At 62.4% G+C, this 57,145-nt stretch carries 50 protein-coding genes and 1 pseudogene (1 of these 51 cut by a window edge); 21 read left to right on the forward strand and 30 right to left on the reverse strand.

What is annotated here, in order from left to right:
- The first annotated feature begins 276 nt into the window (after positions 1-276).
- Positions 277-633, forward strand: a complete 357-nt coding sequence (locus tag LMTR13_RS41985; protein WP_065730564.1) for a ClpXP protease specificity-enhancing factor SspB — start codon at positions 277-279, stop codon at positions 631-633.
- Positions 634-637: 4 nt separating this feature from the next.
- Here LMTR13_RS41985 and LMTR13_RS27860 read toward each other — a convergent pair whose 3' ends face one another.
- From LMTR13_RS27860 to LMTR13_RS27875, 4 genes are all read right to left on the reverse strand, one after another.
- Positions 638-1,450, reverse strand: a complete 813-nt coding sequence (locus tag LMTR13_RS27860; protein WP_065730565.1) for a hypothetical protein — start codon at positions 1,448-1,450, stop codon at positions 638-640.
- Positions 1,451-1,460: 10 nt separating this feature from the next.
- Positions 1,461-2,246, reverse strand: coding sequence for a 2-keto-4-pentenoate hydratase (locus tag LMTR13_RS27865; protein ID WP_065730566.1), 786 nt, complete (start codon positions 2,244-2,246; stop codon positions 1,461-1,463).
- A 68-nt stretch (positions 2,247-2,314) separates the two neighbouring features.
- Positions 2,315-2,680, reverse strand: a complete 366-nt coding sequence (gene dksA, locus LMTR13_RS27870) for an RNA polymerase-binding protein DksA (RefSeq protein ID WP_141686941.1) — start codon at positions 2,678-2,680, stop codon at positions 2,315-2,317.
- Positions 2,681-2,879: 199 nt separating this feature from the next.
- Entirely contained in the window at positions 2,880-3,491 is a 612-nt protein-coding gene (locus LMTR13_RS27875; RefSeq protein WP_065730567.1) for an NAD(P)-dependent oxidoreductase, read from the reverse strand.
- A gap of 135 nt (positions 3,492-3,626) precedes the next feature.
- Between LMTR13_RS27875 and LMTR13_RS27880 the strand changes: the two genes are divergently transcribed.
- Positions 3,627-3,995, forward strand: a complete 369-nt coding sequence (locus LMTR13_RS27880; protein ID WP_065733023.1) for a winged helix-turn-helix transcriptional regulator — start codon at positions 3,627-3,629, stop codon at positions 3,993-3,995.
- Between the two features lie 185 nt (positions 3,996-4,180).
- On the opposite strand, the gene LMTR13_RS27885 is transcribed toward LMTR13_RS27880, so the two are convergent.
- Complete coding sequence (locus tag LMTR13_RS27885; protein WP_065730568.1) at positions 4,181-4,594, reverse strand: flagellar assembly protein FliX; 414 nt, start codon at positions 4,592-4,594, stop codon at positions 4,181-4,183.
- Between the two features lie 266 nt (positions 4,595-4,860).
- Here LMTR13_RS27885 and LMTR13_RS27890 point away from each other — a divergent pair, with 266 nt between their 5' ends.
- The 4 genes from LMTR13_RS27890 to LMTR13_RS27905 all read left to right on the forward strand — a co-directional run bounded on the left by LMTR13_RS27890 (position 4,861) and on the right by LMTR13_RS27905 (position 7,380).
- A complete protein-coding gene (locus LMTR13_RS27890) occupies positions 4,861-5,985 on the forward strand; it encodes a flagellar basal body P-ring protein FlgI (RefSeq protein WP_065730569.1) in 1,125 nt (374 codons plus the stop codon).
- The gene (gene flgJ, locus LMTR13_RS27895; protein WP_065730570.1) at positions 5,985-6,323 is read left to right on the forward strand and encodes a flagellar assembly peptidoglycan hydrolase FlgJ; all 339 of its coding nucleotides are present in this window, start codon (positions 5,985-5,987) and stop codon (positions 6,321-6,323) included. The genes LMTR13_RS27890 and flgJ overlap by 1 nt, the downstream gene beginning before the upstream one ends.
- 19 nt (positions 6,324-6,342) lie before the next feature.
- Positions 6,343-6,840, forward strand: coding sequence for a hypothetical protein (locus LMTR13_RS27900; RefSeq protein ID WP_065730571.1), 498 nt, complete (start codon positions 6,343-6,345; stop codon positions 6,838-6,840).
- 159 nt (positions 6,841-6,999) lie between these two features.
- Positions 7,000-7,380: a hypothetical protein gene (locus tag LMTR13_RS27905; protein WP_065730572.1), complete on the forward strand. Its 381-nt coding sequence runs from the start codon at positions 7,000-7,002 to the stop codon at positions 7,378-7,380.
- 7 nt (positions 7,381-7,387) lie between these two features.
- Here the strand turns inward: LMTR13_RS27905 and LMTR13_RS27910 are convergent, their stop codons facing one another.
- Positions 7,388-7,753, reverse strand: a complete 366-nt coding sequence (locus tag LMTR13_RS27910) for a hypothetical protein (protein ID WP_065730573.1) — start codon at positions 7,751-7,753, stop codon at positions 7,388-7,390.
- Between the two features lie 17 nt (positions 7,754-7,770).
- A complete protein-coding gene (gene flaF, locus LMTR13_RS27915) occupies positions 7,771-8,136 on the reverse strand; it encodes a flagellar biosynthesis regulator FlaF (RefSeq protein ID WP_065730574.1) in 366 nt (121 codons plus the stop codon).
- A 575-nt stretch (positions 8,137-8,711) separates the two neighbouring features.
- Between flaF and flbT the strand changes: the two genes are divergently transcribed.
- Entirely contained in the window at positions 8,712-9,140 is a 429-nt protein-coding gene (gene flbT, locus LMTR13_RS27920) for a flagellar biosynthesis repressor FlbT (protein WP_065730575.1), read from the forward strand.
- Positions 9,141-9,205: 65 nt separating this feature from the next.
- On the opposite strand, the gene LMTR13_RS27925 is transcribed toward flbT, so the two are convergent.
- The 5 genes from LMTR13_RS27925 to LMTR13_RS27945 all read right to left on the reverse strand — a co-directional run bounded on the left by LMTR13_RS27925 (position 9,206) and on the right by LMTR13_RS27945 (position 17,059).
- Complete coding sequence (locus tag LMTR13_RS27925; RefSeq protein WP_065730576.1) at positions 9,206-11,083, reverse strand: flagellar protein; 1,878 nt, start codon at positions 11,081-11,083, stop codon at positions 9,206-9,208.
- Positions 11,084-11,090: 7 nt separating this feature from the next.
- A complete protein-coding gene (gene flgK, locus LMTR13_RS27930) occupies positions 11,091-12,974 on the reverse strand; it encodes a flagellar hook-associated protein FlgK (RefSeq protein ID WP_065730577.1) in 1,884 nt (627 codons plus the stop codon).
- A 45-nt stretch (positions 12,975-13,019) separates the two neighbouring features.
- Entirely contained in the window at positions 13,020-14,825 is a 1,806-nt protein-coding gene (locus LMTR13_RS27935) for a flagellar hook protein FlgE (protein WP_065730578.1), read from the reverse strand.
- Between the two features lie 188 nt (positions 14,826-15,013).
- Positions 15,014-15,514, reverse strand: a complete 501-nt coding sequence (msrB, locus tag LMTR13_RS27940) for a peptide-methionine (R)-S-oxide reductase MsrB (RefSeq protein ID WP_065730579.1) — start codon at positions 15,512-15,514, stop codon at positions 15,014-15,016.
- A gap of 60 nt (positions 15,515-15,574) precedes the next feature.
- Complete coding sequence (locus LMTR13_RS27945) at positions 15,575-17,059, reverse strand: NAD(P)/FAD-dependent oxidoreductase (RefSeq protein WP_065730580.1); 1,485 nt, start codon at positions 17,057-17,059, stop codon at positions 15,575-15,577.
- A 93-nt stretch (positions 17,060-17,152) separates the two neighbouring features.
- On the opposite strand from LMTR13_RS27945, the gene LMTR13_RS27950 reads away from it, so the two are divergent.
- Positions 17,153-17,707, forward strand: a complete 555-nt coding sequence (locus LMTR13_RS27950) for a SixA phosphatase family protein (protein WP_065730581.1) — start codon at positions 17,153-17,155, stop codon at positions 17,705-17,707.
- 158 nt (positions 17,708-17,865) lie between these two features.
- Positions 17,866-18,291, forward strand: coding sequence for a universal stress protein (locus tag LMTR13_RS27955; protein ID WP_065730582.1), 426 nt, complete (start codon positions 17,866-17,868; stop codon positions 18,289-18,291).
- Between the two features lie 135 nt (positions 18,292-18,426).
- Here the strand turns inward: LMTR13_RS27955 and LMTR13_RS27960 are convergent, their stop codons facing one another.
- Entirely contained in the window at positions 18,427-18,663 is a 237-nt protein-coding gene (locus LMTR13_RS27960) for a DUF1127 domain-containing protein (protein ID WP_065730583.1), read from the reverse strand.
- A 178-nt stretch (positions 18,664-18,841) separates the two neighbouring features.
- Here LMTR13_RS27960 and LMTR13_RS27965 point away from each other — a divergent pair, with 178 nt between their 5' ends.
- Entirely contained in the window at positions 18,842-20,182 is a 1,341-nt protein-coding gene (locus LMTR13_RS27965; protein WP_065730584.1) for an aminotransferase-like domain-containing protein, read from the forward strand.
- A gap of 303 nt (positions 20,183-20,485) precedes the next feature.
- Here the strand turns inward: LMTR13_RS27965 and LMTR13_RS27970 are convergent, their stop codons facing one another.
- Together LMTR13_RS27970 and LMTR13_RS27975 are read right to left on the reverse strand one after the other, a co-directional pair.
- On the reverse strand, positions 20,486-20,893 hold the full coding sequence (locus LMTR13_RS27970; RefSeq protein WP_065730585.1) for a hypothetical protein: 408 nt from the start codon (positions 20,891-20,893) through the stop codon (positions 20,486-20,488).
- 255 nt (positions 20,894-21,148) lie between these two features.
- The gene (locus LMTR13_RS27975) at positions 21,149-22,594 is read right to left on the reverse strand and encodes an IS1182 family transposase (RefSeq protein ID WP_083218930.1); all 1,446 of its coding nucleotides are present in this window, start codon (positions 22,592-22,594) and stop codon (positions 21,149-21,151) included.
- A gap of 337 nt (positions 22,595-22,931) precedes the next feature.
- Between LMTR13_RS27975 and LMTR13_RS27980 the strand changes: the two genes are divergently transcribed.
- Both LMTR13_RS27980 and LMTR13_RS27985 read left to right on the forward strand, forming a co-directional pair.
- Positions 22,932-24,137, forward strand: coding sequence for a serine hydrolase domain-containing protein (locus tag LMTR13_RS27980; protein ID WP_236843178.1), 1,206 nt, complete (start codon positions 22,932-22,934; stop codon positions 24,135-24,137).
- 681 nt (positions 24,138-24,818) lie between these two features.
- Positions 24,819-25,454: a tyrosine-type recombinase/integrase gene (locus tag LMTR13_RS27985; protein ID WP_065730587.1), complete on the forward strand. Its 636-nt coding sequence runs from the start codon at positions 24,819-24,821 to the stop codon at positions 25,452-25,454.
- Between the two features lie 786 nt (positions 25,455-26,240).
- Here LMTR13_RS27985 and LMTR13_RS27995 read toward each other — a convergent pair.
- Both LMTR13_RS27995 and LMTR13_RS28000 read right to left on the reverse strand, forming a co-directional pair.
- Positions 26,241-26,848, reverse strand: a pseudogene (locus tag LMTR13_RS27995) (YdcF family protein).
- A gap of 70 nt (positions 26,849-26,918) precedes the next feature.
- On the reverse strand, positions 26,919-27,551 hold the full coding sequence (locus LMTR13_RS28000; RefSeq protein ID WP_065730589.1) for a hypothetical protein: 633 nt from the start codon (positions 27,549-27,551) through the stop codon (positions 26,919-26,921).
- 71 nt (positions 27,552-27,622) lie between these two features.
- Here LMTR13_RS28000 and LMTR13_RS28005 point away from each other — a divergent pair, with 71 nt between their 5' ends.
- On the forward strand, positions 27,623-28,057 hold the full coding sequence (locus LMTR13_RS28005) for a hypothetical protein (protein ID WP_065730590.1): 435 nt from the start codon (positions 27,623-27,625) through the stop codon (positions 28,055-28,057).
- A gap of 20 nt (positions 28,058-28,077) precedes the next feature.
- Here LMTR13_RS28005 and LMTR13_RS28010 read toward each other — a convergent pair whose 3' ends face one another.
- Both LMTR13_RS28010 and LMTR13_RS28015 read right to left on the reverse strand, forming a co-directional pair.
- On the reverse strand, positions 28,078-30,480 hold the full coding sequence (locus LMTR13_RS28010; RefSeq protein WP_065730591.1) for an EAL domain-containing protein: 2,403 nt from the start codon (positions 30,478-30,480) through the stop codon (positions 28,078-28,080).
- Positions 30,481-30,652: 172 nt separating this feature from the next.
- Positions 30,653-31,159 carry a YciE/YciF ferroxidase family protein gene (locus LMTR13_RS28015; protein WP_065730592.1) on the reverse strand — a complete coding sequence of 169 codons (507 nt, stop codon included), beginning with the start codon at positions 31,157-31,159 and terminating at the stop codon, positions 30,653-30,655.
- A gap of 396 nt (positions 31,160-31,555) precedes the next feature.
- Here LMTR13_RS28015 and LMTR13_RS28020 point away from each other — a divergent pair, with 396 nt between their 5' ends.
- Together LMTR13_RS28020 and LMTR13_RS28025 are read left to right on the forward strand one after the other, a co-directional pair.
- Complete coding sequence (locus LMTR13_RS28020) at positions 31,556-32,611, forward strand: lysylphosphatidylglycerol synthase transmembrane domain-containing protein (RefSeq protein ID WP_065730593.1); 1,056 nt, start codon at positions 31,556-31,558, stop codon at positions 32,609-32,611.
- Positions 32,612-32,708: 97 nt separating this feature from the next.
- Positions 32,709-34,697, forward strand: a complete 1,989-nt coding sequence (locus tag LMTR13_RS28025; protein ID WP_065730594.1) for an SGNH/GDSL hydrolase family protein — start codon at positions 32,709-32,711, stop codon at positions 34,695-34,697.
- Here LMTR13_RS28025 and LMTR13_RS28030 read toward each other — a convergent pair.
- Together LMTR13_RS28030 and LMTR13_RS28035 are read right to left on the reverse strand one after the other, a co-directional pair.
- A complete protein-coding gene (locus LMTR13_RS28030) occupies positions 34,694-35,290 on the reverse strand; it encodes a DUF2147 domain-containing protein (protein ID WP_065733024.1) in 597 nt (198 codons plus the stop codon). The genes LMTR13_RS28025 and LMTR13_RS28030 overlap by 4 nt on opposite strands.
- A gap of 125 nt (positions 35,291-35,415) precedes the next feature.
- Positions 35,416-36,444: an NAD(P)/FAD-dependent oxidoreductase gene (locus tag LMTR13_RS28035; protein ID WP_065730595.1), complete on the reverse strand. Its 1,029-nt coding sequence runs from the start codon at positions 36,442-36,444 to the stop codon at positions 35,416-35,418.
- Between the two features lie 157 nt (positions 36,445-36,601).
- Here LMTR13_RS28035 and LMTR13_RS28040 point away from each other — a divergent pair, with 157 nt between their 5' ends.
- On the forward strand, positions 36,602-37,063 hold the full coding sequence (locus LMTR13_RS28040) for an acyl-CoA thioesterase (protein ID WP_065730596.1): 462 nt from the start codon (positions 36,602-36,604) through the stop codon (positions 37,061-37,063).
- Positions 37,064-37,066: 3 nt separating this feature from the next.
- Here the strand turns inward: LMTR13_RS28040 and LMTR13_RS28045 are convergent, their stop codons facing one another.
- Together LMTR13_RS28045 and LMTR13_RS28050 are read right to left on the reverse strand one after the other, a co-directional pair.
- Complete coding sequence (locus tag LMTR13_RS28045) at positions 37,067-37,387, reverse strand: 2Fe-2S iron-sulfur cluster-binding protein (RefSeq protein ID WP_065730597.1); 321 nt, start codon at positions 37,385-37,387, stop codon at positions 37,067-37,069.
- A gap of 132 nt (positions 37,388-37,519) precedes the next feature.
- Complete coding sequence (locus tag LMTR13_RS28050; RefSeq protein WP_065730598.1) at positions 37,520-37,897, reverse strand: Hpt domain-containing protein; 378 nt, start codon at positions 37,895-37,897, stop codon at positions 37,520-37,522.
- A gap of 388 nt (positions 37,898-38,285) precedes the next feature.
- On the opposite strand from LMTR13_RS28050, the gene LMTR13_RS28055 reads away from it, so the two are divergent.
- Positions 38,286-43,583 carry an apolipoprotein A-IV repeat region-like domain-containing protein gene (locus LMTR13_RS28055; RefSeq protein ID WP_065730599.1) on the forward strand — a complete coding sequence of 1,766 codons (5,298 nt, stop codon included), beginning with the start codon at positions 38,286-38,288 and terminating at the stop codon, positions 43,581-43,583.
- Positions 43,584-43,912: 329 nt separating this feature from the next.
- Positions 43,913-46,576, forward strand: coding sequence for a putative bifunctional diguanylate cyclase/phosphodiesterase (locus LMTR13_RS28060; RefSeq protein ID WP_065730600.1), 2,664 nt, complete (start codon positions 43,913-43,915; stop codon positions 46,574-46,576).
- Between the two features lie 26 nt (positions 46,577-46,602).
- Here LMTR13_RS28060 and LMTR13_RS28065 read toward each other — a convergent pair whose 3' ends face one another.
- The 3 genes from LMTR13_RS28065 to LMTR13_RS28075 form a co-directional block, all read right to left on the reverse strand.
- Positions 46,603-47,487, reverse strand: coding sequence for an MlaD family protein (locus LMTR13_RS28065; RefSeq protein ID WP_065730601.1), 885 nt, complete (start codon positions 47,485-47,487; stop codon positions 46,603-46,605).
- A 110-nt stretch (positions 47,488-47,597) separates the two neighbouring features.
- Positions 47,598-48,368 (reverse strand): ABC transporter ATP-binding protein, encoded by a 771-nt coding sequence (locus LMTR13_RS28070; RefSeq protein ID WP_065730602.1) that lies wholly within the window; start codon positions 48,366-48,368, stop codon positions 47,598-47,600.
- 2 nt (positions 48,369-48,370) lie between these two features.
- Positions 48,371-49,504 (reverse strand): MlaE family ABC transporter permease, encoded by a 1,134-nt coding sequence (locus LMTR13_RS28075; protein WP_065733025.1) that lies wholly within the window; start codon positions 49,502-49,504, stop codon positions 48,371-48,373.
- Between the two features lie 138 nt (positions 49,505-49,642).
- On the opposite strand from LMTR13_RS28075, the gene dgcA reads away from it, so the two are divergent.
- Positions 49,643-50,638, forward strand: a complete 996-nt coding sequence (gene dgcA / locus LMTR13_RS28080) for an N-acetyl-D-Glu racemase DgcA (protein WP_065730603.1) — start codon at positions 49,643-49,645, stop codon at positions 50,636-50,638.
- Here dgcA and LMTR13_RS28085 read toward each other — a convergent pair.
- Positions 50,608-51,807 (reverse strand): MFS transporter, encoded by a 1,200-nt coding sequence (locus tag LMTR13_RS28085; RefSeq protein WP_065730604.1) that lies wholly within the window; start codon positions 51,805-51,807, stop codon positions 50,608-50,610. The genes dgcA and LMTR13_RS28085 overlap by 31 nt on opposite strands.
- 76 nt (positions 51,808-51,883) lie before the next feature.
- Here LMTR13_RS28085 and LMTR13_RS28090 point away from each other — a divergent pair, with 76 nt between their 5' ends.
- Positions 51,884-53,176 carry a hypothetical protein gene (locus tag LMTR13_RS28090; RefSeq protein ID WP_065733026.1) on the forward strand — a complete coding sequence of 431 codons (1,293 nt, stop codon included), beginning with the start codon at positions 51,884-51,886 and terminating at the stop codon, positions 53,174-53,176.
- Positions 53,177-53,315: 139 nt separating this feature from the next.
- Positions 53,316-54,257, forward strand: coding sequence for a diacylglycerol/lipid kinase family protein (locus tag LMTR13_RS28095; RefSeq protein WP_197520930.1), 942 nt, complete (start codon positions 53,316-53,318; stop codon positions 54,255-54,257).
- A gap of 18 nt (positions 54,258-54,275) precedes the next feature.
- On the opposite strand, the gene LMTR13_RS28100 is transcribed toward LMTR13_RS28095, so the two are convergent.
- From LMTR13_RS28100 to LMTR13_RS28110, 3 genes are all read right to left on the reverse strand, one after another.
- On the reverse strand, positions 54,276-55,346 hold the full coding sequence (locus LMTR13_RS28100) for a linear amide C-N hydrolase (protein WP_065730606.1): 1,071 nt from the start codon (positions 55,344-55,346) through the stop codon (positions 54,276-54,278).
- 75 nt (positions 55,347-55,421) lie between these two features.
- A complete protein-coding gene (locus LMTR13_RS28105) occupies positions 55,422-56,795 on the reverse strand; it encodes a metal-dependent hydrolase family protein (protein WP_065730607.1) in 1,374 nt (457 codons plus the stop codon).
- Positions 56,796-56,950: 155 nt separating this feature from the next.
- Positions 56,951-57,145, reverse strand: partial view of an HdeD family acid-resistance protein gene (locus tag LMTR13_RS28110; RefSeq protein WP_065730608.1) — the 3' end only. Its footprint extends 369 nt past the window's final position; the window shows 195 of its 564 coding nt (coding positions 370-564); the start codon falls outside the window, past its right edge — the gene reads right to left on this strand; the stop codon is at positions 56,951-56,953.

The raw sequence follows: 57,145 nt of genomic DNA on the forward strand, positions 1-57,145 counted from the left end.
GATCGGCACACCCGCGATGATTACCGTGTGGTTACGACCAATACACACGGACTGCAAGGCTGCGGCATCCGGCGCTCTCAGCGCCCTCTTTCTTTTTTGAGGGAACCCGTTAGCATGACCCGGGCAAAGCGAGCCGCGGGAACGCGAATACACCCAGTTGTCATTCGCCCGAGAAGCAGGCGATCGAAAATTCCAGAGACCGCAGTGATGGAAACGACAGGGCGCGGCGTACTGGCTACCCCGCAATTGCGAGGTATGACCATCTCTTGTGGAGCAATGCTGCTTCTCCTCACGATCCTCATCGCGGCCTCGCCTGCGTTCGCCGAGCCTTGCAGCAAGCCGACATCGCGCTCCAAGATTGCCGAGACGCTCCGCCTCGCCTCCGAGCAGCGGCCGGTCAATCTCACGTTTCGCACCGGCGCCGATGGCGTGAAACTGTCGCTTGGCCTCAAGTCGAAATATCCTGACGATATGACCATCATCCTGCAGAATGACTTCGAGCAGTTGAACGTAAAGGACGACCGCTTTGATGTCCTGCTGCGATTAAGGGGGGCTCGGGAGCGCGTCACCGTCCCCTTCCATGCAATCAAGTCATTCTGGGACAAGTCCGAGCTGAAGTGCTCCGACGGCTGATGCCTCACTTCGGCGTCGCGCGCCGGATCAGGGCGCAGAGCCCTGTCATGCGTGCGATCGGATGTTCGACGAACAGGCGGCAGGAGACGAGCGCAGGTTTGAGCGTATACGGCGGTGGCGCCGGCTTCAGTTGCTTTGCGAGAATTGCACCATGCGCGTGCCCGAGCGCGCGAGTCGAAAGCGTCAGCGCGCTCAGCCGCCCTTGCCGCTGCAGTGGCGCCAGCATTGTTCGCACCAGCGCCAGATAGGACGGCCAGTAAGCGAGATGCCGGTACATGCTCGCAATCAGTTGCGGCTCGGTGTCCTCGCCGAAGGAATTCAATTCGGCGACCAGCGCCGCCACCTCGGGGTCCAGCGCCTCCATCGGCGGCAGCTCCGGGATTTTGGTGCCGGGCGCCGTTGGTGCCGTATCGACGGGGCTCACGGCATCGGCCGGGCGCGGCTCGTAATGCGCCAGTAGCGCCGAGAGCACGACGAGCGCGAGCGCATTGGTATATTGATAGCTGTCGAGCACGTCACGAATCCGCGCGCGTTCGGTCTCGTCCACGCCGCCGGCAAGCAACGTGTCGATGGAGAAGCCGGGCCAATCCGGCAAAGCGATCGTTCGCCTGACGGCTTCGGCGTGCAACGGCGCGTCGCCGAGATAAAGCGGTCGCACCGTCGCCCACGTCCACTCTAGCGCACCCGGCATAGTCGCAAGGTTGCGCCAGATCAGGTTGACCACGCTGGTACCGAGCACCTTGCGGATGTCGGCATAGATGTCTGCGATTTCGCCTCTCGCTTCGGATTCGAGAACCGACGGAACGCTCTCGGCCATTACTGTCATTTCATGTGAATTTGGCTTCCACTATGCCCAACCCGTCGAGCTCCATTCTGACGGCATCGCCCTGGTCTAGCCACACAGTTTTCACGAGGCTGCCGGTGAGAACGATCTGCCCGGCATGCAACCCCGTGCCCTCTTCGGCGAGATGATTGGCAAGCCAGGCCAGCGCGTTGTGGGGATCGCCGAGTACGTCGGCGCCGGTGCCGCGGCCGACTTCCTTGCCGTTGACAACGGCACGGCCCTTGGCCGTGAGCAGGTCCGGCGCCGTGGTGCGCGCCACCGCCTTGCCGAGCACGCAGCCGGCGGCGAAGAAATCGTCCGCGACCAGCGTCGGCGCGCCCATCGTCTCCCATTTGACGTAGCGGTCGTCGACGATCTCGATTGCAGGGTGATAAGCCTCGATTGCCTCCATCACCCACTCCGCGGTGAAGGGGGCTTCTGACGGCGCAAGATTACGCGCCAGCCGCACCGCGATCTCGCATTCGACGCCGACACGGACGTAGTCGCCGAACCGCAGCTTGGCGCCGGAGTCATGCACGCCCTTGGCGAACACGCCACCGCCGCAAGGATGGGGGATGTCGAGATATTCCTGCATCACCGGGCTCGTGCAGCCGATCTTGTAGCCGACCAGGGCGCCGGTCTGCGGCAGCATCAGATCGTGGACGGCGCGTTGTAACCGATAGCCTTCGGCTTCATCGGCAGGCGCGAGCTCAGCCGGCAGCGCGGCCAGCGGCGCGCGATTGCGGCGGGCGGTAGCGATGGTCTGGGCGGCCGCGAGAATCTTGTCCATCAGCGGCGGCTTTCAAGTTTGCAACGGCGCTGACCGCACGCTGCGGTCAGTCGCCCAACATTACCCTACTATTCGTCGCGATAAACCTTCTCGCGCTTCTCGTGACGTTCCTGCGCTTCCACTGACAGCGTGGCGATCGGACGCGCCTCCAGCCGTTTGAGCGAGATCGGCTCGCCGGTCTCCTCGCAATAGCCGTAGGTGTTGTCTTCGATGCGTTGCAGCGCCGCGTCGATCTTGGAGATCAGCTTGCGCTGGCGGTCACGGGCGCGCAGTTCGATGGCGCGATCGGTTTCGGAAGAGGCGCGATCAGCAAGATCGGGATGATTGACGTTCTCTTCCTGGAGGGTCTGCAGGGTGATCTTCGATTCCCTGAGGATCTCGTCCTTCCACGCCAGCAACTTGGCGCGAAAATACTCGCGCTGGCGGTCGTTCATGAAAGGCTCTTTTTCGGAGGGTCGATAATTCTTCAACTTTTCCAAGGCCAGCCCATCTTCACGTGCAAGGCGGGGCGGAAAATTGTCCGTCCGCGCGGGCCTTATATAGCGGCGGGTTGTGACAGACAATATCGTCCGTCCCCGTGGGAGTACCGCCCCAAGGCCTTGCACAGGCAAAACTATCGGGGCGGCCTGTCTGTTAGTAGCCGACCGTGAAGCGCTGGCGGATATGGGCCGGGCGCTCGATTTCGTCGGCGAGTGCAACTGCGAAATCGTCGAAGGAAATCGAACTTTTGCCGTCGGAAGCAGTCAAAAGCTGGTCGGTCCCTAGACGGAACTTGCCGGTTCGCTCGCCGGCAGTGAACAGGGCCGAGGGCGACAGGAAGGTCCAGTTGAGTTCCTTCTCGGCCCGGAGCAAGTCGAGGAAGGCGGCGCCCTTCTCGGCTTCCGCCTTGTATGCCACGGGAAAGCCCGGGGTGGTGACCAGCCGGACGCCCGGAGCCACTTCAAGACTGCCCGCGCCCCCGACCACGAGATAGCGGCCGACCTTCGAATCCTTTGCGGCACCGATCAGCTTGGCCGGGTCGCTGGCGAGAAAGTGGATCGAACTGATCGCGGCATCATGACCGGTGAGCTGCCGGGCCAGTCCCGCCTGGTCCATGGCATCGCCCGCGGCGGGCGTGACGTTGGCCTGGGTGGCGATCTTTTCGGGATGGCGGGCGATGGCGGTCACGCTGTGGCCGCGGCGGGCCAGTTCGGCGGTGATGCGCGAGCCGGCATTGCCGGACGCGCCGATGACGGCGATTTTCATGGAAGTCTCCCTTGCGATACGCGAATGTGGTATCCAGTGGTGACTAGATAGCGAAAAGAATGTAGGTGTTAAGAGAGCACTTTTTGGTCACCTGATTACGCCGGAGTAACCGCCGTGAAAGCCGCCAATTCGACAATCCCGAACGCCTATTCGGCCGATTGCCCGACGCGCCAGATTCTTGATCGCGTGGGCGACAAATGGGCGGTATTAATTCTGCTTCTCGTCCGCGACGAGCCGATGCGTTTCAATGCGTTACGCCGGACCATTGAAGGCATCTCGCAGAAGATGCTCAGCCAAGTTCTCAAGTCGCTCGAACGCGACGGATTGATCAAACGCCGCGCGATCGCGACTGTGCCGGTCACGGTGGAATATTCGATCACACCGCTCGGCGCGACACTCGCCGATGCGGTCGATCCGCTGCGGGAATGGGCGGAGAAAAATCTAAAGGAGGTGCTGAACGCGCAGCGCCGTTACGACGCGGCCCGCAAGGATATGGCGGCGTGAATCCACCACCGTCCATTACCCGCTTCAAGCGGGGCATCCAGTACCCTGCGGCCTCTCGGTCGAGCACGAACGTCTCTGGAATACTGGGTTGCCCGGTCCCGGCTACGCTAAGGTTTCGGCGAGGCTTCCATGTGTGGCGCGCCGAAGCTTTAGCGGAGGCGCAAGCCAGGCAATGACATTCCGATCTAGAACCGCCCGGCCTTTGCCAGTTCGACTTCAACGCGCAGCTCGATCTCGGCCAGCACCGCATCGAGGCCGGGATCGCCGGAGGACGACTTCAGATTGGCCGCGGCATCGCGCAGCCGGTTCACGGTGGAAGCATCGAGATTGCCGGAGAGCAAGCCGATCTTGAGCTCGTCGAGCACGTCGAGCGCGCCCCTGCCCCGCGCCACAGAACGCTTGCGCCGCTCGGTCGGGTCCTCGACGCCCTGCAACGCGAGCAGCGCGTCGATGTTGCCGGCGGCCTTGGGCGCTACAGCCGAACGCGGCTCCTCGGGCGCAGCCGGCGTATCGGGCAGCGAGAAGCCGGTCGAACTGGTTCGTCGCGCGTGGCTCGCAGGCGATCCAAGCGTGGTGCCGTTCGGTCCGTAGATGCGCATCGTGGTGATCTCGCCCTGAGAATAGAACGACCTTCGCCTTCTTATGGTTAACGACGCGTAAACGGCCCGGCAAATTCTGCCGCCATACGGCAGTTTCGCCCATCGTGGTGAAGCCGACGCAACATCACGTCTCCAACGAATATCCCGTAATATCAATGCATTGCAGCGGAAATGCAGGGTGGCACGGCGCTCGCATAGTTAATGCCGGACCGCCGTCATGGGAGTGGCGCCAGCGGCCCAGTGGAAGACCTCGAGGGGAGCACAGGATGCCCGGCATCCGTTCGGCAAGACTGATTTCGGTGGCTTGCGCCGCGCTGCTGGCGCTGGCGCTAACGCCCACGTCCGCAGGCGCGACGTCGCGGATCAAGGATCTCGCCAATATCGAAGGCGTGCGACAGAACCAGTTGATCGGCTACGGTCTGGTCGTCGGCCTCAACGGCACCGGCGATACGCTGAACAACATCCCCTTCACCAAGCAATCGCTGCAGGCGATGCTGGAGCGCATGGGCGTCAACATCCGCGGCGCCACCATCCGCACCGGCAACGTCGCCGCCGTCATGGTCACCGGCAACCTGCCGGCGTTCGGCACCCAGGGCACGCGGATGGACGTCACGGTCTCCGCGCTCGGCGATGCCAAGAATCTGCAGGGCGGCACCCTGCTCGTCACCCCCCTGCTCGGCGCCGACGGCAACGTCTATGCGGTAGCCCAGGGTTCGCTGGCGATCTCCGGCTTCCAGGCCGAAGGCGAAGCTGCCAAGATCGTGCGCGGCGTGCCCACCGTCGGCCGCATCGCCAACGGCGCCATCATCGAGCGCGAGATCGAATTCGCGCTCAATCGCCTGCCGAATGTGCGGCTCGCGCTGCGCAACGCCGACTTCACCACCGCCAAGCGCATTGCGGCGGCGGTCAACGACTTCCTCGGCGTCAAGACCGCCGAGCCGATCGACCCCTCCACGGTGCAGTTGGCGATCCCCGCCGAATTCAAGGGCAACGTCGTCGCTTTCCTCACCGAGATCGAGCAATTGCAGGTCGATCCTGATCTCGCCGCCAAGATCGTCATCGACGAGCGCTCCGGCATCATCGTGATGGGCCGCGACGTTCGCGTCGCCACCGTGGCGGTGGCGCAAGGCAATCTTACCGTGACGATCTCCGAAAGCCCGCAGGTCAGTCAGCCCAATCCGCTGTCGCGCGGCCGAACTGTCGTCACGCCGCGCACCGGCGTCAGCGTCTCCGAGGACGGCAAGAAATTCGCGGTCGTGAAGGACGGCGTCTCGCTGCAGCAACTCGTCGACGGCCTAAATGGTCTCGGCATTGGTCCACGCGACCTGATCGGCATCCTGCAGGCGATCAAGGCCGCCGGCGCGATCCAGGCCGACATCGAGGTGATGTGATGAACGTCATCGCCAATCCCTACGACAAGACCTCGCTGATCAACGGCCGCAGGGACCCGCTGCTTGCCGATGCCCTGACCAAGATTTCGCCCGAGGCGCAAAAGAAGACGCGCGCCAAAGCCGAGGAGTTCGAGGCGATGTTCCTCAACTCGATGTTTTCGCAGATGACCACCGGCGTCAAAGGCGAAGGACCGTTCGGCGACACGACCGGCACCGGCGTCTGGCGCTCGATGCTGACGGACGAATATTCGAAATCCATCGCCAAGTCCGGCGGCCTCGGCATCTCCAACGATGTCTTCCGCACCCTGATCCTCCAGCAAGCCAACCGCGTCGGCTGATCCAAAGGAAACCCCCGACATGAATCAGCATCCTCAGGCCAAGCCCGCACCGGTCCCCGCGCCAGCAAGAGCGATCTCCACGCCGGCCGAGGCGCGCAAACTCGCGGAAGAACTGATGGACGTGATGAGCGCGCTGCTCGGCATCATCGAGCGCGAAACCGAGCTGGTTCGCGCCGGCAACGTGCGTGAGGCGATACGGCTGGAGGAGCAGAAGGGCGAGCTGTCACGCCGCTACATGCTCGCAGTCGAGAATCTGAAGAACGCGCAGAAGTATTTGGCGCAGGTGTCGCCGGAACTGCTGACCACGCTACGCCGCCATCACGACACCTTCCGCGCGATGCTGCAGATCAATCTCACCGTGCTTGCCACCGCGCATGCGGTGTCCGAGGGCATCGTGCGCGGCGTCAACGCCGAGATCCAGCGCAAGAATATTCCGAATACCTATACGGCTTCGGGAAAACGCGCCGCGCCGGGGCCGCGCAACATCACCCCGCTCTCGGTCAGCCGTTCGCTGTAAGCGATCGCGGTCTTCCGTCCGCTACAATTTTCACTAAATTTGCGCGCCCGCGTCAGAGCGGGATTCAGCGTGTTCCCTAACATCGCGTTGAGATGTAGTCGGCTATATTGCAACCGAGGAGGGGTTGGGATTTGACTCGCAGCAAGCCTGGAGGCTGCCATGAGTACAGATTTCAACATCAAGCCGGTGGGGGCACCGGTTGCCGCGCCGATCGTTCAGCATGTGAGCGAGGCGGCACAACATGCGGTCGCAACCGAACTGCCGGCGAGCAAGAGCGTCTCGGCAGTCGATTCAAGCGCGCGCGCCAGTACCGATTCCGCCGCGGTCCGCGTCTCCATTTCGAATCCTGCAGTATCGAACCAGGTCGTGATCGACCGAGATGCACGCGCCGTCGTCTATCAAGTAGTCGACGTCAAGACGAGCCAGGTGGTGAAGCAGTTTCCGGAGGAAGCCGTGCTACGCCGGCGCGCCTATTTCCATGCCCTCGACCTGACCAGGGACGCCCCGACGCGGCTTCGCGCAACCGACCGCAAGGCCTGAGCCGACTTCAGCCGGACCGTGAGGCGTAGGCCTGGTCGAGATAGGTCTGGCCGCTCGCCGCATCGGTAACGACGTTCTTGATCTCCGCCTTGCCAAGGGCGCTGAGCGTAAACTTGGTATCACCGATCCGGAATGAATTGTCCTTGATCAGGACTTGCTGAAATTTGTTGGTGCCGCCGCTCTGGTACTGCACCTTGGCCCGAAAGCCGGTGACGTTCGAGATCGTGAACTTGAACGTCTTGTTGTCAGGATACTTCCCGGTCCAGCTGCCTTCGTAGAGCTTGGGATCGACCGCCACGTACGGGGTCTTGGATGGAACGGTCAATCCTACCGTCTTGTAGTTGGCCGATATGATGCTCCAAAGGTCAGCCATCCTGGCACACTCGGTCGTTAGCTGCGACCGGAGAGGCCAGCGGCGAGATTGCAATTGATCTCGATCAGCGACTTCAACTTGGCCGGATCCGGGTTCAATTGCATGTCGACGGTCTGCTTCATCACGAAGACGCCGATGTTCGCGATGTTCTGCCGCACTTCGATCGGCTGAGGGTTCTCGTTCGCCTCAACGGCGCTCATAAAGATCGACCATAGCCGACGGTTGAACAGCAACGCGTTGTGCATGGCTTTATCAGGACCATTCCAGTTGGACTGGACTTCCTGGAGTTGCCGTGCGGCCTTCAGCAGTGCCTGCGCTTCGATTTCACGGGGAGACGTCGTCGTTTGCGATGTACGCGCGTAGGCCTGGGCTGCATTAGACATTCACGAACCTCGATGGGGAGCGGTTGACCGCGGGACTTCAGAAAAACTGCCCAACTTTCATACAGGTTGCGTCTTTAAATATGGTTAGCAAGCGTTACCGATTGTGTCGATAGTCCGGCAGAAATCCACATTCTCGTCAGCATGCCGGCCGTCAGGTTCTGATGGAATTAACGTCGAAGCCCAAATTCTCTGCTTCAGCGCTTTTGTTCAAACCGACGCTTTGTTTTTCTCGCGCGAACCGAATCCATCATCCGAAAGAAAGACGGCGGTGTGTTTCCCCGCCGCCTTGATCATTGACGTGTTGCCGTCGCGCTTAGCGCAGGAGCAGCAGCACGCTCCGCTGCGACTGCTTGGCCAGCGCCAGGCACAGCGATCGACCGGCGGGTCAAGAGCGTGAATTCGAAACTACTTCGCCGCGTCCGAATTCATTCCGTATTTCTACCGGCCACCTGCAGAAAAGCCCCGCCAAATCGGCACTAATCGCATCTTCACCATTGGTTAACCATCATCGGGAAGGATGCCGAATCTGCCGGCGGGCACCGACAATGCGCGAAAGCGCCAAACGGAGAACAGGCATGGCCTTGAAAGTCGAGCTCAAACCGCACGAGCGAATCATCATCGGCGCCTGCGTGGTCACCAATACCGATCAGCGCGCCAGGCTGTTGATCGACGGCGACAGGATTCCGATCCTGCGCGAGAAAGACATCCTCACACCCGAGAGCGCGAATACGCCGGCCAAGCTGGTCTATCTCGCCGTGCAGCTCATGTACCTGTCACCGGATCCGATGGCGCACCATCCGACCTATTTCAGCCTCGTGCGCGACATCCTCACGACAATGCCGAGCGCATGGCCCTTCATCGAGGGCATCAACAACTTCACCCTGAACGGCGACCTCTACCACGCGCTGAAGGAAGCGAAGAAATTGATCGGCCATGAGGAGCAGATCCTGGAGACCGCCCGTAAACTGCAATCGTCCGAGCAGCCCGATCGCAAATCCGCATAACTACGCCCCAAAGCAAAGAAGCCTCCGCAAGGAGGCTTTTTTCGTTGCGAGTGAACAATGCTCGATCAGATCGGCAGGAACTTGGTCAGCGTGGTCTGGTAGAGCATGGACGTCGTTTGATACGATGCCTGCAGAGCGGTCTGCAGCGCCAGAATCTTGGTCGCCACCTCGTCCTGATTGATGCCTTCGATCTGGTCGAGCATTGTCTGCGCCATTCCCTTGAGTTGGGTCTGGCGGTCGGTCGAAGCCTTGATCGCGTTCTGCGCACCGGCAAACTCCGCCTGCATGTCCTGAATCGATTGCTGGCCGGTCTGTGGCGCCAGGTTTGCCGAAATCCGCTGCTGCAGCGCGTTCACCTGCATCTTTGAATTCGGATTGGCGGCATTGGTCGTGACCGCGGCATACACCGCGATGTTCTGCAACTCGTAGCGTAGCGCCTGCTCGTTGGCGCGCGCGCCATATTGCACCGTGATGGACTGGTCGATGCGCGCGATCGCCGTGCCGCGCGCCGGATCGGTGCCGACTTCGCCGGTGTACCACGAGACCGTGTTGGCTGTTGTGCCGCCGATCAGATTGGTGGCCGTGGCAAACGGCGGACCGTTGACTCGCAGCGGCGCCGGATTTGCGTTCGCCGTGGCGCCGAAGCCCAGCGCCGCGAATGCGGCCGCGTTCGAACTGGAAACCGTCAGGCTCGCGCCGTCACCACCGTGCAGCGCAATTACACCGCCGGTGACGGTCGACGGCGTACCGGTGCCGGTGATCGAATCGATCTTTGCCAGCAAGGTCTGGACGCTATCGGTGATATTGAGCTGGTTGCCCGTCGCGCCCGACGCGACGAAGGTGATCGGCGTGCCGTTGACCGTAATCGTATCGCCCGCCGCAAAGCTCGCAGCCAGCGAGTCCGTTCCCGCCGCGCCGGACAGCAGGGTGGCGCCGGTGATCGGCGCCGGCACCGCGGCCTGGTTGTTGACCGCACTTCCGGTGACGGTCGCGGACGGATTGAAGAAATTGTCGGATGCAGCGATGGCGGACGCGGCGACCAGCGCCGTGTCGCTCAACGTCTGGACCGAGGACGTCAACGCGGCCTGCAGGTTTGCGGTGGTTGCAACCGTATCGGCTCCGATCAAAAACGAACCGGCAGGCGGCGGGTTCGTCGTCGTCGCGGTCAGCGTGATTGCCTCGGTCGTGCCATCGGGCAGGTTGAAGTTGAACGTGATCTTGTCGCCGTTGTTCGGATTGACGGCACCGAGATCGATGGTGGCAGCCGGCGGCGCGCCGGTCGGCTGGGTCACCGTCGCTCCCGTCAGCGAGGAACTGATCGCACCGAGCTTCAACCCGAACGATGAGCCGTCTTCGGCCAGGCTGGTCACGGTGGTCGTCAATGGCGGCGACGATACCGTCAGATGCGCCATATTGCCGACGCCCTGATCGGCCTGGCGTCGCTCGTTGATCAGTTGCTTCAATCCCGCCTGCGTTCCCACGCCGTCGAGCATGACGTCGGCCGGCACTGTCGCAGCGGTGTCGGTGGTGCGTCCGGAGAACAGGTAGCGATCACCCGACTGGCTGTTGAGCAGCGACACTGCGTTCGAGAACGCCGCCTGCGCCGTGATCTGGCCGGAGGTCTGACCGTTATCGTTGAGCACGATGGTCGATGTGCTGGCCGCGCTCTTCACCGACGTGCCGATATCGACCAAGCCCTGTAGCGCCAGGTTAACGACGTTGAGCCTTGTATTTACGTTGGTTGCGGTGTCCTTGAACGCGTCGATGCTGCTGACCTGAGCGCGCAAACTCAGCGCAAAGCCGCGATTGGCGCCCTGCCCCGCATAGGTCGTCGAGACCCGGCCGCTGGCGAGTTGCTGCGTCAGCTCCTCGAGCTGCTTCCGGAGACCGATGATCGAGGTCCCGATATAGGATGTCCTGCCGCTAACGCCATCAATCGACATGAAACCCTCACATGGCCTGGATCAGCGTGTCGTACATCTGCTTGATGGACGACATCACGCGCGCATTGGCGGAATAGGCATTCTGCAGCGCAAGGAGATGCGCCATCTCGTCGTCTATGTTGACGCCCGAGGCATCGGTCACCTTCTTCTGCAGGGTGTTCAACACCACGGCCTGACCGTCGGCGAGTTGCTTGGCGGCCGTTGCGGCTTCGCCCTGCTGACTGATGAACTGCTTGGCGAAGTTGACCAGCGTGCCGGTGAACGGAGCGCCGGTGGTTCCGATGCCAGTTTGCGGGGAATAGCGATAACTGCCCGACTGTAGCTGTGTGAGAATGAAGTCGGATCGCGTGGTATCGCCTGCAGCCGTCAACGGGCTGGTCGAAAATACGATGGTGCGCGAAGGATCGCCAAGCAGTGCGGTGTTGACGCTGATGCGACCGGCAAGACCCGTCTGCTGCGGCCCGTTGGCGGTAAGCGCGCCGGTATAGAGCCCGCCGTTGTCCGTGAACAGCGGGAGCTGCGCGTTACCGCTGGTGAGCGACGACATTGTCGTGGTGACCGATGCAGCCAGAATGTCGGAGCGATTCGGCGCGCCGTCGTCCAGCACGCGCAAGGTCGAGCCCGACGGGTTTGAGAACTGAAGATTGGCAGTCGACCCGAGCGCAGCGTTGAGCTGGGAAACCACCGATGCCATGCCGGCGGAAAAATTGATACCAAGCACCTCGTCATTCGGATCGAGCGTCGTGGTATTGCTCAGCGGCAGCACGCTCGGATCGTCGACGCGCACGATCGAGAGATTGTGCGTGATGCCCGTGGTGTTGTCCTTGTAGGTGACGTGGATGACATTGCCGGACTGCAAGCCGGTGAGATCGAGATCGTAGCCGGCCTGCGGCAGCACGGACGCGGGAGCGGCAGTGCCCGCAGTCGTCTTGTCCGACAGCGCGCTCGACATCGCTGCCGCGAACTGGTCGATCTGCGCCTGCGCCTTCACCAGCGTGTTGTCGCGCAGCTCGAGATAGGCAGCGATCTTGCCCGACCGAATCGAGTTGGTCGACACCAGATCGTAGCTACCGCCATGCGGGAAGTTGATGGTGATGGTGCCGACGTTGTTCTTGGTCGGGTCGGGATTGTACAGCGTGTTGGGCGTCATCGTGCCCTGGGGATTGAACGATAGCTGCGCCGCCTCGGTGCCGACCAGTTGCACGCCGGAATTCGTGAACACCGTTACCTGGTTGAGGTCGTTGACGACCGTTCTGATGTCCATCAGGCTCGACAACTGGGTGATGTATTGATCGCGCTGATCGAGCAACGATGCCGTCGCAGCGTCCGTCTTGCCGTTGTTCTGGAGCTGGTTGTTGATGAACGCGATCTGGGCCATCGCGTTGTTTGCCGTCACGATGGAATCGTTGATGCCCATCTCGGCGTTGGCGCGAAGGGCTTGAATCCCCTGCGTCGTCGCATTGAGCGTCTGCGCCATCGTCTGCGCGGCGCTGACGGCGCCGATCCGCGCCGACTGCGAGTCCGGGCTCGTAGACAGGCCCTGAAATGCGGTCAACAGCTTGTTGAACGCATCTTCGATGGTACCGGTTTCAGCCGGATTTCCGTAGACATTCTGCAGATTGGCGAGGAAGGTCGAACGAATATCGGCATAGGCTGCGCCGGAGGTTTCCGTGCGCAGTTGCGTCTGCAAATACTGGTCGAGCTGCCGGTCGACGCCGTGGAGCAGAACGCTCGAGCCGTAATCGCCGGTCACGCCGGCGGACTGGATGATCGACTTCCTGACGTATCCAGGCGTTTCCGCATTGGCGACGTTCGATCCGACCAGCGAGATCGCGGCCTGCGTCGCGCGCAGGCCGGACATTGCGGTGGAGAGAGCCTGACTCAAACCCATGACTAATATGCCCGTCTCAAATCACGTCGCGAACGGCGCTGCGAACTATCGCAGCACATTCAGGAGATCCTGCACCATCGTGTTGGAGGTGGTGATGACCTTGGTGTTGGCCGAGTAAGCCTGCTGGGTGATGATCAACTTGGTAAACTCGTCGGCGATGTCGGTGTTGGACCCTTCCAGCGAGGAGCCGACGATCGTTCCGGCCTTGCCGAACAGCGCCTGTCCGGACGCGTCGGTGACCTCGAACGCGCCACCATTGACGCGCTTGAGAAAGTTGGTTCCGTTGAAGGTCGCGACCGAGATTTCGGCAAGGTCGAGGTTGCGGCCATTGGAATAGTTACCGACGATGCGGCCGTTGGTGCCGACGCCGACGGACTGCAACTGACCGGCGGGGAAGCCGTCCTGCTGAATCTGGTTGACCTGCACGTTGCCGTTGGCATCAGCGAACTGGGTGACACCGCCGGTGCCGAAGTTGATGACGGGACTGCCCAGTGCGACGCCGTTGACGACAGCATTGGTAAGCGTGATGTTCGGAACCGCCGGCGACATCTGGCCTGAGGCAGAGAAGGTGAAATTGGTGTTGACGTTCTGCCACGAGACCTGGGTGCCGGTTGCGTTGGGATTAACCTGGTAGAACAGGTTCCAGGTGTCGGTATGGCCGGCGCCGAGCGAGGCGCTGTCGACCTTGGCCCAGCGGAACTGCAGGTTCACCGGAGCGCCCGAGACGTCGTAGGTCGTGACCGCACCACCTGCCACCGACTCGGCTAGGAACGTCGAGTTGTCGTTGCCGATGACCTGGCCGGTGCCTACCCCGCCGCCGCCGCCGCGCGTCGCCGTCGCGGTGCCAGTAAAGCCGAGTGCGGCGAAGGCCGTGGTATTCGAGCTCGTGACCGAGAGATCGGACGTAGTGCCGGAATGCAGCGTGATCGAGCCTGATGTGATCGACGACGGAGTAGCTGTGCCGGTGATCGAGTCGATCTTGGCGAGCAGGTCCGCGATGTCGTCGTCGATGTTGAGCTCGGTTGCGCCGGCGCCGGCGGCCACGAAGGTAATCACATTGCCATTGATCGTGATGGTGTCGCCAACGGCAAAGTTGGCGGAGATCGAGTCGGTGCCCGCAGCGCCCGAGAGCAAGGTCGCTCCGGTGTTGGCGACCGACGGAGTAGCCTTGTTGTTCTGCACGGTGCCGGTGACCGTGCTATCCGTGTAGGGCGCCGGAGGCGTGCCGAGCACCAGCGGATTATATCCGACGCTGTATGATGCCGGCGCGATCAGTTCCGATCCGGGAACGGAAACATCGTGCTTGGTTGTCAGCGGATAGCTGGCGAGGTTGGCGCGATAGTCGATTCTGGTGGTTTGCTGCGCCGGCAGGAAGTCGTTCTGGAATCTGAGAACCTGCGGCGAACTGCCGGAGGGGTTGCCGGTGGTCGGATCGATCGGCACGCCCTGCAGATAGTAGCCGGCGCCATTGACGAGATAGCCGCTCTTGTCGAGCTGGAAGTCACCGCGGCGGGTGTAGCGGTCGACGCCGTCGAACACGGGCGTGCCGTCGGTGAAGTTGCCGGGCCTCTGCACCGCGAAGAAGCCGTTGCCGTTGATCGCCATGAACGTCGCGACCGATGCCGTCTGCACGTCGCCCTGCACCGAGTTGGTGGAGCGCGACTGCGTGGTCACGCCGCCGGCGAGCTGCGCGGTCGAGGCGGTCTGCGGAATGAGATCCAGGAAGGAGGTATCGACGCGCTTGAACGCCGTGGTCTGCGAGTTGGCGATATTGCCCGAGACGTTTTCCAGCGCGTAGGAGTTGGCGCGGAGGCCGCCGACCGCGGTGGTGAGAGCGCCGAAGATACCCATGACATTTTCTCCAAATTCGATCCGGGCGGCTCGCCGGTCCACGTAAACCCAGGCCGCGTCGGGAGAAGATGTCGCAAGCGTTGTGCCAAACAACAAAACATATAAAAATCAAATACTTAATAAAAAAGCCCCGGTCCAAAGACCAGGGCACATTTGCCGGGCGGGCAACAATTGCCGGGCGGCGGCCGTTACGAAGCCGATGGCGCCGCCGGGTGGAAAACCAGCCCAAAGCCGTCGATGCAATAGCGCAAGCCGGTCGGTTTTGGCCCGTCGTCGAAGACGTGTCCGAGGTGCCCGCCGCAGCGGCGGCAATGCACTTCAGTGCGCAGCATGCCGTAGGTGCGGTCCTCGGTCTTGCCCAGCGCATTGTCGAGCGGTTGCCAGAAACTCGGCCAGCCGGTGCCGCTGTCATATTTCGTATCAGAGGAGAATAGCGGCAGATCGCACCCGGCGCAGGCGAAAATGCCCTTGCGTTTTTCCTTCAGGAGTGGGCTCGAACCCGGCCGCTCTGTGCCGTGCTTGCGCAGGATTTCATACTGCTGCGGCGTGAGCTGGGCGCGCCATTCGGCGTCGGTCTTTTCCACCTCGAATTTCCCGGCGGCCTGTGCCGGCATGGTGCGCAGCCAGCGGAAAGCGGCCAAGCCAAACAGGCCGGCTACGGATGCGAGCAGGATACGGCGGTCGAACATGGAAATCTCCGTGCGGGGGCGTAACGGTTCGCCATCAAGTACGGCCCGGAAGCGCCGAAGTTACACCGATCCGTCCCGGATTTTCTCACTTTCCTGCGAGGGAGCGACCGGCATCCCGCCGTCCCGGGCCTCTGCCGGCCGCGGCGATTGCGGACGCACGGGGCGCGGCGCTACCGGCGGACGACGCGGCGGCCTGGTTCCGGCCTGCCGGTTGGCCTCTGCCAACCGCGCCTCGCGCACCCGTTCCCGGGCGCGGGCGCCTTCGCGGAAACGGGCCAACGCGCCCGCCGCGGCGGATTGGCCCCGCCCCCACAGGCCGATCAGATGGCCGGCCACGCGGCCGGTGGTGCCGCCCGCCCAGACCAGTTCGAATGGCGAGAACAGTTTCCAGCGGTCCTCGCCCCACAGGATGCTGCGCGCGATGACCTGCCCCGCCATCGCCGAGGTGTTCAGCCCGTGGCGGCCGAAGCCGCTGGCAACCCAAAGCCCTTTGCGTAGCTGGCCGATCTGCGGCATGGCGTGCACGGTCACCCCGACCGCGCCGCCGAACACGTCTGATATCGGGACTTTACCGAGCCTCGGGAAGATAGTGGCAATGCGGCGCTGAATGACGGGTGCAAAGCGACGCGGCCGCGCTTCCCACGTGGTTTCCGGGCTCGCCCACATCAGCCGGTCGCCACCGACGATTCGGAAATGATCGATGCCGTCGCTATCGGCCACCGAGCCCTTGAAGGCGATCACCTCGCCAAGCCGCTCGCCGAGCGGCTCCGTCACCGCGGCATAGCGCCAGACCGGCAGCAGCGTCTCCGACAGGCGCCGCAACGGGGCGCCGAGATGAACGTTTCCGGCCAGCACGATGTGCGAGGCACGCAGCCGCGCCGACGGCGTCACGATGCGCTTGCGAATGCCGGACGGATCGATGCTGACGACCGGCGTATCCTCGAAGATGCGCGCGCCCGCCCGCTTTGCCTGCGCGGCAAGGCCGTGGATGTATTTGCGGCCGTCAATCTGGAACGCGCGCGGATAATAAATGCCATGGAAATAGCGCGCCGTCCCGAGCTGATCGCGAACGCGATCGACCTGCCATCCCTCGACTTCGGTCTCGAAATCCTCGCTCAGCGTCTGCAGCCGGCTGATCAGCGCCTCGCCGACATCGACGTTGGAGACCTCCAGCGCGCCTTCAGTGAGCGCAATTCCCGGCATCGCCTCTTCGGTTGCGGCGGCGCGAACGTAATCGGCGCCCTCCTTCGACAGCGCCCACAATTCGCGCGCGTCTTCGATGCCCACGCGCTCGATCAAATCGCCGATCGGAAGGCTGTAGCCCGGCATGACCGTGCCGAGTTGATGGCCAGACGCATTCCAGCCGACATGCCGGCCTTCCAGCACGGCCACGCTGGCGCCGCGGCGCGCAGCCTCCAGCGCTACCGTAAGGCCGGCAACGCCGGCTCCCACAACGCAAATGTCGACATCCAGGTCGAACGAAAGACGCGAGCGAAAAGGGCCGTCGTCGGGGCCGTTGGTCGCACTTGAGAAAGTCTCGGGCATGGCGTTTCTTACGGGCGGCTGCAGCGCTTGTCACCTCGTCCCAGACATGAGCTTGTAGATTAGTCCAGACTAAGACCGAATCGAGATCGCGCCATGCGCCGTTTGATGCTGCTGCGTCACGCCAAGACCGAACACGACGCGCCTTCGGGCCATGACCAGGACCGCCGTCTCGACGAGCGCGGCCGAATGGACGCCGCCGCGATCGGAACCTGGATCGGCCACCATCCGCCCTTTCCCGATGCCGTTCTGGTTTCGACTGCAGTGCGGGCGCAACAGACCTGGGAAATCGCACGCGATGCGATCAAGGATGCAGTGCGGGAACGACCGCCGCGGCCGCGGGTCGAACTGCTCGACGAACTCTACGGCGCCGAGCCGACGCAGCTCCTGCGGATCATCCGCATGGCCGAGGTCTCCGATCCCGCACGCCTGATGCTGATCGGCCACAATCCCGGCATGCATGAGCTGGCGCTGATGCTCGCCGGCAGCGGCGACGCGATGGCGAAGAAGGGGCTCGAGGACAATCTGCCGACCGCGGGACTGGCGATCCTCGACTTTCCGACTGACGACTGGAGCGAGGTGGCGTTCCGCCGCGGCAAGCTCGTGCGCTTCACCAGCCCGAAACTGCTGAAGCAGGCGCTGGACGATTGAGGCGCTCGGACATCCAAGCTCGGCCGTGCTAAGCTCGCCAGGACGCTATTTTTCGAGCGAATTAGGAACAAGTTTGCGTAAAAGAAAGCGCATCAAAACAAAGGGCTGGAGCTGGATTCTGACAAATCAGAACCGACGGGCTGCAGCGGGAGGCTCAGATGTTCAAGTCGATTCTCGTGCCGATCGATCTGGCCGATACCGATCTGGCCAAGCCCGCGATCGCGACCGCCGCAACGTTGTCGCAAACCTGGAGCGGCTCGGTACGACTGCTCAATGTGTTGCCGATGACGCCGGCGATGCTGGCAGAATATGTGCCGGCCGATTTCGATGCCCAGCAGCGCGCGACCTCGGAGGAAGCACTCGCAATCGTGGCGAAGGAATCCGGCATCGAGGCGCGGCGCATTTCCACCGCAGTGCGGAAAGGCGGCATCTATCACGAGATCCTAGAAGAGGCAGCGGCGATCAAGGCCGACCTGATCGTGATGACCTCGCACCGGCCGGCGATGCGAACGTATTTCCTCGGCTCCAACGCCGGCCACGTCGTGCGTTACGCCAAGTGCTCGGTGCTGGTAGTCCGGCACTGACGGGGTCGCCCAACTCAAAATATCGAAAACAACCCCATGCAAAGTAGGCCGGGCCCCCGGCCGGCAGCGGGCGAAACAAATGCGGCCCGATCTTTCGACCGGGCCGGATGGCATGACAGCCTTCAATCCTGTTGATCAGAGATAGCGTCCGAACTCTGGATCGACCACGCCGCGGACGGCCGAATCGATCCGGCCGCGCTCGATGCCGATGTCGCGCAGTGCGCGATCGTCCAGCTCATTCAGGGTTCTGATGGCCTGGCGGTATGCCAAATGGGTGGCGATGCGATTCACCCAGCCTCCGAGCACGCCGAACAATCCGGCCTGGCTCTTGCGGGAAGCAGACTGACCTGCCGTCTGGGATATCGTCGTCATCGTCGTTCTCCTTCTTTCAAACGGCAAAACGCTGCCGCCGGCGCAACCGCCGCGAAGCGCCTGCACCTTCCAATGATCTGATTGCTTGCACCCCTCTCAGTGCAATCATGGGCTTGATGGGTTCAAAATGATCCGATACATTTCTCGGTGCAAGGAAAACATTGCTCTCGGTGCAATAATGTCGAAGTTCGAGTATTTGAAGCTTGCCGATACCGTCGCCGCCGAGATTGCCAACGGCGCGCTCAAGCCCGGCGATCGCTTGCCGCCGCAGCGCAGCTTCGCCTATCAGCGCAAGATCGCAGTTTCGACCGCGAGCCGCGTCTATACCGAGCTCCTGCGCCGCGGCCTGGTGGTCGGCGAAGTCGGACGCGGGACGTTCGTTTCGGGCGAGACGCGCCGTGGCATCGCCATGCCGGCAGAGCCGCGCGGCGCGCGTATCGATCTGGAAGTGAACTATCCGATACTGCCGACGCAATCGGCGATGATCGCGAGAAGCCTTGCAGGGCTGGAACGCCCCGAAGTGCTCGATCTCGCGTTGCGGCACTCGACCACGACAGGCACTCTTGCCGCGCGGACCATTTCCGCCGAGTTTCTTTCCCGCGAAGACTGGTCTCCGGCCCCCGATCAACTCGTGTTCACCGCGAACGGGCGGCAATGCATCGCCGCTGCACTCGCGGCGGTGGTGCCGAGCGGCGGCCGCTGCGGCGTCGAGGCGTTGACCTATCCCTTCATCAAGGACATCGCCGTCCGGCTCGGCGTGACGCTGGTGCCGCTTGCGATGGATGAGTTCGGTGTTCGTCCGGACGCGGTGCAGAAAGCTCACCGCGAAACGCATTTGTCGGCGCTCTACCTTCAGCCGACGATTCAAAATCCGCTCGGCATGACCATGCCTCCGGCGCGCCGCGCGGATTTGCTGCGCGTGGTCGAGAAGCTCGGCCTTACCGTCATCGAGGATACGGTCTACGGCTTTCTTGACGAAGAAACCCCGATGGCGGCGCTTGCGCCGGATAGCTGCATCACCTTGGACAGCCTGTCGAAGAAGGTGGCGCCCGGCCTTGCTCTGGGTTTCATCGTTTCGCCACCGCGGCTGCGCGAACGCGTCATGTCCGCGGTTCGATCGGGCGGATGGACAGCTTCGGGATTTGCGTTTGCCGCCGGACAGCGGCTGATGGCAGATGGCACCGTTGCCGAGCTGTCACGCCTGAAACGGATCGATGCGGCGCGGCGCCAGCAGATGGCGGCCAAATACCTTGCCGGATTCGAGGTCCAGGCCAACGTCAAATCCTACCATCTCTGGCTGACCTTGCCCCAGCACTGGCGCTCGCAGACATTCGTCGCGGCCGCAGCCCGGCGCGACATCGCGTTGACCCCTTCAACCACCTTCGCCGTAAGTCCAGGCCACGCCCCCAACGCCGTCCGTCTGGCGCTCGGCGCCCCCAGCACCGAACAGCTCGATCTGGCGCTGCGCACGTTGTCGGGAATGCTGACGGCGAAAGAAGACGTCGACACGACCGAATAGCGCTAGTACCTCTGCACAGAGGTTTTGACGGGTTGGCAGGGCAGCATTGCTGGGTCCCCCTAACATCTGGGTTCAGTGAGGGTCAGTCTGCCTTGGATGGACCGCATGGGCCACGGGCTGCCGTGACGCTACGTTGATTTGATGGCCGGTGTACCCCAGATAGCTGCCGACTTGATGCGGCGCCGCAAGTCGGCAGCCCTGGGCCAATAGCGGAAGTCGACGGCGTGCATGCACTACCCCGACGTTTGCACGATGGCGGATGAAGGCGAACTACAAGGCAGCGGACTTCAAGCCGATTTTAAGCTAAGGAGCTTCCCCCGGTTCCAATTTGGTTCGCTTGGGAAATTCCCTGATCACCTTTCGAAACACGAGTTTACCTTCATTCGGCTTCGACTTGTCCTCGGGATCATAGATGCAGCCTGCCCAGCTATTGTAGTTCGGATATTTTGCAGGGGCTGCCATGATAACGATTCCTAATTGACCGGCTAATTGGCTGGCCCAGCCACCGAAGATATCGGCAGACCGCGCAGGAGCAAAGGGCCCGACGATTTTGATGCGGGGGTCCGCCTCCACAAGATGAGCCGTACAGTCCTTCATCAGGCTAGGCGGGATGGGCTTTTGTTGCGGACTTCCTGTTTGGGCGTTTGCGATAGTGGCCAAACTTCCGGTCAGCATAGCCGACAGGACAAAGCGAAAACTCTTGCGCACCATTTCCCCCTCTATGTACCAGCGCACCGGTACGGGATTCCACCTGAACTTGCAACATCGTTCGAGTGCGCACGACGAATGCGCTAGTTGGTAAGCCCGAGGGTACTGACCGCTTTGGGTCTTGGTTGTGTGCAAACCGATAAGTCGGCACGCGGCCGTGGTCGGCAGGCGGCCGATGTTCTCGCGTCGGATCGTCCAATGACGGCCAAAGTGGGTATCGCGACGCGGTATTACGCTTTTCGACGCACTTTCTGACCTTCAGGTGGCGCGGATGGCTGCAATCAGGCTCGGTTTGCCGACGATGTTCATCACCCGTGTGAGGTTATAGGCGAGAACATGCAGCGCCATCTCAGCGGCGACATTCCGTAGGCGCTTCATCAGGAAGTGGCTCGCACCCATACGGGCTTTGATCGTGCCGAAGGGATGCTCGACCGTCTCGCGCCGCGTCCGCATGGCGTCGGGATTGGAATCGAGCCGTCTCTGGACCTCCTCGACCACATGCTCATGCTCCCAGCGCGTGATGCGGCGCTCCTTGGACGGCGTACAATGGCTCTTGATCGCGCAGCTCTGGCACGCCGCTGTCGACCAGTACCGGCGCAGCGTCATTCCATGCTCGATGTTGGTGTAGTGATAGGACAGCAGCTGGCCGGATGGGCAGCGGTAGACGTCCGCATCAGGCAGGTAGGCGAAGTCCTGTTTGCCGAACCGGCCCTCAGCCTTGGCGTTCGACGTCATGGGCTTGGGCAAGGTGACTGCAACGCCAGCCTCTTCGCAGGCTAATATCTCTTCTCCGTCGAAGTAGCCACGGTCGGCGACGGCCTCGAGTTTGTCCACTTCGAGCACTTCTTTGGCTTGTTTCGACATCCGAGCAAGCTGCCCACGGTCGTTGCCGACGTTTATGACCTCGTGCGTAACAATCAGATGGTGTTCGGTGTCCACAGCGACCTGGACATTGTAGCCGACGACGCCCGATCCGCGTCCGCTGGTGGCCATCGAACGGGCATCCGGATCGGTGAGCGATATCTGTTGATCCGGCGTGTTACGCATCTGCGCATCAAGCACTTCCAGGCGGCCCATCTCCTGCTTCAGCCGAGCGATCTTTTCCTTGATCCTCGTTGTCTTGATGATGATCGCTTCCGAAGGCTCCTGCCGATCGGCGCTATCGAGTTGACGCAGATATCGACCGACGCTTTCCTCGATCTGCGCCATCCGCCTCGCCATCTTGGCATGCGTGAAGTTGCGATCGCGGTTGTTCACCGCCTTGAACTTGCTGCCGTCAATCGCGACGCTCGGGGTCTGCAACAGGCCCATTTGCCGGCATAGCGCAACGAACTTCGCGCAAACCTTCCGGATCGCCGCGCCATTGTCCTTCCGGAAATCGGCGATCGTCTTGTGATCGGGAGCCAGGCGGCCGATCAGCCACATCACCTCGACATTCCGGCACGCCTCACGTTCCAGGCGCCGACTGGATTGCACCCGATTGAGATAACCGTAGATGTAAAGCTTCAGAAGGACTGCCGGATGATAGGAGGGCCGGCCCGTCTCCTTGGCGATCACACGCTCAAACCCCAGTCCATGCAGGTCGAGCGCCTCGACGAACACATCGATCACATGGACCGCGTTGTCCTCGCTTACCCAATCCTCCAGGCATTCCGGCAAGAGCGTCAGCTGGGATCTGTCCGCGCCTTCAACGAAGCGTCCCATCCGTATCCCCCATCAGGAAACGGAGGAATCGTACCTGACTCGTGGCTTTTCACACAGCCAGGGTCATAAACGGCAGTCGAGACAAGCGCGAGCCGTGTCCGGACCAGCTCAGACAGCCGACCTGCTGACACCTTTTGCGCTGTTCGGCTCAGGGCCAATAAGCGACATTGCGCACCGTAACGGCAGCAGAGAGCGACAAACCTCATTCAAATCGATATGCTGAACGTGCCACAAGCGAGAGCGAGCCACTTTATCTTCGCGGAAGCACGCCATGACGCATATGCAACACTCACTGATAAAGGCCCTGGCATTCTTCAGTGCAATCGGATGTGTTCTTATGACTGTCGCGCTCTCGACAGCTATCCATCCTGCTATCAAGAATCCTTCGATAGGGGGATTTTCGCAGATTACTTCTTGGTACAAGAAACGGATTGATGCGGTCGACCCTTCGGGCAAGGACCTGTCGGGTGCAGTCATCGCCATAGCTAAAGAGGGCAAGCTTGCTTATCTTCAACCCATTGGCTTCCAAGATCGCGCCAAGACCATTCCCATGACGACCGACTCGATCTTCTGGATCGCGTCGATGACCAAGCCGATCACCAGTGTTGCAGCCATGATGCTGGTAGACGACGGCAAGCTCGATCTCGATGCTCCGGTCGCGAAATACCTGCCCGAGCTGAAGACCATGCAAGTCGCGACCGCGAAGCCTAACCCGGCGTCAGGGAAGATCGACATTGCGCTAGAACCGCCGAAGCGACCAATGACCGTGCGCGACCTGCTTCGTCATACTTCCGGCTTGGTCTATCCGCCGCAATTTGTAGATGAGCCGATCAACAGGCTCTACGCTAAGGCCGCTTTCAAGCCGGACAATTCCCTCGCCGAGTTTGTGACAAGTCTTTCGAGCTTGCCGCTGGCACACCAACCGAGTGAGGTCTGGGAATACAGCTGGGGCGTAGATGTTCTGGCGAGGATTGTCGAAGTTGCTTCCGGCCAGGAGTTTGATCAATTCCTGCAGAGCCGCATTTTCAAGCCCCTCGGGATGGTTGACACCGGCTTCTACGTACCGAGCGAAAACCTCGGCCGCGTGGTCGAGGCACCAACGACGCGGCCTCCTCAATTTGACATCACAAAGCCGCGCAAGCTCCTTTCAGGTGGCGGCGGACTTGCCTCGACGGCTCTCGACTACTTGCGCTTCTGCCAAATGTTGCTCAATGGCGGTGAGCTCGACGGAGTTAGGATACTCGCACCTGAGATAGTGAAGCTGATGACCGCCAACGCGCTACCATACGATGTTAGCTTTGTGGGCCGCAGTGTCGGCCCAGACCATGGGACAACGTTTGGCCTTGGCTTTGCCATTCGCACCAGCGGCGGGTCAGCCGGCAGTTTTGGCTGGAGTGGAGTTTGGGGGACGCAGTTCTGGGTTGATCCGGCGCAGAAGGTGATCGCTGTACAGATGATCCAGGTCGCACCAGAAAAGGTCAGCGATTATTTCACGGCGATGCGCAATCTGACATACGGAGCGCTGAATATCTCGCAACATTGAGTTCTCGCGACTTGCCGAATGCCGAAGGCGACCGCTGCCGCGCGGCGACGTGCAGAAGCGGATTGCCGAGGTCCGCGACGGGTCAAAATGCGAAGAACTCAACGCGAGCAAATCCAGTCCGCGATGCCCCATTGAACGGACCTCAATAAGGCGTGCCGCGAGTTCGCCGAAGAGCCAGAAGGGGAAGTCAACGATATCACGCGTATCCTAGTCCTTTTTGGGCAGGGCGCGTATCAACAATACAACGACCCCTATCCATACAGCCCAAAGGATTACCGTGATCACCGCGAACCCAGCCGCATCGTGGGGTTTCTCAGTACGCTTGTGATGTATGTTGAGCCGAGAGCCACCAACATCAGACAAAAAAGGAATAGGATTCCGATGGCGAGGCCACACCCCCTCGCCGTGCTGGTAGACTTTGACGAATCCGGGTCAGCCATGACACTCGCAGTACTGCGTTGGTCTTTGCATAGCGATAGGCCCACAACCTTGACGATTTATTGCTGAAAACCGACCCCTCCTGAACTTTCAGCAGATGCCGACCGAATATCCGTTCAGGGTCAAAATGTGCCGTCTGATCGGTCGAATTGGACCCGAGAACGTCTCCAATCGTCTGAAAGGCGACCTTATTCCAGCAGATTGCCGGCTTGAGAATCACCGACCTCAACTGAGGAGGTCACCATGACCGAAGCTTTAAGCACCATCGAAAACACCTCAAACCACGTCCCGTGGAATAAGGGAAAGATCGTCGGAGCGAAGCCGCCACTCCGCCCCAAGCACGTCTGGTCCATCCGGACAATGCTCCAAGTCGAAGGCCGGCTCCGTGACCTGGCTCTGTTCAACGTGGCCATCGACAGTAAACTTCGTGGCTGCGATGTCGTGGCGCTGAAGGTCGATGACATCGCGCCAAGCGGCTATGCAGCCGATCGCGCAAGCGTTCGGCAAAAGAAGACGGACCGGCCTGTCAAGTTCGAACTTACCGAGTCAACGCGCCAGGCCGTCGACGACTATCTGAAGGCCGCCGTCAAGAAGCCGGGCGAATATCTGTTCACCGGCCGACGGGGACCCAACTGCAGCCTGACCACTCGGCAGTACGCGCGGCTGTTGTCTGATTGGCTCGCCAGCGTAGGGTTGGATCCGCACCTGTTCGGGACACATTCGCTACGTCGAACAAAAGCGACCCTCATCTATCGGCGCACGGGCAACTTGCGAGCCGTCCAGCTCTTATTGGGTCACACGAAAATCGAGAGTACCGTTCGATATCTGGGAATCGAGGTCGACGACGCGCTCGCAATAGCAGAACAAGTTGACGTCTGAGTCACCGGGGCGGAGCGGACCAACTCCGCCCTGTTTAGACGGGCAGCTCCGGGCCAAAACCGGAAATCAACAGGACGATGCCAAGGTCATGGCAGCTTGTCGGCGGCCATAGCCTGTGCACTGTTTCGCTTTGCGATGACTGCGGCGCTTCAAGCCCGATTCACTGTCCCGGCCAAAGCGCCAAAAAACCATCCGGCGGAGAAACAGAGAATAAGCATCATTAGATTCATCGTTACGAGGACGACAGGCTTGTCTTGAATAAAATGAAGTACGATCCAGCCCAGCAGCATGCAAATTGCCCCGCAGCCTGCCGGCCAATACGCACGCCGCCGAACTGCGAGCCACTGGGCCGGGCTAAGCAGCTCAGAGTTCCGTGATAGAGTCCAAGATCGGCGAAACGATACCTCGTAACTCAAGGCTACCACGATCAGACAGGCAATGAGGAGGAAGAAGCCGGACATTTCCGTTGGTGCCAACCGTTGCAAACTTGAAGGAGACAGGCAAGACAATAGCGTGGATTGATTGCCTCAACCTTAAGGAGATAGAGAACAAATAACTGTATCGGGCCACTATTCCAAACTCGTGAGCGAAGTCTGCTTTGGGTCACGGGCTGCCTTCCCGAATGCGTTAGCGCCACGGCCGCTGTACCCCAGATAGCTGCCGACTTGCTGCACGCGCAAGTCGGCGGACTCGGACCAAACCCGGTTGTGCGGTCACGCGCCTCATTTCGGCTGACAGATGCAAGGCAGTTCGATCGGACAACCCGTCAAAACCTCTGCAGAGGTACTAGCGGTCACGCGGCTTGCCCACCGGCCACTCCGCGATAAAGCCCCTCGCCTTGTATGGCTCGATCTTGTCCCATTCGGTGAGCATGCGGCGGCTGAATTCGGCGTCGGTGTACCAGAGCGCCCGCGGCGTCTTGAAACTGTCGACCATGACGAGCATCTTCTCAACTTCCGGCCAGTGCCGGTGCAGCGTCATCGGATAGCGGCGCGCGGTCCAGGTATTGCCGAGGCAGATCACGCTGCGGATGTTGGCGAGGCCGAGCACAGCGTCGATGATCGGCAGCGCAAAGATCACGTTTTCGCCGGTGTCGTCGAGCGATCCTCTCTCAGGATGATGTCGGCTGGAACGCCCCGCGCGATCATTGCACCCGCAATGACCTCGCATTCCGACTGACCGGATCCCGGCGTCACGCCGCCGCTCACGATCGCCCAGCGAAAATATCCATCGTGCCACAGCTTGCACGCTTCATCGACACGCTCCTCGACATCCTCGCGCGTTCCGAACACGAACAGCAGATCGGCCGGCCGCAACGGCGTCTCGATCAGATGCCGCGCGTTGATCGCGGCAATTTCGGCCTCGGTTGGCGATCGCCTGTTTCGATCCGTCACGGCAGTTCGTCTGATTTCGAAAACGGTCCGATCATCATGCCGCGCGTCAGGCGTCCGGCGAAGTCACATTTCATTTCGCCGGATTGCGAGGCAGCGCCGGCAACAATGTCTCCGGCAGGCGATCGAACGTGTAGAGCCGCGGCTTGTTGCGCCAGATGAAGCCGCCCATCTGCCATCCGAACAGGGCGGCGAATCCGACCAGAAACAAGGCGCCCGCGAATTCACCGGTAGCGACTGCGCGCGCGAGCAATCCTGCAATCGCAATCGCGACCAGCGCCAGCAGCAGACAGCCGCCGGCATAGGTTATCGGCCCGATGCCACCGATCAGCGCGATGTCGCTCCGAGCCCTCTTCAGGCGCGCATGCAGTTGCTCGATGAAGGCTCGGTAGTCGCGGTCCTGCGGCGTCATCAGCACGACGGTGTGCCAACTTGTCGAAAAAGCGGTGATGCGCTGGCCGCTCTTGTGGTCGATATCCGCGCGAAAGCGGCGCGACTGCATCGACATCGGCCGATAGGAGAGACGCACAGCGACGATATCGGCATACGGCCAGATACCGGACTTTCCCCGCGCCTGCCACCACAGCCCTTCATCCCTGAGCTCGAATTCATGCGCCGATCCGACCAGCGATGCCTTGTAGACGTAGCGGGTCCCGGGCGTGCCCTCCCCTGCTGTCGTGGCCTGTTCCGTTAGTGAAGGAGACAATTCGGAAATCCCGTTATCGGTTGAGCGCCGCCTGCTTGCGCGGCGAGCCGGCTTTACCTTACAAGCGGGCCATGGCCGATACGACTTATTTTCCGCGGCGCCTGATCCTGGCCGGCGCGATTGTTTCCGGAGTGCTACTGGCATTGGCCGTGCACATGCTGGGCGCACGCTACGGGCTCGATCTCGGCGGCCTGTGGCGAACCGATACAAGCGAATTCATGCCCGCGGGCGCGGCAATTGCGTGGTGGCTGATCGCAACCGTGGGATTTTCCGGTGGTTATTTTACCGCCAACCTCATGCACAGCGCGGCCTCAGGCCAAATTCCGCAGCGGATGCGGCAGTTCCTGGTCGCGGTCGGCGTGCTGATCCTGGCCGGCGCCGGACAGGCCGCCTCCGCGCCGAGCCCGGTTCCGACCGTGTCGGGCGTGCTCGCCGGCCTTGCGGCCTTATGCCTCGGCGCCGTGATGGCATTCTGCGGCGCGCATTTCGCATTGCGCAAGGCTTAAGGAAAACAAGAGTTGAGAAGCTAGGCGACGACCCGCGCCCGTGGCTTCAACAGCATCGTTTCCACCTCGGCTGCGGGACGCGGCGGGCTGAACAGATAGCCTTGCGCCTGCGTGCAGCCCTCCTGGCGCAAGAGGTCGAACTGCGCGTCGGTCTCGACGCCTTCCGCCGTTGTAACGATACCCAGGCTCTTGCCGAGGCCGGTGACGGCGCGGACGATCGCCATCGAATCATCGCGCGTCGCCAGTTCGGTGACGAACGAGCGATCGATCTTGATCTTGTCGAACGGGAAGCTGCGCAGGTAGCTCAAGGACGAATATCCGGTCCCGAAGTCGTCGAGCGAAATCCGGACGCCAAAGGCGCGAAGCTCGTGCAGCACCGAAAGCGTTGCCTCGCTGTTCTGCAGCAACACCGATTCCGTGATCTCGAGCTCGAGCCGGTGCGCCGGAAGACCCGAGGCTTTCAGCGCCTCCTTCACCGTCGATACCAGGTTGGGATTCTTGAACTGCACCGGCGACAGATTGACGGCGACACCGACATCCTGCGACCACTGGGCCGCGTCGATGCAGGCTCGGCGCAACACCCAGTCGCCGATCGGCACAATCAGGCCGGTTTCCTCCGCCAGCGGAATGAAGTTGGCCGGAGAGATCATGCCGCGTAGCGAATGATTCCACCGCACCAGCGCTTCGAAACCGACGACGACATCTTTGGCGACGTCGCGGATCGGCTGGTAATAGACTTCGAATTCTCCGCGCTGCAGCGCGGCGCGTAAGTCGAGTTCCAGCAGCCGTCGGGCCTGCGCGCGGGCGTCCATCCCGGTCTCGAAGAAGCGGTAGGTGCCGCGGCCGTCCTCCTTGGCGCGATAGAGCGCAAGATCGGCCTTCTTGAGGAGTTCATCGGGATTCTTGCCATCCTCCGGCGCCAGCGAAATGCCGATGCTGACCCCGATGACGAGCTGATGACCGGCGATTTCGTAGGGCGCCGAAACCTTCTCGACCACGTGGCTGGCGAGCAAGGCAACGGCGGACGGGTCGCAATCGCTGCAGAACTGCACGATCACGAATTCGTCCCCGCCCAGCCTCGCCACCGTGTCGTTCTCGGTGATGCATTCGCCGAGACGGCGGGCGACTTCTTTCAAGAGCGCATCGCCGACCGGATGGCCGAGCGAGTCGTTGATGTCCTTGAAGTGGTCGAGGTCGAGACAGAGCACAGCAAGCTGATCGCTGCGTTTGGCGAGCCGCAACGCCTTCTCGAGTTGCTCGCGGAACAACGTCCGGTTCGGCAGATTGGTCAGCGCGTCATGGCGCGCCATGTGGGAAATCTGCTCCTGGGCGGCCTGCCATTCGGTGATGTCCTCGAAGGTCGCGACCCATCCACCGCCCTTCATCGGCTGGTCGACGACGCGGAGCGAACGTCCGTTGCGGCCGATCGACTTGGTCACGGTGTTGCCGGCCTTGGCATCCGCTACCACCGCGGCGAAGAATTCATCGGGATCGCCGTCCCATTCGCCGACCGATTTCAGTTCGCGCAGAACGTCGATCAGCAACCGTCCTTGCAGCGGCATGCCGGACCGGTCCATCAACTCGACGTAGCGTTGGTTGAATAGCAGGATTCGGCCGTCTGCATCGAACATGCAAAGTCCCTGCGACATGTTGTCGAGCGCGGTATCGAGCAGCACTTTCTGCTGGTGCAGCTCGCCCTTGGCGCGGCGGTCGATCATGGCCGCCAACAGCGACAGGCCGAGGATGGCGAACGCCGCGACCGCTGTCAGGAAGGAAAGCGCGGTCGGAGAAATCGACAGCCCGTCGGTCCCGAGCGTCGGGTCGGGAATCAGTGTGACGGCGCCCATCGCCGTGAAATGATGCGAAACGATGGCAACCGTAAGCAGCCCCGTGGCGCCCAGGGTATGGGCGGGATTGTCGCGACGCACGGCAACAAGAAGCGCCATGGCCGCAAATACGCTGCCAAGCACGATCGAGGTCACGACGATGCCGGGCGACCACACAATGAAGGCCGGAAGCTCGAGTGCCGCCATACCGGTATAGTGCATCGCTGCGACGCCGGCGCCAATCACGGCGCCGCCGATCGCGACCACCGGCCACCGTGCGCTCGACAGCGCTATGCACAGACCGACGGCGACGATGCCTATCGCGAAGACCAGCGACAACAGCGTAACGGGAATGCTGTATCCGGCTCCAGCGCCGGGATCGTAGGCCAACATCGCGACGAAATGCGTGGCCCAGATTCCGCAGCCGCCGACCGCTGCGTCGAGGCCGATCCAGATCGCGCGCGTACGGCCGCGCGAGGCCCTGGCACGATGAAACAGACTGATGGCGACTGCGCTGGCAAGCCAGCAAATGGTACCGGCAAGCACGACCAGGCGCCAGTCATGCTCGGAAGTGAGGCAAGTTAGGACGCGATACATTACAGACCCCCGTAGGCCTGTAACAGCAGCCCTATTCGTATATTTGGCGTAACCGCTGCGGCTCAGTTGCGCGGATGGTGAACAAACGCTTTTTGGCATGCCAGGCATGCCGGCGCTGAAACGCCGCGCAGCTACTTCTCCGCGCGGCGTTTTGCCTCAATAGCGCGACGAATCAGCTTGCGGCTCGCAGGTTGACCTTACCTTCCGCCAGCGAGGTCAGCTTCTTGTCGACCGTCTTTTCCTCGTCGAGCGTCTTCTGCAGTATGCTGGCGCAATCGTTGCGGCCGAGCTGCCGCGCCCACGCGATCAGGCTGCCGTAACGGGTGATTTCATAGTGCTCGGCAGCTTGGGCGGCATTGATGAGAGCTGCGTCCAGCACGGCCTTATCAGCGATCTCGCCCGCGACATCGTCGGCTTCCTCGATGATGCCGTCGATCGCCGGGCAATCGACCGCCTTCACCTCGGCGCCGTGCATGCGGAATATCTCTTCGAGACGCTGCACATGCGTCTTGGTTTCGTCGAGATGGCTCAGGAAGCCCTGTTTGAGCTGCTTGTCGGTAGCCTTTTCGGCCATTTTTGGCAGCGCTTTCACGAGTTGCTTTTCAGCATAGTAGATATCCTGCAATTGGTGGACGAACAGGTCATTCATCGTCTTGATGTCTTTGGTGAACAGTCCCATTGCGGTTCTCCGTCGTTTGGGAACACGCAGGCGCAGGCCTCATGCTGGCTGGGCGCGCGCTTCATGTTCGGTGCCGATCCGAACTAACCTGCTCGCAAAAAGGACGTTCCTGAAGGCCGCGAAAACGCCGCGATGGAACGGGCGGAACGGCGCGGCAAAAAGAGCCCCAAAAGAGCCTTGGGAACGGACCTCGTTGCGACTCAAATTCGTTAACGCCGCGACATATGTATGGCGTATGACAAAGGCGGCGAACGACGCCAAAAGGCATGCTTGTCAAGGGCTGCACAACGGCCCGGTTTTGGCTTATGGGTTTCGCGCACGGTGCCTCTGACCGTCGACTGTCACCCGTCGTGACAGGCCCCATCTTTACGTATTGCCGCCCCGCCGGGAGGATGAATGCATCGGCTGCTGACCGCGCTCAGGCGTGGCTTCAAGGAGAAGATCGGCTGGAAACGGCTGGGAATTGTCGCGAGTCTTCTCATCATAGCTCTTGCGATCACCCATCTGGTGCGCACCCTCAAGGGCGTCGACACCGGGATCGTTCTGACTGCGCTGACCGAAATCGCACCGCATCGCATCGCGCTGGCGGCGTTATGTGTGGTGGGAGCTTTTTGCACGCTCACCTTCTATGATTTCTTCGCATTGCGAACCATTGGCAAGAACCACGTCCCCTACCGCATCGCCGCTCTGTCGAGCTTCACGAGCTACACAATCGGCCACAATATCGGCGCCACCGTCTTTACCGGCGGCGCAATCAGGTTCCGGATCTATTCCGACTACGGCTTGACCGCGATCGACGTCGCCAAAATCTGCTTCCTCTCGGGCCTCACCTTCTGGCTCGGCAACCTGTTCGTGCTCGGATGTGGTATGGCCTGGCACCCCGAAGCGGCAACGGCGATGGACCTGTTGCCGCCGGCGGTGAATCGGCTGATCGCGATCGGCTGCCTTGCCGGCATCGCTGCATATTTCATCTGGCTGTTGATGGGCGAAGGCCGCCGCGAGCTCGGACAGAACGGCTGGAAGGTCGTGTTACCCTCCGCCCGACTGACGCTGCTGCAAGTTCTGATCGGCGTCGTCGATCTCGGCTTCTGCGCGCTGGCGATGTATCTGCTGATGCCGATGTCGCCGCACATCGATTTCGTTTCGCTGGCGGTGGTGTTCATCCTGGCGACGCTGCTCGGCTTTGCCAGTCATGCGCCCGGCAGTATCGGCGTGTTCGATGCCGCGATGCTGGTGGCGCTGCCGCAATTCAGCAAGGAAGAGCTGCTCGCGACGCTGGTGGTGTTTCGGATCCTCTACTTCCTGATCCCTTTCGGTATCTCGATCTCGATCATGGGAACGCGCGAAGTCTGGCTCAGCGTGGTGCAGCCCTGGCAGGAACGCCGCCGGCTCAACCAGGCCTGCACCGCCAAGGCCAGGGTGCGGCAATCGATTAACGGGCGGCAACCCTGAGGCTGGTAACGGCGTCGTTATCTGCGCCGTCTGGTCTTTTGGGTCGGGGCTGCCTCATTCTCTTATTTCTGCCTTACCGCTAACGTCAAACGACGCCATGGCTGGAATTCTCCTACGTTCGATGATGTCGGCCGCACTGATTGCCGGCGCGCTGATTGGAATAGTCACGCCCGCTGCGGAAGCCCAGACCGCCGGCGGCTACGGGCCGCTGCAGATTTCCTGGGAGGTGCGCAACCGCTTCCGCCTGTTCCGCGAGGAGCGGGATTTCCTGCTGCACGTGGAAAGCGGACGCGGCCACGGCGTGCTGGCTTCGGAGCAGGTGCTGGCGATCCAGAGCGACGGCCGCGGCTGGGCGCGCAACACCGTGAACCGGCTTTGTATCGATCTTGCGGGCCGCGTCAGCGAGCCCTGCACGCGCGACAACGTCAAGGAAAGCTATCTGACGCCGATCGATCATCCGGTCGTGATCCGCCTGACGGGCCCGGTGCCTGTCGGCGCGACCTGCGCCTGGACGGTCGACGACGGCGACGGCCCGCAAACTTCCACTTTCGACTGCGCCGAACCGGTCAACCTCCGGGTCCGCTACGGCCGCACCACAGTCGTGACCGCCGACGTATCCAGCTCGGAGGGCAGTCAGCGCGCTTTCACCGAGATCGCGGTGCGCGACATCTTCATCGCAGGCCTCGGCGACAGCATCGCCTCCGGCGAGGGAAATCCGGACCGTCCCATTGCGCTGGCCGATGAAGGCTTCTGCTTCCGCTCCTATCTCGGAACGGCGGCCTCGCAATATTACCGGCCGAGCCGCGCGGGCTATAAAGGCGGGCGCGCGTGCGAGGCGCCCGACTTGCTGACGGTCTGGCAGCGGCAGAGCGCGCTCTGGTTCAACCCAGCCTGCCATCGTTCGCTCTACAGTTATCAGACCCGGACCGCACTGGCCCTTGCCGTACGATATCCGCACATCGCGGTGACCTATTTGCCGCTGGCCTGCACCGGCGCCACCATTGCCGATGGGCTGTTCGGCTCGCAGCGCGCACGCGACTGCCTGCCGTCGAAATCGGGCGGTGCGTGCCAGGGCACCGTGAACGGCCAACTGGCCGAACTGCGAGAAGCCGTCACCGCCGCAAAACGCCGCCAGCCGGATCGCAAGCTCGACCTGGTGCTGCTGTCGATCGGCGCCAACGACATTTATTTTTCCGGCCTTGTCGCCGACGTCATCGTAGACACGACAACCGAACGCGCGCTGTTTCGGCGCAGCGGCGTAATGGCTTCGGTGGACGACGCTCGCAGTGCGATGACGCGGGACCTGCCGCAGGGCTTTGCCAAGCTGCGCGAGGCGCTGAAGCCGTTGCTCGGCGGCGACCTGTCGCGGGTGGTCTACACCGCCTACGCCAATCCGACGCTGTCGAATGGCGGCGCGCCCTGCCCCGGCGGACGCGCCGGCTTCGACATTCATCCCTCGTTCAACGCCCAGCCGCAGCGGCTCGCCGCTGTGTCGAACTTCGTCGAGAACGAATTCCTGCCGCAGTTGCGAGCGCTGGCGCTCTGCGAGGGCGGCATCCTGTGCCGCAATCCCCGCGCCGACCGCATGACCTTCGTCGACAGCCATCAAACCAGCTTTGCCAGCCACGGCTTCTGCGCACGCGCCGAAAGCGATCCCGAATTCGACCGGCAATGCTTCTCGGCGACCGGCGACAGCTTCGATCCCGACCTCGTCACGGCCGCCAACCAGCCGATGCTGTGCGGCCGCAGCGCCGGCGAGTACCGCGCCTATCTGCCCCGCGCGCGCTGGATCCGCGACGCCAACGACAGCTACTTCGCGGCGATGACCTACCCGCAAGGCCTGCCGGCGTCGCAGCAGCCATCCGATATCCATGATGCGACCTGGGGCGTCTTGTCCGCGGTCTATGGCGGCGCGGTGCATCCGAGCGCCGAGGGCCACGCCGCCATGGCGGATGCCGCTGTGCCGGCCGCCGCCGCCGTGCTGCAGCTCGATGCGGCGGTGCCTGAAGTCACGTCGCAGCCAATGCAGCCGATACCGGTTTTGCCCGACGTGCCGCGCCCACCAGGCAGAACCGGATTGAACTAGCGCGCAGGTGCTGGCGCCGTGGTCTTCTTGGGTGTTGCCGGGGCCTTTGCCGCACCGACGGGTTGCTTCGTAACCGCGGCATGCGCCGGCAGATATTTTGCGATGACAGCAGGATCGACCTGCGCCAACGCCGTATCAGGCAGTCGGGTCCATACTTCATCTTTGCCGAACAGCGAGATGCCGAGATACCCGCGCATCGTCAACGTCTGCCCATCGGGACTGAGCGTCATCTTGGCCTTGTAGATCTTGCCATCGCGCGGATCGAGCACGTTGCCGTTCTCGTATTTCAATCCCTCGCGCTTCATGTCGCGGATGAAGGAGAGCCCGAGCCACGGCGCATCCTTTCGATCGTCGGTGCATTTCGAGCAGATCGGATTGGGAGCATCACCGGGTTCGGAAAAGAGCTTGGCGAACGCGCCTTCGAAGACACCGTTGCGATCGACCACCAGAAACCATCCGACCGGCTTGCCCTTCTCGACCTTCTCCCACAGCCCGGCTGCGGAAGGTCCCGCCGGCTGCGCGGCGAGCTCACCGGCAAACGCGAGCCCGATCAGAAGCGGGAGCATCAGTTGAAATCCGGCCAGCTTGCGCATCGTCATCACCTGATCAATTCGCTAGATGAATGGCCGCAGACTAAGGCCATTTCGCGGACGGTTCCAGCGACGATAGGCGCGCGCGCCCCGAGAAAGTTCCGCGAAACCTCCTTTTTTCTGGAAAATCAACTGACCCCGAGCTTCTTCTGCAGGCTGGACGACGAAGTGGTGTACTGGAACACCAGCCGCTTGTCCGGATAGACGTAGCGGTGCGCCTTCTGCGCCATCAGCGCCCCCTCATGGAATCCGGACAGAATCAACTTGAGCTTGCCGGGATAGGTGTTGATGTCGCCGATCGCGAAGATCCCGGGAACATTGGTTTCGAACGCCGCGGTGTCGACCGGCACCAGATTGTTCTCGAGCGCGACGCCCCAGTTCGCAACCGGTCCGAGCTTCATCGTCAACCCGAAGAACGGCAGCATCGTATCGCACGCGATCTTCGTGATCGCGTTGTCGTTGCCCTTCATCATCGCCGCCGACAGCTTGCCGCCCTCGCCTTCGAGCGACGTCACCTGACCGATCTTCAGATCCATCTTGTCGCTCGCTACCAGCGCACGCATCTGCTCGACGCTGTGCGGCGCGGCACGGAAATCGTCGCGCCGGTGCAGAAGCGTCACACGTTTCGCGATCGGATGCAGATTGAGCGTCCAGTCGAGCGCGGAATCGCCGCCGCCGACGATCAGGATGCTCTTGTCGCGGAACTGCTCCATCTTGCGCACGGCATAGAATACCGAGGTGCCTTCATACGCCTCGATGCCCGGCACCGGCGGACGCTTCGGCTGGAATGAGCCGCCGCCCGCAGAAATCACCACCACCTTGCACTCGAACACCTTGCCGGCATCGGTCGTCACGCGGAACAGCGGGTCGCCGATCTTCTCGATCGTCTCCACCATCTCGTTGAGATGGAAGGTCGAGCCGAACGGCTTGATCTGTTCGAGCAACGCGTCGGTGAGGCCCTGCCCGGTGACGAAGGGAATGCCGGGAATGTCGTAGATCGGCTTCTCCGGGTAGAGTTCGGCACACTGGCCGCCGATCTTGTCGAGGATGTCGACCAGATGCGCCTTCATATCCAACAGGCCCAATTCGAAGACGGCGAACAGTCCGCACGGACCCGCTCCAATAATCAGCACATCGGTTTTGATCGCTTCGCTCATATCAGCTTCTTTTCGGTTGAAGTCGACTGGGACGGCTTTCGCAGTCCAGCCAAAGGGGGCCGGACATGCATATTAGGGGCAGAGGCTGGCGCGGCAACCCCTTGCCGAGCTTCGACAGGTGGGCTGTATGTGCGGGAAACCGACGGAGATCGCCCCTGTGAATGCCCCGATCCGCGCCGATGACGCGCTGCGCCTGGAAGACTTTCCCTATCGGCTCTCGGACAGTGTCCGCTTTGCCGATCTCGACCCCAACGGGCACGTCAACAATGCGGTGTATGCAACCTATTTCGAAACCGGCCGTGTCACGCTGGTAAAGGATCGCAGCCACGGGCTGATGCCGCCGGGACTCGGCTGGATCATGGTGCGCCTCGACATCCATTTCCGTGCCGAACTGCACTGGCCGGGCAAGATCGAACTGGGACTAGGCCTCGTCAAATTCGGACGGACGTCGACCACCTTCGATCAGGTCGTGTTTTCCGAAGGACGATGCGTGGCGTCGGCGAAAGCAATTACGGTCATGATCGACGAGGCCACGCGCAGGCCGACACCGCTGCCGGCCGAGGTCAAAGAGAATTTTCGGCGCTGGGTCCGTCGCGGCGTCAACCCGGACGGCGAGTAGAGCTCAGGCCTGCCGTTCCGGCGTCGACACCACGAGACCGTCGAGGTCGTCGCTTACCTTGATCTGGCACGACAGGCGCGAGTTCGGCCGCACGTCAAAGCCGAAATCCAGCATGTCTTCTTCCATCGGAGTCGGCGCGCCAACCTTCTCGCGCCAGGCCTCGTCGACATAAACGTGACAGGTCGCGCAGGCGCAGGCGCCGCCGCATTCGGCTTCGATGCCCGGAATGGCGTTGCGGATCGCGGCTTCCATCACGGTCGCGCCGTTCTCAACTTCAATGGTTCGCTTCTCGCCGTTATGGTCGACAAAGTGGATTTTGGCCATGATCGCTCGTGCTGCCGGAATATGTAAGGAAGGTCCCGGCAGTCCCTATAACGGGTCGATCCGCGCAGCGCCAGCGGTCGGGAGGAAAACCTTAAACCGGGCATTATACGAAGGTTTTGGGCGGCTTCCCGCTCAGGAACGGCGTAGAACCGCATCGATCGTTGCCCGCGCCCGTGCAACCGCGTCGCTGAGTTCGTCGAGCGCGTCAGACGGGTCGGAGCCGCCGGCAATCGCCGCCTCCAGCCGGGTCGCGGCATCGGCGACGGCAAAGGCACCGATCGCGCGGGCCGAGCCCTTCAGCGTATGCACCAATGCGCCTGCATCCGAAGGCAAGGCGGCGAGCGTGCTCACCAATCCTGCTGATTGAGCCACGAACATCGCCAACACCTCCTGCTCAAGGCTGGCATCGCCGAGCGTCATGCACTTGAGATGTTCGAAGTCGATCGGCCCGTCATCGGGAGCCAGCGGCGGCGATGGCATCCATTCTATCCGTTCGAGATGAAGCGGCATTAGCTTAAGTCCGGATCGCCCAGCACAGTGATTCTACGGAAAGGGCATTTCCGCCAGCCAACCACGGCATCGGTTAACGGAACGTTCTCAGAATTTGCCGCAGCTTTGCCCCATTTTCGCCCGTAATCTGCCGGGATCGCCAATCCGGTTCCAGAAATTTGTGTATCCGTAAGGTCTTAAGGGACAAAGCTGTTAACGATGATTAAGAATGTCTTAATCGCGGCCATTTCATTCGCATCGCTCAACCAATAGGATGTTCGCGGACGGGTGCGGACAAGCTGCCGACGGGTACGCTTGCGTCCGCGGGGGCATGAATCCGGCTTCGAGCTTGCGGGGGTTTTTTGCAAGAACGGCTGGACGCGCAAAGTTTAAGAGGGCTCGGACTGACATGGCGAACAATCCGAAGAAGGTCAAAGATCCCACTGAAGTCGCGCTCTCTGCCATTCAGGAAGCGCTCAACATCAGCGACACGACCGTCGACAGCAGCCGAAATTCGATTGGCGGCGAACTCACGCCGCCGAGCATGCCCACCGCCGCACCACCTTACTCAGAAATGCAGTTCGACACGCGCGCAGGCGCCGAGCGACCGACGTTCGATCCGATCGAAGAGCCGCGCAGCCCCCGTCGCGCCGCCAATGACGATCGCGAAACCATCGGACAGATTCTGCAGGCGATCCAGAAGAACCATCCTGCCCGCAGCGTCTACACGCTTGCGACCGCGTTTGGCGGCGTCTGGGTGCTCGGCTGCGCCCTTCTGACCGTCAGCTTCCTGCCTTCGCTGCAGGCGGCGATCGGACAGAGCGGCGGCGTGCTGGTGCTGGCTGGCCTTGCGGCGTTGTTCTTTGCGCCGGTGCTCTTGTTCTATTTTCTCGCCAGCCTTGCCTGGCGCGGCCAGGAAATGCGGATGATCGCGCAGTCGATGGCGCAGGTCGCGATCCGCTTCTCCGAGCCCGAAGGAGCAGCCGCGGATTCCATGGTGACCGTCGGCCAGGCGATCCGCCGCGAGGTCGCGGCGATGGGCGATGGCGTCGAGCGCGCGATCGCACGCGCCGGCGAACTGGAAACGCTGGTCGCCAATGAAGTCGCAGCACTCGAGCGCGCCTATACCGACAACGAAGTGCGCATTCGGGCACTGCTGCAGGACATCGCGCATCAGCGCGACAATCTGGTCGGCCAGGCCGAGCAGGTTCGCAGTGCCATTTCCGGCGTCCAGATCGACTTGCGCCACGACATCGCGCTGATCTCGGACGCGATCGCTTCACGCGTCGACGAGGTCGCAAAAAGCATCACCGGCGCGCTGGAAGAGCGAGGCCAGCACATCACGAGCGCGTTGAGCCATGCCGGGGACAACATGATCCTCGCACTCGGCGAGCGCGGCGGCGACCTGCTCGATCGTCTGGAAGAAGCCAGCGCCGAGACCACACGCGCCGTGCTCGACGCCTCCGAGCGGCTGACCACCAGCCTCAATTTCAAGACCGGGCACGTCCACGACGAATTCGTCGATCTGGCCGATCGCGTCCACGAGGTGCTGAACGAGCGCATCGACCGCATCACCAGCGAATTCGAGCAGCGCTCCTCGACCATCGTCGACGGCATCTCGGACCGCACCGAGCAGGTCCACGACTCCCTGAAGAATTCCTCCGACTCGCTCTTGCTAGAGCTCGAGCTGCGGTCGGGCGATCTCGTCAGCAAGATCGATGATGCCGGCAACCGGCTGGCGAGTCGCATCCTTACCTCCGGCGACAAGGCCAGCGACGCGCTTGACGTCACGGTGAATACGCTGGTCGCCAAGGTGATCAGCCAGACCGAGAACGCGCACGACAGTCTCGCGCTGCAGATGAGCGCGTTCGACGAACTGGTGAAGAACCAGGGCTCGGAGCTTGCAGAAAAATTCGCCCGCGACAGCGGCACGCTCGGTGCGCTGATCACGCGGCATATCTCGGAGTTCGACCGCACTGTCAAAACCTTCGGCGGCGAGATCGTCGAGCGCATGGGGCAGCGGACCCAGGAGATATCAGACAGCCTGAAGAATTACGTCGACACCTTCGACACCCGCATGGTCTCGAACAGCGGCGAGATCACCGCTTCCCTCGATCAGCGGCTGCTGCAGTTCGAAACCCAGCTCGGCACCCGCGTCAGCAGCCTCGACGCTTCGCTCGACAGCAAGATCAAGTCGTTCGACGAGACCATCGACGGCCGCCTGAAATCGCTCGAGACGACATTCGATACCCGCGCGAAGTCCGTCACCGAAACGATCGATGACCGCCTCGGCACGCTGTCGAACTCGTTGACCGATGGCGCTGCGCAGGCAATCCAGTCAATCGACCAGCGGCTCACCCTGCTCACCTCCTCGTTGACCGACGGTACCGCGCAGGCAATCGCAGCGATCGACCATCGCATTGCCAACGTCACCGAAACCATCGACGGCCGCAGCGCCCACTTGACTGACACCATCCAAGCGCGATTCCAGGAAATTCACCAAGGCATTGAAACGCGAGTCGGCGACATCGCGAGCGGCGTCGAAACCCGCGTCGGCGATATCGCCAACGGCGTCGAGACCCGGGTTGGCGCCATCGCCGGGGACATCGATACCCGCGTTGCGCAATTCGAGGATCTGCTCGGCTCGCGCATTGAGGCCGTGGCCGGCCGGATCGAAAGCAGCGGCCGCCAGGCTAGCGAAGACCTGATGTCGCGCGCCGAAATGCTGTCCTCGGGCATCAAGTCGCATGTTGAGGACGCCGAGCGTTCGCTGACCAATCTCGTCGTCAACACCGCAGAGACCATCCAAACCGGCGCGCGTACCGCGCAGCAGTCGCTGCTGACGGTTTCCTCCGATGTCGGCGCACAACTCAAGCTGACCTCGGCCGAGGTCGAGGCCGCCCTCACCGCCGTCGGCACCGGCGCAGCCAATTCGATCCTGACCAGCGCCAAAGATGCCCAGACCACGTTGGTGTCGGCCTCCTCCGAGGCTGCCTCGCAGATCAAATCTCTCGCCGCCGACGTCGAGCGCACCCTCTCGGCCGCCGGCGATGCCACGGCCGCATCGGTTCTCGCCGGCGCGCGCGAGGCGCAGACCACGCTGGTGACCGCGTCCGCCGACGCCGCAAGCCAGGTCAAGTCGCTCGCCACCGACGTCGAGCGTTCGCTGTCGGTCGCCGGCACGGCAACCGCCGAGGCCGTCACCGCAGGTGCCCGTGAAGCACAGAGCACGCTGGTCGCCGCCTCTACCGAGGCCGCCAATCAAGTCAAGTCGCTTGCGGCCGACGTACAGCGTTCGTTGTCCCTCGCCGGAACGGCGACCGCCGAGGCGATCACGGCAGGCGCCCGCGAGGCCCAGAATACCCTGATGAACGCGTCCGCCGACGCGTCGACCCAGGTCAAGGCGCTCGCCGCCGACATGGAACGTTCGCTCTCGATGGCCGGCAATGCCACCGCCGAGTCGATCACGACGGGTGCACGCGAGGCCCAGAACACGTTGATCACGGCGTCCACGGAAGCCGCCAACCACGTCAAGTCGCTGGCGATCGACGTCGAACGCACGCTGACCTCGGTCGGCACCGACACCGCGACCTCCATCCTCGGCACCGCGCGCGAAGCCCAGAACTCGTTGTCTGCGACCTCTGCCGAGGCCGCCAACCAGATCAAGGCGATCGCCGCCGACATGGAGCGTTCGCTCGGCATTGTCACCGCCAGCACGACGGATACCATCCAGACCACCGCGCAAAACGCGCAGAGCGTGCTGGTGGCCGCAACGAACGAGGTCAACTCCAAAGTCAAGTCGACCTCGGCCGACATTGAACGTTCGGTGCTCGCCGCGAGCAGCAATTTCGGCTCGACGATGACCGGCAAGACCGACGAAATCGTCACCTACGTCCAGCAGCAGACCGACCGTCTGGCGCAGATCGTCGACAGCCGCCGCGGTTCGCTGGTCGAGGCGCTCAGCAGCAGGACCACGCAACTGGCGACCGACATCGACCGCGTCACCGCCGACGCCCTGAAGTCGATCGAGACCCGCGGCCAGGCGTTCTCGCAATCGATGTCGACCCACGGCTCGGAAGTCGCGCGCACGATTACCACCGCAGGCGACCTCGCCACCGGCGCGGTGGCCAAGTCGCTGAAGGACCTCGAACAGGCGTCGCGCTCGGCCATCGACCAGTCGCGTCAGGTGTCGATCGCCGCCGTCACCGAAATGCAGGAGACCAGCAAGATCCTGCGCACCGACACGGTGGCGCTGTTCGAGCGGCTGCGTGAAGGCAACATCCTGCTGCAGGAAGTGCTGACGGGCGCCCACGACAATCTCAACTCGCTGGAACGCGCACTGGTGACCCGCGTGGCCGACTTCGTATCCGCCATGAACGACGTTACCGCACGCAACGGCGTCGCGACCCAGACGCTGGAAGACCAGTTGACCGTGTTCAACTCCAAGAGCACGAAGGCGCTGGAGGATCTCGGCGCACTGTCGAGCGAGTTCGAGAAACACGGCAAGGAACTGGTGGAAGCCGCGGCGGTGGTCGAGCAGGCCAACCGCTCTACCACGACTTCGGTCGCCGATCGCAAGTCTCAACTTGAGTCGCTGGTCACCACCATCGACCTGCGCACCACCGATCTCGACCAGCGGCTGTCGCGCTTCACCGGCCTGCTCGACGAATCGCTCGCCGCGGCGGAAGAACGCGCCCGCGATATCGCGCGCGTCGTGGCGGAAACCGCCGGCGCAGGATCGGCCGCGATCAGCCGCCAGTTCGAAGCCGTGCGCGCTGCGGCCGAAAACGAGCGGCAGCAGACCCTCGACGCCATGAACGATCTGTACCAACAGAGCACGCATGAAACCGATGCTATGTTCAAGCAATCGACCGAGAAGTTCGCTGCGATGGTGCAGTCGATGAAGCAGATGGCGGCCGAGATGCATCAGGAGCTCGAGGCGACGCGCAACGAGCTGCGCCGCGGCGTGCTCGAGATGCCGCAGGAGGCGGCCGACAACACCGCGCAGATGCGCAAGGTGATCGTCGACCAGATCGAGGCACTTGCCGAGCTCAACCGGATCGTCGCGCATCACGGCCGCGGCCTCGACGTTGTGACTTCCGGCCGCGCCAGCGTGCAACGCCAGGAAGAGCCCGTGATGGCAGCGGCCGCCGGCGGCCGCAACGAAGTGCGGATGCGCGACGCCGGCAGCGCTTCGACGCTACCGCCGCCGGATCTCGGCATGCCGGCCCCGCGCCGCGCCGAAGCCCCGCCGGTCAGTCCGGTGAGCCAGGATGCCGGACGCGACGGATGGCTGTCCGACCTGCTCCACCGCACCGATGCAGGTACCGGACGCGAGGCTCCCCGTGGCCGCTCGCCGCAGGCCCCGGTCAATCCGCTGGAGTCGCTGTCGCTCGACATCGGCCGGCTGATGGATCGCAACCTCGCCGCCGAAATGTGGGATCGCTACCAGCGCGGCGAGAGCAAGGCGTTCAGCAAACGCCTCTACACGCCGGCCGGCCAGAAGGCGTTCGATGAAGTCGCCCGCAAGTATCGCGCCGACCGCAGCTTCAAGCAGACGGTCGACCGCTATATCGCGGAGTTCGAACGGCTCCTGGACGAAGTTGCACGCGAGGATCGCGGGCCGCAGGCGCTGCGCGGCCACCTCACCTCGGAGACCGGGCTGGTCTACACCCTGCTCGCGCACGCAGCGGGACGGCTGGGGTAAGGCCCAGACCGAGTGCAGAACACGAAACGGAGGCAGTGATGCCTCCGTTTTTCGTTTCAGCGCGGGTGGAGCGTACGACCGGCGGCCTCGCATGCCTGCAGCGCGCGCATGCGTTCCGCCCACCGCATCGCGTAGTCCGATCCGCCAAACGCCTCTCCGTAAAACCACGGTGCCATCCGCAGTACGAGCTGAAGATTTGCGGGATTCCAACGTACATCTCGTGGAAGAGCGTACGATTCCGCGTCGATTAAGTTCATTGCTACCAAGAGTATTTACGAGAGATTCTTGATTGCGGCTTAGTTTCCCGATCCGTGTCGGGACGAGATGGCATGAACTTGATTTCCAGGGCGCGAAGCCTGTTTGCCGTCGGCGAATGCTCGACGCCGCACGGCCGCGCGCTCGTGAGCGAACAGTTCCGCATCCTCACCAACCAGGTTCCGATCCTCTATGCCGTGCTGCTGCTGGACAGTATCAGCATCGGCTTCGTTTTGCCCTCATCCGTAAGCGGGTGGCTGAGATTTACCCTGCCCGGCGTGCTCCTGACCGTTAGCATCATCCGGATGATCCAGTGGATCAGGATGCGGGGGGTTGAACTTACACCGGAAGACTCCTACCGGTTTCTGGCGCGCATGCGGATTCTTTCCGCCGCCCTGCCCGCCGGGTTTCTGATCTGGACCTTGGCGCTGATCGAGGCCGTGGACCCCGCGCTTCGCGCACCGATCTCGCTTCTCGTCTTCATGGGCTGCATCGGCGCCGCTTATTGTCTCGGCAGCTTCCCACCGGCGTCCCGCCTGACGCTGCTCATTACGGGGTTGCCACTCGCGATGCGGCTGCTCGCTTCCGGCGAGCCACTTCTGGTTTGTATCGGCATCAATCTCGCCCTTGTGCTGGTTCTATTCGTCCGGATGATCAACACGAACTTCGGCAATTTCGTCCGGCTGATCGAAACTCAGGCCAGACTTGCCGAAGAGGGAGAGCGGGCTCGCGCCGCGCATACCTACCTGACGGAAGCGCTGGACGTCGTGCCAGAGGGATTGGCGATATTCGACAAGGACGATCGGCTAGTGTTGTGGAACCGGCAATACCCCAAGCTCTACGCTTCCAACGCGGCGGCCATCGTTCAGGGCGCCCACTTCAAAGACATTCTTCGTGCCGGGCTGACGCATCACCAATATGCCGACGCCGTCGGGCGGGAGGAAGAATGGTTCAGGGAACGCATGGCCCGCCATGCCCTGCCGCAAAGCTCCCACGAACAGCAACTGCCGGGAGACAGATGGACCCGCATCGAGGAGCGGCGGACAGCGGACGGCGGCAGCATCGGGATCCGAGTCGACATTACCGACCTCAAACGCAGCGAGGCTTCATTCCGGCTGCTGTTTGAGGAGAACCCGCTGCCGATGTGGGTGGCAGATGCGGACGCGCGGCGGCTGTTGGCGGTCAACGCCGCGATGTGCAGCCACTACGGCTATTCCCGCGAAGAACTGCTCTCGATGTCAGAACACGACCTCAGCGCAGACGGCTGCGCTCCGGCGGAGCCGACCCGCACATCGCAGGAACCCGTCATCCACAAGACTTCCGGCGGCAACCTCATCGAGGTCGTCATTGAAGCGCGGCCGCTGTCGTATCAGGGCAAGGCCGGTATGGTTTCGGTGGCGTTCGACGTAACGGAGCGCAACCGCGCCGAACAGAGGGTCAGGTATCTGGCGTCGCACGATCTCCTGACCGACCTACCCAATCGCGGCGCGTTCGACGCTCACCTTTCCGCGCTGATCCAGCATTCGGAAGAAGCTCGCGGCAGCTTTGTCGTGCTTTGCATCGATCTCGATCATTTCAAGGAGGTCAACGACCTCTTTGGCCATTCGATGGGCGACGCCCTATTGCGGGAGGTCTCCTGCCGGCTGCGGCAGGCTGCGCAGGGAGCCTATGTCGCGCGCGTTGGCGGCGATGAATTTATCGCCCTCACGCAGCAGGTACCGCTGCCCGGAGCCGGCGAATTGCTGGCGGCCAGAATGCGCGAAGCTTTCAGGCACCCGATCGAAATCGACGGCCACGCGCTGGAGATCGACCTCAGCATCGGCATGGCGCTCTACCCGCGCGATGGCGACAACCCGGCCACTCTGCTGGCCAACGCGGATGCCGCGCTCTATCGCGCCAAGCACGAAGGGCGCGGGGTGACGCGCATCTTCACCAGTGCGATGGACCGGCAGTTGCGCGACCGCCGCGCGATGGAGCACGATTTACGTTCCGCCGTCGAGAACGGCGAACTTTACCTCGAGTATCAGCCGCAGCGTCACCGGGATGGCAAGATAACCGGGTTTGAGGCGCTGGTCCGCTGGCAGCATCCGCTGCGTGGCTTGGTGACACCCGGCGAGTTCATTCCGGTCGCCGAGGATAGCGGCTCGATCGCGAAGATCGACGAATGGGTTCTGATGGAAGCCTGCCGGCAGGCATCATCATGGGACGAGAGCGTGCGCATTGCGGTGAACGTTTCAGCGGCGCAATTTCGCCGCGAAAATCTGGAGCACCAGGTGCGCCGAGCGCTGCGCGAGAGCGGCCTGCCGCCATCGCGGCTCGAGCTGGAGATCACCGAAGGCGTACTGATCGAGGACATCTCGCGCGCAAGTCTGACGCTCAAATCTCTCAAATCGCTTGGCGTCATGATTGCGCTCGACGATTTCGGCACCGGTTACTCGTCTCTGTCTTACCTGCAAGCGTTTCCGCTCGACCGGATCAAGATCGACCGCTCCTTCGTCATGTCGCTGGCGTCGAGTGCGCCCTCACTGGCGATCGTGCGCGCCGTGATCGGGCTCGCTCACGGCTTCAATGTCCCGGTGCTTGCCGAAGGTGTCGAAACCAACGAACAGCTCTCGATCCTGATGCGAGAGCGATGCGACGATATGCAGGGCTATCTGATCGGCCATCCGCACAAGGCGGAGCTGTATGCCGAGCATATGAAAGCCGGCGCCGGCGTCCGGCTCAGAACGGCTAGTTGATCGCCCGAAAAGGCCATGAGGGCCCCCTACTGCCGCTTCTGCCCGTTCGGTGTCCTCGCCGGTGGCGCCGGCGCTGGCGGAGGGGCCGCCGCCTGACTGTTGCTGCTGCCTCCCCCGAAGATCACCCGGGTCGGGTTGCGGTCGAAATTGTTCACGGCGCGGCTGATGTCGGAAAGCGTGCGGCGGCCATCGGCCATCAGTGCGCCCGATCGCTTGTCGAAATCCTCGGCCAGTTCGCGGATCGATTTCACCATGAGATTCAATTCGCCACCGGCAGCGCCGCCTGCGATCGTGTTCAGCCCGAGCATGAGACTGTCGGCCTTGCCCATGACGCCATCGACCCTGAGCATGACGTTGTCGATCTTCTCGGAGTTGCGCGCGAGTGCGGCCGTAAAGGTCTCGAGGTTTCGCAGCGAGTTCTTCACCGATTCCTGATTGTCGGCGACAAGCCGGTTGACGTTCTGCAATGTGGCGCGGATCGACTCCGTGACATCCTGCAGCGCGCTCGGATCGGCGGTCAGCATCGGGACGCCATCCTCATCGAGCGGCACGGCAGGAGCGCTCTCCTCGCCGCCCTTCAGCGAGATGGCGGCGACACCTGTCAGCCCCTGGAATTCGAGACCGACGAGCGTGTCTTTCCGAATCGGCGCGTTGTTCTCGACCATCGCGAGTGCGACCACGCGCCGCGGATTGTCGAGTTTGACCGAAACAACCTCCCCTATCCTAATACCGTTAAAGTTGACGCTGCCGCCGTTGCGCAACCCGGACGCCGGACCTTCGAATACAATGCGGATCGGGCTGCGCAGCTTGGTGGTGTGCAGGCTCTGAAACCACAGCACGAAGCCGAACGCGGCGGCGATCACCGCCAGCGTGAAGGCCCCGATCAGGACGTAATTCGCCCGTGTTTCCATAATTCAAGGTACTCCGAAATCAGATCTATCCAGCGTCGCCGATAGACCCGTCATTATCTCATGTTTGAGCACGGTCTGATCCGAAAAACCGATCACACTTTTGGGGGACCCTAACCCATCACAGCGCGGGCGCGCTTGCCGTGGAAATATTGCCTCAGCCAGGGATGCTGTGAGGCCTGCATGTCGGCAATCGATCCTGCTGCAATGATCTTACCGTTCCCTAAAACCGCGATGCGGTCGCAGGCCGTGTAAAGGCTGTCGAGATCATGGGTTACCATGAAAACTGTCAGGCCCAAAGTACGCTGCAGGGTGCGCACCAGCTCGTCGAAATCCCCGGCGCCGATCGGATCGAGGCCCGAGGTCGGCTCGTCCAAAAACACAAGTTCGGGATCGAGCGCGAGCGCCCGCGCCAGCGCCACGCGCTTGATCATGCCGCCCGAAAGCTCGGACGGATAACGGTCGGCGACCTCGGGCCGCAGGCCGACCATGCCGAGCTTGGCCACCATGATTTCGTCGAGCAGCCGCTGCGAGACGTTGAGATATTCGCGCACCGGAAACTGGATATTCTGCCGCACGGTGAGAGAAGAAAACAGCGCGCCTTGCTGAAACAGGATGCCCCAGCGGCGCTCGATGCCGCGGCGCTCGGACGCGCTCGCCGCGTCGAGATCGACGCCGAACACCTCGATCCGTCCACTGAGCTTGGGTACCAGACCGATGATGGTGCGCGTCAGCACCGATTTGCCAGCGCCGGAGGGACCGACAAATCCCAAAATCTCGCCGCGCTTGACGTCCAGATTGAGCCCGTCGAGCACCCGCGTCTTGCCGAACTGCACGGTGATGTCGCGGACGCGGATGATGGCGTCGGAGATTTCGCCCACCATGGTCACATCCCGATCGACGCAAAGAAGATGGCAAACACGCCGTCCATCACGATCACGAAGAAGATTCCCTTCACCACCGAGGACGTGGTGTGCTGCCCGAGCGACTCGGCGCTGCCCTGCACCGCCAGTCCCTCGACGCAGGCGACGATTCCGATGACGGCCGCCATCACCGGCGCCTTGATGAGGCCGACGATGAAATGGTCGATCGAGATGGCATCGCGCAACCGCAGCAGGAACGCTTCGGGCTCGACCCCGCCATAGAGCCATGCCACCAGCCCGCCGCCGTAAAGCGCCGCCATCGCTCCGAGGAACGCCAATATCGGCAATGCCAGCACCAGGGCCAGCATCCGCGGCAGGATCAAAACCTCGATCGGATCGAAACCCATCGTGCGCAGCGCATCGATTTCTTCCCGCATCTTCATCGAGCCGAGCTCGGCGGTGTAGGCCGAGCCCGAGCGGCCGGCTACCATGATCGCCACCAACAGCACGCCGATCTCGCGCAGCACCAGCACGCCCAGCATGTCCACCACGAAAATGTCGGCGCCGAACTTGCGGAAATGGAAAATGCCCTGCTGCGAGATGATGCAGCCGATCAGGAAGGTGATCAGCACCACGATCGGCACCGCACGCCAGCACACCTGCTCCAGATGATGGATGGTCGAGGTCAGGCGGAAATTACGGGGGCGAATGAGGACATGTGCGGCCGCGGCGAGCACCGCGCCGAGCATGTCGATCAGCCCGATCAAGGTGCCGCCAATGCCGGCCACGGCGCGGCCGATCTGCTCCAGCATGCCCGATATCGTTACCCGGTCAGTTTCGACGATTGGCTCGGCCTTCACCCGCCGCACCTCGTCGACAAGGCTGGAATAATTGGCCGAGAGCCCGGCGATCTCTGCCTCGACGCCGCCCTGGGTCAGGCTGCGGCGCAACCGCTCGATCAGCCAGGCGCCGAACGTGTCGAGCTTCGACACTTGCGAGACGTCGATCAAGATGTTGGGACGGGTCCCGCTGAGCTTCTCGGCGTCGGCGACCATGCGTTCCAGCACCGGCGCAAAGCGCGCCGTCCAGGAGCCGGCCGCGCACAGTGCCAGCCCGTTGCCCCTGGCTATCCGCTCCAATGTCGGGTCGCTGCTCAAAATGCCCACCCCTCGGCCGATACCGAAGCAAAACGCTAGGGTTCCGCACGCCGTACCGCCTTGTCGAATCTGCCCCTAACCAGCCATAGTTGGTAGCGGCGGGCAAGCTTACGGTTCAGAAAATTGCCAGATTTTAAAATGACTTCCAGCCTATCTCGAAAGCTTGCCGTCAGCATCGAACGTTGGCCTATCGCAGGCGCGTTCACCATCAGCCGCGGCGCCAAAACCGAGGCCGTTACTGTCGTCGCCACCGTGAGCCAGGGGGACCGTACCGGGCGCGGCGAATGCGTGCCCTACCCGCGTTACGGCGAGACGGCGGAAGCGACGCTTGAAGCCCTTAATGCGATGCAGGAACGCCTTGCCAAGGGACTGGACCGAGCAGCCCTGCAGGCGGCAATGCCCGCCGGCGCTGCTCGCAACGCGCTGGATTGCGCGCTATTGGATCTCGAAGCCAAGAACTCGGGTCAACGGGTCTGGACCCTGCTCGGCCGGCCGGCGCCACGCCCCTGCACCACCGCCTTCACGATCTCGCTTGGTACCCCGGACGCAATGGCGGCGGCGACCGCCAAGGCCGCGCACCGGCCGCTGCTCAAGATCAAGCTCGGCGGCGACGGCGATGACGCGCGGATTGCGGCGGTCCGCAAGGCGGCACCCGAATCCGAATTGATCGTCGATGCCAACGAGGCCTGGACGCCGGACAACCTCGAATACAACCTCGTCGCCTGCGCCAACGCCGGCATCACGCTGGTCGAGCAGCCTTTGCCCGCCGGGCGGGATGAGGCGCTGGCGCGCATCAAGCGTCCGATCGCGGTCTGTGCCGACGAAAGCGTGCACGACCGCGCTTCGCTCGAAGGCCTGCGCGCGCGCTATGATGCCGTCAACATCAAGCTCGACAAGACTGGCGGGCTCACCGAGGCGCTCGCAATGGCGGATGCCGCCCGAGCTCTAGGCTTCGAGATCATGATCGGTTGCATGGTCGCGACCTCGCTGGCGATGGCGCCAGCCATGCTGCTCGCGCAACAGGCCAGGTTCGTCGACCTCGACGGTCCCCTGTTGCTGGCGCGCGACCGCGATGGCGGGCTGCGTTACCATGGGAGCCTGGTCTATCCGCCGGAAGCCGCCTTGTGGGGCTGATGCGAGAGCCGCACCCGCGCCAGCCAGACTACCAGCCCGCCAAGCGCCGCCATCACCGCCATTACGTAATAGATGCCCTGTCCCCAGTTCTCATACATCATGCCTGACGCGACCGAAGCGAGGCCGGCGACGATGCCGCCGCAGGCGGTCAGATAGCCCTGTGCCCGCGCCATCACCTGGCTGGGCACGTGATGCAGCATCAATCCCATGATGCCGACCTGCGTCAGCCCAAAACTCAGCGCATGCGCGAGCTGAACGATCGCGAGAACAGCGAGCGGCAGGTCCTGCGCCGTCAAAACCCAACGCGCGGCTGCGCTCAGCGCCGCAATCACCACCAGCATCGACGGCTGCAGGCTGAATCGCGGCGACAGGGCGAACAGCACGATCTCGGCGATCACGCCGAGCACCCATAGAACTGCAATCGTCAACCCGTCGAACCCCGCTTGTTGCCAGGCAATCGATGCGAAAATGTAATACGCGGCATGGCTGCCCTGGATCAGCGCCGAGGCCACGATGATCGCGATGAAGCCGCCGTCGCGCAGCAGCGCGCTCGCGTCGCCCGTGGCCGGCCGAGCGAGCTTGGCATCGTCCAGCGGCTCCAGCGCGAGGCTGGCGAGCGCCCCGAGCGCCGCCGAGCCGGCGATGATCCAGATCAGATTTCGGGCGGCGATGAGATCGAACAGCATGCCGCAGACCAGCGCGCCGAGGACGAAGGCGGCCGAGCCCCATAGCCGCAACGGTCCGTAGTTGAGGCCGTAGCGTTTCACCCCCCGTAACGCATAGGCATCCGTGAGCGGCACCATGGGCGTCCACAGGCAGCAGGTCAGCCCGTAGATCAGGAACACCAGCACCGGTAAATGCTGGGTGCCGAGGACGAAAAAGCCCAAGGCGGTGGCAAAGGCGGTCACGATGATGCCGCCGCGCAAGGCCTGGCGCCGTTCCGCAAAGCCCGTCACCAGCGGAAGCGCCGTAAACCTGGTCACCGGAGGCACGGCCGTGATCAGCCCTATCCAAAACGCATCGATCCCAACCGCCTTCAACCATACCGTGAAAAACGGCAGATGGGTGCCGGTCATGCCGAACAGCGTGCCGTAAAACAGGGCAACCCGGGTCGCGAATCGCCTCGATGCGTCTTGAGAAGCGATGGGGATTTGTGATTCGCTTGGCATCAATTCAATTGCGATTCGGTCAATATCGTGTTGTTTCGTTATCGCAATGCGCGCTGATTTGCGCGAAGAGTTTGACATGGCCGACGAAGCATTCGCCCTATCGCCGATCTCAGCACGCGCCGCGCTGCCGAGCGAGGAGGACTATGCTGCGATCGCCGAAGCCTTCATGGAGACTTCGCGGGGCCGCTGGTTCCTGACCGAATACGCCAAACGCAACCGCAATGCCGACACCCGCATGGTGCTGGACGCGGTGGCGCGGATCGAGCAAAGCCTCACCGCCCAGCGGGAAGAGAACCTTCAGCGGGAAGCAAATTTGCAGCGGGAGGAAGGGCTTTCGGCGCAGCAGGCGGCCGAGGCCGTCGCTGCAGCTACCGCGGCGCAGGAGCGCCTGACCGAGGCGCTCGCCGCCATCCGCAGCGCGGTCGAGGCGGCCGAGGAATCGGCGGTCGAGGCGCTCGACAGCCTCGCCCTGGAACAGCGGCTGGCGCCGGTCCGCAAGGGCGCGCGGGTGCTGCGCGAAATCGCCTGGCGGTTGCGGGAAATCGGCAATGACGGACGAATTTGCGACCTGATCGATTCGCAGGTTACCGTCATCGAAAGGGGCACCGACCAGTTCTCCTCCGAGGAGGCAAGAGCAGCCCTCCGTGCTGCCTTTGCCGCCCTTCAGGACCGGCTTGTGGAATTCGGGGACGACGGCAGCGCACCGGCTACCGAGCCCGAGGCGGCGACTGCGCCATTCCCGGCCGCGCAGGAAATGCCGCCGGGAGCGGAAACAGCCTTCGCGCAGGAAGCACCGGGAGCGGCTGAGACGCCATTCACTTCGATGGCCGCATCCGCGCTGGCCGCGGCGGCCGCAGCGGAAGCCATGCTGACGGAAGCGGAAACGCCGCTCGCTGCCGAGACCGCGCCCGCTCAGGAGGCATCGGGGGAAGATACCTCGGTGCAAGACGCACCTGTCCAATCCACGGCCACCCAAGACAATTCGGCCCGGGACGCTGATGCGCAAGACGAGGCGATCCTCGACATGATCGCGATGGAGATGGGCGCGCCGGACCCAATCAGCGACGAGGAAATCGCCGAAGCGGTAGCTGAGCAGGTCCGCTTGGCGGAGCCTGCGCCGATCGCCCCTGAGATCGTCGCTGAAGCGCCCGAACCGGTCACCACGCCGTCGCCGCCACCGGTCCAACAGACGGTTCAGCCGCCTCCGCCGCCCGCAACCGCACCGGCGCCCGTGGCGGCCGTAGAAATGTCGCTCGGCTCGACGCTCATCGCGAGCGGCATGCTGCGAAAGCCGATCACGGCGGCCAACGACCCGCTGGCGCCGATCCGGCGCATGAGCCAGGCCGAGAAGATCGCGTTCTTCTCGTAACGCGCTGCCACCTTAAGCTCACCGGCTTCCATGACGCGCCTGCAGCATTTTTGTTGCACTTGCGAATAGTTCGCTTTCCGGTTGCTTCACTTCCTCGCCGAGATCAAGCTGGCGCAATTGCCTCCTTGCGGAGATGGCCGTGAAAACCAAAATCATCATCAATCCGATGGCGAACAAGGGTAAATGCGGCAAGCGGTGGCCACAGATTTGCGCTGAACTCGAACGACATCTTGGCCCGCTCGCGTCCTCGGATGTTGCGATGACGCGCGGGCGCAATCACGCCACCCAATTGGCGCGGGAAGCAGTCGAGGCCGGGTATCGCCGCCTGGTGTCGGTCGGCGGCGATGGCACCTTCAGCGAGATGATGAACGGCGTGATCGCGGATGATCGCCCGATCGCGCCCAACCTCGTGTTGGCGCAAGTGCCGGCTGGCACCTCGAACGAACTTTCCCGCTCCTTTGGCCAGCTTTCCCTCGCCGAGGCCAGCAAGGCCATCGCCATGGGGCACACGCGCAACATCGATGTGTTCCGCGCCGACGCCAGAGGCTATGAAGGCAATCAAGTGACGCGCTACGGCTTCGTGCTCGCCATCGTCGGCGCCGCCGCCACGATTTCCTGGCGCGCTCAGCGTGTGCCACTGTTGAAGCGACTCGGCCCGATCAGCTACGTGCTGATGACGGCGTTCACGACGCTGACCTATAGTCCGCGTCCCTACCGTATCAGGATCGACGACGAGGCCGAACAGAACCTGGCGATGTGGTCCTTGATGCTGTGCAGTTTCGACGGCGCTGGCGAAGGCCTGATGCTCGCGCCGGGCGCAGACCCCGGCGACCGCAAGCTCGATCTGATCCTGGTCGGCGACATCGGGCATTGGGAGACCCTGACCAAGATCGTCCCCAGGCTCGGCGACGGCAGCTATCTGGCGCACCCGAAAGTCTCGCGGCGCCACGCGACGCAGGTCACCATCGACAGCGATCGGATGGTCCGCGCCGATGTCGACGGCGAAAGCATCGGACAATTGCCGATGTCGATCACGATGCTGCCGTTCCACCTGAAGATGGCGGCGGTCAAGCGGCCGTAGGCGAGTTCGTCACGGTCGCTACAGACCCTGGAATTTGAACGGTGCTGTCTCCTTGAAGTGCCTCACCGCGTTCCCGGCGAAGACGTTCCGTTGATCCTTACCCAGATCGAGCTTCATGACCTTGCCCGTCTGCGGTGCAAAATTCACGTCCTTCAAATCGACCCAGAACGTGTTGGGGGTCAGGGCGGACTCGAAGAAATACAGTTTGCGTTTGTGATCGGCCACGGTGCGCCAACGCGTCGACGAAATGTTGGGTTCGTCTGGAGTAGCGATCCCATAAGGGACCGACACGTTGTGCATGATGCTGAGCACGCTCGCCAGCGCGATGACGGGGTCCTCATTCCTCGGTATTGCGTTTACATAAAAGGATGCCCGCGCGAACCGGTCGGCTGAACGGTTCGTTCCGGGAAGCATGACCGTGCCGCCGATCTCCTTCCAATACGCATTGAGAGCCAGTTGGTGCTCGAAGGTCGGAGAATTGGTCATCACGTGATACTGGCGGCCATGATGAATGGCCTGCTTGCCGCCGATATATTCAACGATCGCGCTGTCACCGGTAGCGTCTGACATCGACAAATGAAGGGTCGCCAGCCGCGTGTCACCGGGGATGGTGTCGGTGACGATCGTGAACGGCTCCCGTCGAAGAACGTTGACCGCTTCTTCGACCGTCGCAAAATTGTCGAGGACGTATTGCGCCCATGCCGCAATGGAAAGGCCGGGTTTTGATTGATCGAAAACCGGGTATTCGGATTCAGCAAGCCACAGAATATTGGCGGATAATCCCGCTTCGTTCAATCCATCGGATGTCGAAATGTCAAAGGCGGAGGCAATCACGCTGCCGTACTTCGAAACCCACTTCAACGAGTTCGGCCCGGCTTCTCCGCTGCGCTCCATCCCCCTCGGGAATATCCAGAGATTGGTGGCGATATCGGACTTCCAATCCATTGATCGGCCTGTGATCACTTCGTCGTTCGCCCCCAGATAGACGATGCGGGTACAGGCCTCAGCGTGGATCAAGGGCAGAGGTATGGAGCCGGCTAACATGCTCGCGCACAGAGTTGCCGCGAGCGATTTGTTGCGTGTGGACATGACGCTCTCCTGTAACGATCCCCCCAATAGCCGAGCGGGCGACTGATAGCCGGGCACGATGGAACGTCAGCTAGTCTAATTTAGCCTGCCGCTGGCAACGAGGTTCTTGTAAATCTTCCCGTCCTTCATGATGACGAGGAAATTCCTGGCGGGATCCTCGATCAGTTTGATGTTGTCGATTGGATTTCCGTCAACCAGCACCAGGTCAGCCAGCGCTCCTTCCTCCACCACGCCGAGCTTTCCCGGATAGGGATTGCGCTTACCGGATAGCGCCAGCAATTCGCCGTTCGTCCCAGTCGCCATGGCGAGTGCTTCGGCGGGGGTGTACCAACGGACAAGCGAGGCCAGAATTGCCCCCTGGCGCTGGGCCAGCGCGCGGGAGAACAGAACATCAGTACCCCATGCCGTCTTGAGCTTGTACTTCTTCGCAAACTCGTATGCCCTGCCTATGCCCGGCCAGACCTCATCCGCCTTGGCTCGCTCGACTGAACCCTCGGAAAAGCCTTGCCTCAACTCGTCGGGGAGCGGCTGCAAGCTCAGCCAAACGCCCTGCTCGGCGATCAGCTTGGCGGTTGCATCGTCCATCAGGAACCCGTGCTCGATACACTTCACGCCAACGGCGATCGCCCGTTGGATCGCAGCCGACGTGAAGGCATGCGCGGCTACATATGTGCCCCAGTTCTCGGCCGCTTCGACCGCGGCTCGCAGTTCGGGCTCGGTGAAGGTGACAGCGTCGATCGGACTGAACGGCGATGACACTCCGCCGCCCGCCGTCAACTTGATCTGCGACGCCCCGTGCATGAGCTGCTCGCGCACGCGCACGCGCACCTCGTCGGGACTATCCGCGACCATACTGCCGCCGATCTGCTCCATGCGCGTGAGCATGCCACCGATCGTTCTTGGCAGGTCGGAACGCTGCCGGAAGTCGCCATGGCCGCTGGTGACCGTGATCATGGCACCGGATGGGTAGATGCGAGGGCCGATGACGAGGCCCTCATCAATGGCTTGCTTGAGCCCAAAGCTCGGCCCGCCCACGTCGCGAACAGTGGTGAAGCCCCGCATGAGCGTGTCCGTCGCTTCCGCAGCCGCAAGAAGATTGTTGTAGCCGACGTCGCCCGCTATGGCGGCCGCCGGCGTTGGGCGGATCAACATCGCGTGCCAGTGCGCGTCGATCAGGCCGGGCATCAGCACGCGTCCCCCGCCGTCGATGACGACGGTTTGCGCAGTATCGGTCGTGGTCGCCGCCGGGAGAATTTTCTGAATCTTGTTGTTTCTGACCAGGACATTGGACGGGCCTGAAAGCAGGTCGCTCCTTCCGTCGAAGATACGGACGTTCTGAAACACTACAGCCGCGTCTTGCTGAGCTTGTGCAGGGCTTAAACCCGCCGTGAGACTCAATGCCGTCGATGCAGCGACTGCCAGGATTCTGACGATTAGATGCCAAGACATGGAAGACCTCGGCTGAGTTCGGCAAGAACCAGAAATATCGCAACTGTGACGAGCGACGTTGGAAGGTGTTTGGCCAGAGATCATGCTCAAACAGAAAGAAAGAGCGAGATAACGATTCGAAGAAAGGCCATCTCGCTCTAGTAGGCAGGGAGGAGCTACGCGCTTCGGGTGGTAGGCTGCCACGCGTAAGCCAACCACCCGATGCCATGGGATATCAGATCGACACCGAGCAGCAATCCGAGGACCCACAAGCCCGTCATCGGAAATCCGGTCAGGATGACGAGGCCGGCCAATACGCCGAACGCGCCGGACAGCAGCATGATCCAGCCTGCCTCTCGCCAATGGCTGAT

The sequence above is a fragment of the Bradyrhizobium icense genome, assembly GCF_001693385.1.
GTDB classification, from domain to species: Bacteria; Pseudomonadota; Alphaproteobacteria; order Rhizobiales; family Xanthobacteraceae; genus Bradyrhizobium; species Bradyrhizobium icense.

Bases quoted from the DNA above. Each gene is read 5' to 3' on its own strand.
- LMTR13_RS41985 (WP_065730564.1), top strand. From the start codon at position 277: ATGCTGCTTCTCCTCACGATCCTCATCGCGGCCTCGCCTGCGTTCGCC.
- LMTR13_RS27860 (WP_065730565.1), bottom strand. From the start codon at position 1,450: ATGGCCGAGAGCGTTCCGTCGGTTCTCGAATCCGAAGCGAGAGGCGAA.
- LMTR13_RS27865 (WP_065730566.1), bottom strand. From the start codon at position 2,246: ATGGACAAGATTCTCGCGGCCGCCCAGACCATCGCTACCGCCCGCCGC.
- dksA (WP_141686941.1), bottom strand. From the start codon at position 2,680: ATGAACGACCGCCAGCGCGAGTATTTTCGCGCCAAGTTGCTGGCGTGG.
- LMTR13_RS27875 (WP_065730567.1), bottom strand. From the start codon at position 3,491: ATGAAAATCGCCGTCATCGGCGCGTCCGGCAATGCCGGCTCGCGCATC.
- LMTR13_RS27885 (WP_065730568.1), bottom strand. From the start codon at position 4,594: ATGCGCATCTACGGACCGAACGGCACCACGCTTGGATCGCCTGCGAGC.
- LMTR13_RS27890 (WP_065730569.1), top strand. From the start codon at position 4,861: ATGCCCGGCATCCGTTCGGCAAGACTGATTTCGGTGGCTTGCGCCGCG.
- flgJ (WP_065730570.1), top strand. From the start codon at position 5,985: ATGAACGTCATCGCCAATCCCTACGACAAGACCTCGCTGATCAACGGC.
- LMTR13_RS27900 (WP_065730571.1), top strand. From the start codon at position 6,343: ATGAATCAGCATCCTCAGGCCAAGCCCGCACCGGTCCCCGCGCCAGCA.
- LMTR13_RS27905 (WP_065730572.1), top strand. From the start codon at position 7,000: ATGAGTACAGATTTCAACATCAAGCCGGTGGGGGCACCGGTTGCCGCG.
- LMTR13_RS27910 (WP_065730573.1), bottom strand. From the start codon at position 7,753: ATGGCTGACCTTTGGAGCATCATATCGGCCAACTACAAGACGGTAGGA.
- flaF (WP_065730574.1), bottom strand. From the start codon at position 8,136: ATGTCTAATGCAGCCCAGGCCTACGCGCGTACATCGCAAACGACGACG.
- flbT (WP_065730575.1), top strand. From the start codon at position 8,712: ATGGCCTTGAAAGTCGAGCTCAAACCGCACGAGCGAATCATCATCGGC.
- LMTR13_RS27925 (WP_065730576.1), bottom strand. From the start codon at position 11,083: ATGTCGATTGATGGCGTTAGCGGCAGGACATCCTATATCGGGACCTCG.
- flgK (WP_065730577.1), bottom strand. From the start codon at position 12,974: ATGGGTTTGAGTCAGGCTCTCTCCACCGCAATGTCCGGCCTGCGCGCG.
- LMTR13_RS27935 (WP_065730578.1), bottom strand. From the start codon at position 14,825: ATGGGTATCTTCGGCGCTCTCACCACCGCGGTCGGCGGCCTCCGCGCC.
- msrB (WP_065730579.1), bottom strand. From the start codon at position 15,514: ATGTTCGACCGCCGTATCCTGCTCGCATCCGTAGCCGGCCTGTTTGGC.
- LMTR13_RS27945 (WP_065730580.1), bottom strand. From the start codon at position 17,059: ATGCCCGAGACTTTCTCAAGTGCGACCAACGGCCCCGACGACGGCCCT.
- LMTR13_RS27950 (WP_065730581.1), top strand. From the start codon at position 17,153: ATGCGCCGTTTGATGCTGCTGCGTCACGCCAAGACCGAACACGACGCG.
- LMTR13_RS27955 (WP_065730582.1), top strand. From the start codon at position 17,866: ATGTTCAAGTCGATTCTCGTGCCGATCGATCTGGCCGATACCGATCTG.
- LMTR13_RS27960 (WP_065730583.1), bottom strand. From the start codon at position 18,663: ATGACGACGATATCCCAGACGGCAGGTCAGTCTGCTTCCCGCAAGAGC.
- LMTR13_RS27965 (WP_065730584.1), top strand. From the start codon at position 18,842: ATGTCGAAGTTCGAGTATTTGAAGCTTGCCGATACCGTCGCCGCCGAG.
- LMTR13_RS27970 (WP_065730585.1), bottom strand. From the start codon at position 20,893: ATGGTGCGCAAGAGTTTTCGCTTTGTCCTGTCGGCTATGCTGACCGGA.
- LMTR13_RS27975 (WP_083218930.1), bottom strand. From the start codon at position 22,594: ATGGGACGCTTCGTTGAAGGCGCGGACAGATCCCAGCTGACGCTCTTG.
- LMTR13_RS27980 (WP_236843178.1), top strand. From the start codon at position 22,932: ATGACTGTCGCGCTCTCGACAGCTATCCATCCTGCTATCAAGAATCCT.
- LMTR13_RS27985 (WP_065730587.1), top strand. From the start codon at position 24,819: ATGACCGAAGCTTTAAGCACCATCGAAAACACCTCAAACCACGTCCCG.
- LMTR13_RS28005 (WP_065730590.1), top strand. From the start codon at position 27,623: ATGGCCGATACGACTTATTTTCCGCGGCGCCTGATCCTGGCCGGCGCG.
- LMTR13_RS28010 (WP_065730591.1), bottom strand. From the start codon at position 30,480: ATGTATCGCGTCCTAACTTGCCTCACTTCCGAGCATGACTGGCGCCTG.
- LMTR13_RS28015 (WP_065730592.1), bottom strand. From the start codon at position 31,159: ATGGGACTGTTCACCAAAGACATCAAGACGATGAATGACCTGTTCGTC.
- LMTR13_RS28020 (WP_065730593.1), top strand. From the start codon at position 31,556: ATGCATCGGCTGCTGACCGCGCTCAGGCGTGGCTTCAAGGAGAAGATC.
- LMTR13_RS28025 (WP_065730594.1), top strand. From the start codon at position 32,709: ATGGCTGGAATTCTCCTACGTTCGATGATGTCGGCCGCACTGATTGCC.
- LMTR13_RS28030 (WP_065733024.1), bottom strand. From the start codon at position 35,290: ATGCGCAAGCTGGCCGGATTTCAACTGATGCTCCCGCTTCTGATCGGG.
- LMTR13_RS28035 (WP_065730595.1), bottom strand. From the start codon at position 36,444: ATGAGCGAAGCGATCAAAACCGATGTGCTGATTATTGGAGCGGGTCCG.
- LMTR13_RS28045 (WP_065730597.1), bottom strand. From the start codon at position 37,387: ATGGCCAAAATCCACTTTGTCGACCATAACGGCGAGAAGCGAACCATT.
- LMTR13_RS28050 (WP_065730598.1), bottom strand. From the start codon at position 37,897: ATGCCGCTTCATCTCGAACGGATAGAATGGATGCCATCGCCGCCGCTG.
- LMTR13_RS28055 (WP_065730599.1), top strand. From the start codon at position 38,286: ATGGCGAACAATCCGAAGAAGGTCAAAGATCCCACTGAAGTCGCGCTC.
- LMTR13_RS28060 (WP_065730600.1), top strand. From the start codon at position 43,913: ATGAACTTGATTTCCAGGGCGCGAAGCCTGTTTGCCGTCGGCGAATGC.
- LMTR13_RS28065 (WP_065730601.1), bottom strand. From the start codon at position 47,487: ATGGAAACACGGGCGAATTACGTCCTGATCGGGGCCTTCACGCTGGCG.
- LMTR13_RS28070 (WP_065730602.1), bottom strand. From the start codon at position 48,368: ATGGTGGGCGAAATCTCCGACGCCATCATCCGCGTCCGCGACATCACC.
- dgcA (WP_065730603.1), top strand. From the start codon at position 49,643: ATGACTTCCAGCCTATCTCGAAAGCTTGCCGTCAGCATCGAACGTTGG.
- LMTR13_RS28085 (WP_065730604.1), bottom strand. From the start codon at position 51,807: ATGCCAAGCGAATCACAAATCCCCATCGCTTCTCAAGACGCATCGAGG.
- LMTR13_RS28090 (WP_065733026.1), top strand. From the start codon at position 51,884: ATGGCCGACGAAGCATTCGCCCTATCGCCGATCTCAGCACGCGCCGCG.
- LMTR13_RS28100 (WP_065730606.1), bottom strand. From the start codon at position 55,346: ATGTCCACACGCAACAAATCGCTCGCGGCAACTCTGTGCGCGAGCATG.
- LMTR13_RS28105 (WP_065730607.1), bottom strand. From the start codon at position 56,795: ATGTCTTGGCATCTAATCGTCAGAATCCTGGCAGTCGCTGCATCGACG.